This window comes from Citrobacter sp. Cf116, assembly GCF_030336505.1.
In the GTDB taxonomy this organism is placed as follows: Bacteria; Pseudomonadota; Gammaproteobacteria; order Enterobacterales; family Enterobacteriaceae; genus Citrobacter; species Citrobacter freundii.
Window position 1 is genome coordinate 405402 of record NZ_JAOWEQ010000037.1, and the last position, 57671, is coordinate 463072.

The 57671-nt window shown below is 49.7% G+C and carries 55 protein-coding genes (2 of these 55 cut by a window edge); 25 read left to right on the forward strand and 30 right to left on the reverse strand.

The window, feature by feature from the left end; translation table 11 throughout:
• The 5 genes from OGV74_RS11310 to OGV74_RS11330 all read right to left on the reverse strand — a co-directional run.
• Nucleotides 1-2826, reverse strand: partial view of a peroxidase family protein gene (locus OGV74_RS11310; RefSeq protein ID WP_286520810.1) — the 5' portion only. It extends 2505 nt beyond the left edge of the window; the window shows 2826 of its 5331 coding nt (coding positions 1-2826); its start codon is at nt 2824-2826; its stop codon lies beyond the left edge, outside the window.
• 449 nt (nt 2827-3275) lie between these two features.
• The gene (locus tag OGV74_RS11315) at nt 3276-4715 is read right to left on the reverse strand and encodes a DHA2 family efflux MFS transporter permease subunit (RefSeq protein ID WP_234400773.1); all 1440 of its coding nucleotides are present in this window, start codon (nt 4713-4715) and stop codon (nt 3276-3278) included.
• A gap of 86 nt (nt 4716-4801) precedes the next feature.
• Nucleotides 4802-6268: an amidohydrolase family protein gene (locus OGV74_RS11320; RefSeq protein WP_086504085.1), complete on the reverse strand. Its 1467-nt coding sequence runs from the start codon at nt 6266-6268 to the stop codon at nt 4802-4804.
• A gap of 157 nt (nt 6269-6425) precedes the next feature.
• Nucleotides 6426-7259 (reverse strand): AraC family transcriptional regulator, encoded by an 834-nt coding sequence (locus tag OGV74_RS11325; RefSeq protein WP_003019952.1) that lies wholly within the window; start codon nt 7257-7259, stop codon nt 6426-6428.
• Nucleotides 7260-7268: 9 nt separating this feature from the next.
• Nucleotides 7269-7574 carry a hypothetical protein gene (locus OGV74_RS11330; protein ID WP_286520816.1) on the reverse strand — a complete coding sequence of 102 codons (306 nt, stop codon included), beginning with the start codon at nt 7572-7574 and terminating at the stop codon, nt 7269-7271.
• Nucleotides 7575-8118: 544 nt separating this feature from the next.
• Here OGV74_RS11330 and OGV74_RS11335 point away from each other — a divergent pair.
• The 7 genes from OGV74_RS11335 to OGV74_RS11365 are packed head-to-tail and all read left to right on the forward strand — an operon-like array spanning nt 8119 to nt 15146.
• The gene (locus OGV74_RS11335; protein WP_003019947.1) at nt 8119-8673 is read left to right on the forward strand and encodes a fimbrial protein; all 555 of its coding nucleotides are present in this window, start codon (nt 8119-8121) and stop codon (nt 8671-8673) included.
• Between the two features lie 14 nt (nt 8674-8687).
• Entirely contained in the window at nt 8688-9401 is a 714-nt protein-coding gene (locus OGV74_RS11340; RefSeq protein WP_234400798.1) for a fimbrial biogenesis chaperone, read from the forward strand.
• Nucleotides 9388-11865, forward strand: coding sequence for a fimbria/pilus outer membrane usher protein (locus OGV74_RS11345; protein WP_086504083.1), 2478 nt, complete (start codon nt 9388-9390; stop codon nt 11863-11865). The genes OGV74_RS11340 and OGV74_RS11345 overlap by 14 nt, the downstream gene beginning before the upstream one ends.
• Entirely contained in the window at nt 11862-13205 is a 1344-nt protein-coding gene (locus OGV74_RS11350) for a fimbrial protein (protein WP_046670677.1), read from the forward strand. The genes OGV74_RS11345 and OGV74_RS11350 overlap by 4 nt, the downstream gene beginning before the upstream one ends.
• Before the next feature lie 7 nt (nt 13206-13212).
• Nucleotides 13213-13869, forward strand: coding sequence for a fimbrial biogenesis chaperone (locus tag OGV74_RS11355; protein ID WP_032949285.1), 657 nt, complete (start codon nt 13213-13215; stop codon nt 13867-13869).
• A gap of 55 nt (nt 13870-13924) precedes the next feature.
• Nucleotides 13925-14689 carry a winged helix-turn-helix domain-containing protein gene (locus OGV74_RS11360; RefSeq protein ID WP_071696098.1) on the forward strand — a complete coding sequence of 255 codons (765 nt, stop codon included), beginning with the start codon at nt 13925-13927 and terminating at the stop codon, nt 14687-14689.
• On the forward strand, nt 14676-15146 hold the full coding sequence (locus OGV74_RS11365; protein WP_016150237.1) for a YqeJ family protein: 471 nt from the start codon (nt 14676-14678) through the stop codon (nt 15144-15146). Before OGV74_RS11360 ends, OGV74_RS11365 begins: the two co-directional genes overlap by 14 nt.
• Nucleotides 15147-15448: 302 nt before the next feature.
• Here OGV74_RS11365 and OGV74_RS11370 read toward each other — a convergent pair whose 3' ends face one another.
• Nucleotides 15449-17062: a mechanosensitive ion channel family protein gene (locus OGV74_RS11370; protein WP_086504081.1), complete on the reverse strand. Its 1614-nt coding sequence runs from the start codon at nt 17060-17062 to the stop codon at nt 15449-15451.
• 280 nt (nt 17063-17342) lie between these two features.
• Here OGV74_RS11370 and OGV74_RS11375 point away from each other — a divergent pair, with 280 nt between their 5' ends.
• Nucleotides 17343-17642 carry a hypothetical protein gene (locus OGV74_RS11375; protein WP_003032444.1) on the forward strand — a complete coding sequence of 100 codons (300 nt, stop codon included), beginning with the start codon at nt 17343-17345 and terminating at the stop codon, nt 17640-17642.
• 35 nt (nt 17643-17677) lie between these two features.
• Here the strand turns inward: OGV74_RS11375 and OGV74_RS11380 are convergent, their stop codons facing one another.
• Nucleotides 17678-18199 (reverse strand): GNAT family N-acetyltransferase, encoded by a 522-nt coding sequence (locus tag OGV74_RS11380; protein WP_086504080.1) that lies wholly within the window; start codon nt 18197-18199, stop codon nt 17678-17680.
• 110 nt (nt 18200-18309) lie between these two features.
• Here OGV74_RS11380 and tam point away from each other — a divergent pair, with 110 nt between their 5' ends.
• Entirely contained in the window at nt 18310-19068 is a 759-nt protein-coding gene (gene tam, locus OGV74_RS11385; RefSeq protein WP_057063251.1) for a trans-aconitate 2-methyltransferase, read from the forward strand.
• Nucleotides 19069-19200: 132 nt separating this feature from the next.
• A complete protein-coding gene (locus OGV74_RS11390; RefSeq protein ID WP_003032441.1) occupies nt 19201-19578 on the forward strand; it encodes a GFA family protein in 378 nt (125 codons plus the stop codon).
• On the opposite strand, the gene OGV74_RS11395 is transcribed toward OGV74_RS11390, so the two are convergent.
• The 7 genes from OGV74_RS11395 to sad form a co-directional block, all read right to left on the reverse strand.
• Entirely contained in the window at nt 19575-20489 is a 915-nt protein-coding gene (locus tag OGV74_RS11395) for a bestrophin family protein (protein ID WP_048218940.1), read from the reverse strand. The two genes, OGV74_RS11390 and OGV74_RS11395, sit on opposite strands and share 4 nt — an antisense overlap.
• 215 nt (nt 20490-20704) lie before the next feature.
• The gene (locus tag OGV74_RS11400) at nt 20705-22156 is read right to left on the reverse strand and encodes a tagaturonate reductase (protein ID WP_048218941.1); all 1452 of its coding nucleotides are present in this window, start codon (nt 22154-22156) and stop codon (nt 20705-20707) included.
• 106 nt (nt 22157-22262) lie between these two features.
• Nucleotides 22263-22790: a GNAT family N-acetyltransferase gene (locus tag OGV74_RS11405; protein ID WP_071696094.1), complete on the reverse strand. Its 528-nt coding sequence runs from the start codon at nt 22788-22790 to the stop codon at nt 22263-22265.
• A gap of 80 nt (nt 22791-22870) precedes the next feature.
• Entirely contained in the window at nt 22871-23230 is a 360-nt protein-coding gene (locus OGV74_RS11410; RefSeq protein ID WP_003836300.1) for a DUF4186 domain-containing protein, read from the reverse strand.
• Complete coding sequence (glsB, locus tag OGV74_RS11415; RefSeq protein WP_003032436.1) at nt 23230-24156, reverse strand: glutaminase B; 927 nt, start codon at nt 24154-24156, stop codon at nt 23230-23232. The genes OGV74_RS11410 and glsB overlap by 1 nt, the downstream gene beginning before the upstream one ends.
• A 62-nt stretch (nt 24157-24218) precedes the next feature.
• Nucleotides 24219-25796, reverse strand: a complete 1578-nt coding sequence (locus tag OGV74_RS11420; protein WP_086504079.1) for a methyl-accepting chemotaxis protein — start codon at nt 25794-25796, stop codon at nt 24219-24221.
• A gap of 103 nt (nt 25797-25899) precedes the next feature.
• Nucleotides 25900-27288, reverse strand: a complete 1389-nt coding sequence (gene sad / locus OGV74_RS11425; RefSeq protein ID WP_086504078.1) for a succinate-semialdehyde dehydrogenase — start codon at nt 27286-27288, stop codon at nt 25900-25902.
• Nucleotides 27289-27391: 103 nt separating this feature from the next.
• Here sad and ptrR point away from each other — a divergent pair, with 103 nt between their 5' ends.
• Nucleotides 27392-28267 carry a putrescine utilization regulator PtrR gene (gene ptrR / locus OGV74_RS11430; RefSeq protein ID WP_003032431.1) on the forward strand — a complete coding sequence of 292 codons (876 nt, stop codon included), beginning with the start codon at nt 27392-27394 and terminating at the stop codon, nt 28265-28267.
• Nucleotides 28268-28489: 222 nt separating this feature from the next.
• On the forward strand, nt 28490-29686 hold the full coding sequence (locus OGV74_RS11435; protein ID WP_003032430.1) for a sugar transporter: 1197 nt from the start codon (nt 28490-28492) through the stop codon (nt 29684-29686).
• 36 nt (nt 29687-29722) lie between these two features.
• On the opposite strand, the gene OGV74_RS11440 is transcribed toward OGV74_RS11435, so the two are convergent.
• The gene (locus OGV74_RS11440) at nt 29723-30388 is read right to left on the reverse strand and encodes a MarC family NAAT transporter (RefSeq protein ID WP_003032428.1); all 666 of its coding nucleotides are present in this window, start codon (nt 30386-30388) and stop codon (nt 29723-29725) included.
• Nucleotides 30389-30645: 257 nt separating this feature from the next.
• Here OGV74_RS11440 and marR point away from each other — a divergent pair, with 257 nt between their 5' ends.
• From marR to marB, 3 genes are read left to right on the forward strand one after another with little or no spacing between them, the layout of a single operon-like run.
• Complete coding sequence (gene marR, locus OGV74_RS11445) at nt 30646-31080, forward strand: multiple antibiotic resistance transcriptional regulator MarR (protein WP_003832935.1); 435 nt, start codon at nt 30646-30648, stop codon at nt 31078-31080.
• 18 nt (nt 31081-31098) lie between these two features.
• Nucleotides 31099-31482 (forward strand): MDR efflux pump AcrAB transcriptional activator MarA, encoded by a 384-nt coding sequence (marA, locus tag OGV74_RS11450; protein WP_003032424.1) that lies wholly within the window; start codon nt 31099-31101, stop codon nt 31480-31482.
• A 30-nt stretch (nt 31483-31512) separates the two neighbouring features.
• The gene (gene marB, locus OGV74_RS11455; RefSeq protein ID WP_086504076.1) at nt 31513-31731 is read left to right on the forward strand and encodes a multiple antibiotic resistance protein MarB; all 219 of its coding nucleotides are present in this window, start codon (nt 31513-31515) and stop codon (nt 31729-31731) included.
• 30 nt (nt 31732-31761) lie between these two features.
• On the opposite strand, the gene eamA is transcribed toward marB, so the two are convergent.
• The gene (gene eamA, locus OGV74_RS11460; RefSeq protein ID WP_003032420.1) at nt 31762-32661 is read right to left on the reverse strand and encodes an O-acetylserine/cysteine exporter; all 900 of its coding nucleotides are present in this window, start codon (nt 32659-32661) and stop codon (nt 31762-31764) included.
• A gap of 198 nt (nt 32662-32859) precedes the next feature.
• Between eamA and ydeE the strand changes: the two genes are divergently transcribed.
• Nucleotides 32860-34047: an efflux MFS transporter YdeE gene (gene ydeE / locus OGV74_RS11465; RefSeq protein ID WP_086504075.1), complete on the forward strand. Its 1188-nt coding sequence runs from the start codon at nt 32860-32862 to the stop codon at nt 34045-34047.
• A 43-nt stretch (nt 34048-34090) separates the two neighbouring features.
• Here ydeE and urtE read toward each other — a convergent pair whose 3' ends face one another.
• Genes urtE through urtA form a run of 5 tightly spaced genes read right to left on the reverse strand, consistent with a single transcriptional unit; the run spans nt 34091 to nt 39558 of the window.
• Entirely contained in the window at nt 34091-34789 is a 699-nt protein-coding gene (gene urtE / locus OGV74_RS11470; protein ID WP_054528371.1) for an urea ABC transporter ATP-binding subunit UrtE, read from the reverse strand.
• A 9-nt stretch (nt 34790-34798) separates the two neighbouring features.
• Nucleotides 34799-35596, reverse strand: coding sequence for an urea ABC transporter ATP-binding protein UrtD (gene urtD / locus OGV74_RS11475; protein WP_086504074.1), 798 nt, complete (start codon nt 35594-35596; stop codon nt 34799-34801).
• Entirely contained in the window at nt 35596-36669 is a 1074-nt protein-coding gene (urtC, locus tag OGV74_RS11480) for an urea ABC transporter permease subunit UrtC (protein ID WP_044712398.1), read from the reverse strand. The genes urtD and urtC overlap by 1 nt, the downstream gene beginning before the upstream one ends.
• Nucleotides 36669-38243, reverse strand: a complete 1575-nt coding sequence (urtB, locus tag OGV74_RS11485; protein ID WP_286520825.1) for an urea ABC transporter permease subunit UrtB — start codon at nt 38241-38243, stop codon at nt 36669-36671. The genes urtC and urtB overlap by 1 nt, the downstream gene beginning before the upstream one ends.
• A gap of 43 nt (nt 38244-38286) precedes the next feature.
• Nucleotides 38287-39558, reverse strand: coding sequence for an urea ABC transporter substrate-binding protein (urtA, locus tag OGV74_RS11490; protein ID WP_003032408.1), 1272 nt, complete (start codon nt 39556-39558; stop codon nt 38287-38289).
• A 486-nt stretch (nt 39559-40044) separates the two neighbouring features.
• Here urtA and mgtS point away from each other — a divergent pair, with 486 nt between their 5' ends.
• Nucleotides 40045-40140, forward strand: coding sequence for a protein MgtS (gene mgtS, locus OGV74_RS11495; protein WP_003032406.1), 96 nt, complete (start codon nt 40045-40047; stop codon nt 40138-40140).
• A gap of 284 nt (nt 40141-40424) precedes the next feature.
• On the opposite strand, the gene OGV74_RS11500 is transcribed toward mgtS, so the two are convergent.
• The 3 genes from OGV74_RS11500 to dcp form a co-directional block, all read right to left on the reverse strand.
• Nucleotides 40425-41351, reverse strand: coding sequence for a diguanylate cyclase (locus OGV74_RS11500; protein WP_071697134.1), 927 nt, complete (start codon nt 41349-41351; stop codon nt 40425-40427).
• A gap of 183 nt (nt 41352-41534) precedes the next feature.
• The gene (locus tag OGV74_RS11505) at nt 41535-41981 is read right to left on the reverse strand and encodes a hypothetical protein (protein WP_071685552.1); all 447 of its coding nucleotides are present in this window, start codon (nt 41979-41981) and stop codon (nt 41535-41537) included.
• A 501-nt stretch (nt 41982-42482) separates the two neighbouring features.
• Nucleotides 42483-44525, reverse strand: a complete 2043-nt coding sequence (gene dcp / locus OGV74_RS11510) for a peptidyl-dipeptidase Dcp (protein ID WP_086504956.1) — start codon at nt 44523-44525, stop codon at nt 42483-42485.
• Between the two features lie 140 nt (nt 44526-44665).
• On the opposite strand from dcp, the gene ydfG reads away from it, so the two are divergent.
• The 3 genes from ydfG to ydfZ all read left to right on the forward strand — a co-directional run bounded on the left by ydfG (nt 44666) and on the right by ydfZ (nt 46580).
• Nucleotides 44666-45412, forward strand: coding sequence for a bifunctional NADP-dependent 3-hydroxy acid dehydrogenase/3-hydroxypropionate dehydrogenase YdfG (gene ydfG, locus OGV74_RS11515; protein WP_086504072.1), 747 nt, complete (start codon nt 44666-44668; stop codon nt 45410-45412).
• Between the two features lie 86 nt (nt 45413-45498).
• Nucleotides 45499-46185, forward strand: a complete 687-nt coding sequence (locus tag OGV74_RS11520; RefSeq protein ID WP_003032396.1) for a GntR family transcriptional regulator — start codon at nt 45499-45501, stop codon at nt 46183-46185.
• A gap of 191 nt (nt 46186-46376) precedes the next feature.
• The gene (gene ydfZ / locus OGV74_RS11525; protein WP_003032393.1) at nt 46377-46580 is read left to right on the forward strand and encodes a putative selenium delivery protein YdfZ; all 204 of its coding nucleotides are present in this window, start codon (nt 46377-46379) and stop codon (nt 46578-46580) included.
• Nucleotides 46581-46655: 75 nt separating this feature from the next.
• On the opposite strand, the gene OGV74_RS11530 is transcribed toward ydfZ, so the two are convergent.
• The 5 genes from OGV74_RS11530 to OGV74_RS11550 all read right to left on the reverse strand — a co-directional run bounded on the left by OGV74_RS11530 (nt 46656) and on the right by OGV74_RS11550 (nt 52401).
• Nucleotides 46656-48122: a mannitol dehydrogenase family protein gene (locus tag OGV74_RS11530; RefSeq protein ID WP_286520828.1), complete on the reverse strand. Its 1467-nt coding sequence runs from the start codon at nt 48120-48122 to the stop codon at nt 46656-46658.
• A gap of 164 nt (nt 48123-48286) precedes the next feature.
• Complete coding sequence (locus OGV74_RS11535) at nt 48287-49666, reverse strand: MFS transporter (RefSeq protein WP_086504071.1); 1380 nt, start codon at nt 49664-49666, stop codon at nt 48287-48289.
• A gap of 52 nt (nt 49667-49718) precedes the next feature.
• On the reverse strand, nt 49719-50738 hold the full coding sequence (locus OGV74_RS11540) for a Zn-dependent oxidoreductase (RefSeq protein ID WP_003032388.1): 1020 nt from the start codon (nt 50736-50738) through the stop codon (nt 49719-49721).
• A gap of 13 nt (nt 50739-50751) precedes the next feature.
• Nucleotides 50752-51966, reverse strand: coding sequence for a starvation-sensing protein RspA (rspA, locus tag OGV74_RS11545; RefSeq protein ID WP_086504070.1), 1215 nt, complete (start codon nt 51964-51966; stop codon nt 50752-50754).
• 108 nt (nt 51967-52074) lie between these two features.
• Nucleotides 52075-52401, reverse strand: a complete 327-nt coding sequence (locus OGV74_RS11550) for a YnfA family protein (protein WP_003032384.1) — start codon at nt 52399-52401, stop codon at nt 52075-52077.
• A gap of 153 nt (nt 52402-52554) precedes the next feature.
• On the opposite strand from OGV74_RS11550, the gene OGV74_RS11555 reads away from it, so the two are divergent.
• Both OGV74_RS11555 and speG read left to right on the forward strand, forming a co-directional pair.
• Complete coding sequence (locus OGV74_RS11555; protein WP_003032382.1) at nt 52555-52896, forward strand: DUF1283 family protein; 342 nt, start codon at nt 52555-52557, stop codon at nt 52894-52896.
• 35 nt (nt 52897-52931) lie between these two features.
• A complete protein-coding gene (gene speG / locus OGV74_RS11560; RefSeq protein ID WP_003032379.1) occupies nt 52932-53492 on the forward strand; it encodes a spermidine N1-acetyltransferase in 561 nt (186 codons plus the stop codon).
• Nucleotides 53493-53499: 7 nt separating this feature from the next.
• Here the strand turns inward: speG and OGV74_RS11565 are convergent, their stop codons facing one another.
• Nucleotides 53500-54210, reverse strand: a complete 711-nt coding sequence (locus OGV74_RS11565) for a YnfC family lipoprotein (protein WP_080971890.1) — start codon at nt 54208-54210, stop codon at nt 53500-53502.
• A 102-nt stretch (nt 54211-54312) separates the two neighbouring features.
• On the opposite strand from OGV74_RS11565, the gene OGV74_RS11570 reads away from it, so the two are divergent.
• From OGV74_RS11570 to OGV74_RS11580, 3 genes are all read left to right on the forward strand, one after another.
• Nucleotides 54313-54621 (forward strand): DUF1161 domain-containing protein, encoded by a 309-nt coding sequence (locus OGV74_RS11570; RefSeq protein WP_085951541.1) that lies wholly within the window; start codon nt 54313-54315, stop codon nt 54619-54621.
• A 148-nt stretch (nt 54622-54769) separates the two neighbouring features.
• Nucleotides 54770-57208: a selenate/tellurate reductase subunit YnfE gene (gene ynfE / locus OGV74_RS11575; protein ID WP_286520832.1), complete on the forward strand. Its 2439-nt coding sequence runs from the start codon at nt 54770-54772 to the stop codon at nt 57206-57208.
• Nucleotides 57209-57218: 10 nt separating this feature from the next.
• Nucleotides 57219-57671, forward strand: the 5' portion of a protein-coding gene (locus OGV74_RS11580; RefSeq protein WP_086504067.1) for a DMSO/selenate family reductase complex B subunit. Its footprint extends 165 nt past the window's final position; the window shows 453 of its 618 coding nt (coding positions 1-453); the start codon lies at nt 57219-57221; its stop codon lies beyond the right edge, outside the window.

Sequence of the window (57671 nt, forward strand, 5' to 3'; positions counted from 1 at the left end):
CTGGCCCGAGAAGACCTCCTGCGCATCTTCGCCGACCACCACGAAGTCGCTGCCGCTGCCACCAAAGACCAGATCGTTTCCGTTACCGGAGAAGATAACGTCATGTCCGGCATCGCCATGCAGGAAGTCCGCATCACCAACAGGCGTTCCGGTATCGGTAATAATGTCATCACCGTCACCGCCATGGACCACATCGGCTTCGTCACCGCCGTCCAGTCGGTCATCTCCGCCATCACCCCACAGGCTGTCAATCCCTTTACCGCCGATTAACGTATCGTTGCCTGCCGTCCCACCAAGCACCACATGCCCATCGCCGGTATATTTCAGATACCCACCATCGGCAAAACTATCGCCGTCAACATCCACCCCTGGGTCGCGACGCACCAACAACGGCGAGAGCAGATCCTTCAGTGGATTACCCCATTTTGGGTCGATTTCCGTTTGCAGCACGCGGTTCACTTCAAAAATATGGTCCGGTGTCTGGAACAGATTAGCGGGCAGGTGGGAGGAACCCTCATCACCAAGATCGCTGTTACGCATTACCAGCGCGGAAAACGAATTGGCCTCCAGTTCATTGAGTAAGTTCAGCCCCTGAACGCGGCTCAGATAGTAGAAACGATCACCGTCCTGAAGCATTTCCATTTGTGTTTCAAAGACGAAGTTGAAGGTTGAGCCGAGCATGCCGCCAAATTCATTTTTGCGCTCAGCCAGCCCGCCAATCCAGAAATCGACCATATTCAGACCGGTCTCTTTGGTTGCCCACGCTCCGGTACTGTTAAAGAAATCCATCGCATCCGCAGGCGGGGAATTGTTAGCATCACCAAACAACAGGAAGTTAACCGCTGCGCGCTTACCTTCAAGGCTGGTAGCGTTGAGGATCAGTTCGTGCTGGCCATAGGCGGCCATAAAGTTAATGATTGAAGCGGGATTTTTCAGGTAGGTAGTGAAGTCAGCCCAACTGGTATAAGGCTTCAGTTGGCTATCGCCGCTTAAAGCAAAAAACTGCTCGCGGGCCTGGTTCAGCGTCGGCATTGCGGTGTCACGACCGCGGGCTATATTAAGCGCGCCTAAATCCAGGGGCAGGCCGATGAGATTATTACGCAGAGCATCGGTAATAAATTCATCAATTTCATTACCCACCTGACGCGTCATACCACGCACGATTGCGCCAATAGCCTGATCGTCCGTAACGGTGGCCCCGTTGATTTGATTAAATGCTACCGGATTCAGGAATGCTGAAATCAGGTCAATATCACCGCTTTGCATATCAATGTCGGTACGCGCCACGGTTTCTGTCAGCATTGAATGCCCAAAACGGTAAACAACATGCGCAAACTCTGCAAAGATCAGCGGGTTGATATCCGCCGTGTTGGAGAAGACAAACGGATCGACGGCAGGTTGTACGGTACGGGCAAACTCCTCGAATACGAGGTGCTGATATTGCATTTCCGTGGAGAAGCGGCCTGCCTGGAATAAGTACTCACCGTTCCATACCAGAGTATTGGTATCGGCAGGTAATTCCGTGATTTGGTGGTTGGGCATCAACCACTGGTTAATGAGGTCGATATCGCCGGTTTCCAGCAGAGTGGTTTTATACTGCTCAACCAGGCGGTTATGCTCGCTGTGAAAAACGGCGTGCACCGCGGTTAAACCTATATTTTCGTTCCCGCGCCCGTCACCGGTGATAAAGTGGCGATCGAGCAGTTCGTTATCATAGGTTCCTGCCGGTTGCGGTCCTTCTCCGCCGATGGCGCTGTCATCATCTGCCAGCAGACCAGCTTTTGGCACGGCAGTATGAGCGATGTCATCCAGAAACGCATGACCGGTGCGGAACGTCTCCGCGGGTAACAGGCCTCCGTTGGCTTCAACCAGCCCCCCGGTGGTAACAATCTGTACCTTTCCGTTTTCACTTAAAATCAAATTACCGTAGCGATCCGTTGCCAGCAGGGGAACATTAAACACGTCCTGATCGGTGAGTTTAATGCCAAGCAGGGTTTCAGCCTGGTTTTTAACGTCAGCCCAGGTCGCCAGTCCACCGTTTGCACCACCCAATAAATTCCCGGTAGGCTCAGGTTTCCCATCAATAATGACGTATTCGCGGATGAAAATTTGATGTGAAGGATGGGAGGTGTAGGTTTGGTTTTGGTCGATGAAGGGGGTCGTCAGGTTTACTGTCTCTCGGTTTTCATCCACCGTTGCCCGGGTTAATAGCATAAAGTTTGTCGACGACCCTTCAACATATAAAGGGTCATCGGGCTGGAGCGGAATGAAAACGATACCGTTTCCTCCTTTCGGAATCAGATCCAGACCATGGTCGAAAAACTGGCCAAAGAAGGTCATCCAGCCGTTAAACGCAGGGGAGAGCCCAATATCGGGAGACTGATTGGGGATGGATAAGCTGCCATCCCCAGTAACAGTCCCGCCGCCGGGCGCATCTTTTAATGCGTTAAAAGCCTCAAGCGCAGCCGGGTTTGAGGCCGTCTGGTCTGAAATTAAATTGCTAATTATTCGTGGGTCGGCATCAATGACCGTACCGCCAATCTGGATATAGCTGGTCATTTGATCCGCATCCTGCCAGTTTAATGCGGTTAATCTCGGCATTGTCTGATCGGCAGAGCCGTATAATTCCTGACCTGGTAAAAGGTTATTCCATGAACCATCTACCGTGCGAAGTCCATAGGGCAAGAGTGGGCTGGAGACTAATTCCCGAAGCATTTCAGCATTAACGCTCCCGTCTGGGTTAGTTGCCGCTTCGGATATTTTGATCTGCTTAAGAATAAAAGCAAGATCGTGGAGGGTGACAGTAAAGTCATATTGTGAGGCCATAAGTCATTACCCCTATCTTTACTTGTATTGGCTATCACCACTCTTTTCTTCTGCTTACAAAAGCTGACAGAAGAATGAGTCGTATAAGATACCTGATGGTTATTACATGTTTTGACTCCATGTTTTAAAATATTGAAGATATCCACAACCGGGTTAGCGTTGTTCTCCAGAGTATTACTTAGTGAAAATAAGAGTCAGACCTTATTTATTCGATTTTGCGACCCGGAGTGGGACCGCGTACATATTAAGGGCACGCGGTTTTGAGAAGACTGAGTCTTCTCAAGGTCACAGGCGTCGTTTTTTTAACCTCGTATTACATTTTTGTTATGATCATAACTATGGTTTTTCCTTTGCCGACTTCACTCATACTTTTCTATGAATAAGATTGTATTTTCATTTCTTTACATTTCAAAAGATGTCATTTTGTTTTAATAAAAACAGTAACAATATCAGTTGATTAATGTATCGGGTGAGGTTTCTTGTTGTGGCTCTCGTAACCAGAATGATACAACTAATGAAGCGAGCCCCAGGAATAAAATAAAATAAAATACCGAATGAATTCCTGATGATAAGGCGAAAATCTCAGGTGTACTGGCTTTCCCATTCATCGCTCTTGCGGTAAAAGATGACATCAGGCTGATTGCGATCGAGGCTCCGGCGGCACCGGAGATTTGATACAACGTATTCCAGACAGATGTACCATCAGAATATAAAGATTTAGGCAAAGAACTCAAAGCCGCTGTTTGTACCGGCATGATAATGCACGTTACACCAAAGCTTAACAACATAAACGCGGCGGCAATCCTCCATTGCTCTGCGAATCCATGAGTAATTATAAGGAATATCGTTGCACTCAATGCGAGGCACAGAGAACCAAGGACAATAAAAGGTCTCATCGCATAGCGGTTATAGAGGGCACCAATCAGCGGGGAAAAGAGAACATTCACGATGTTACCCGGCAGTAAAATCAGACCGGCCATAGCAGGTTGCATTACCAGGACATCAATAAAATAGATGGGCAATATAATCGCGGTTGCAAGTACGCTCATTATGCTCATCATCATGATAAGCGAGCCGACTGTAAATATCGGGCATGAGAATATTTTTGTGTTGATCAATGGATAACGAATTCTGGTTTGTCGCCAGAACAATGCGATAAGGCACAGAATTCCCATCAGGAAAACGCCCCAGAAGTGGACTGATGACGCAGGATTTTCAGACAACGCAGCCAACCCGCAGATGATGCCGCCAAACCCGATGGATGATAATAATAGCGATATCACATCAATGCGCGGATGAGTAATATCCCCAACATTTTCTGCTGCAACAATGGCCAGTAGTAATGCTGCGATATACATTGAAGCACATATAAAAAATATCGCCCGCCAGTTCAGCACGGTAATAATTAATCCTGATATTGTTGGTCCTAGCGCTGGCGCCAGAGTAATAGAAACACCGACTACTCCCATTATTTTTCCACATTGATGCAACGGAAAAATAAGTAAGGCCGCGCTCATCAGCACGGGTAGCAGTATCGCGGTGCCAATAGCCTGAACAATACGCCCGGTCATTAACATCATCATGTTTTCTGAGACACCTGAAATCAGGCACCCCAGAAAAGAGAGTGAAATCGCAATGATGATTAATGACCGGGTACTGAACCACTTCATCAATATGATTGATGCCGGCATGAATACGGCCAGCGTCAATAAATACCCTGTAACCAACCATTGCGCAACGCCTGCAACCACGGAAAATTCATGCATCAATTGGGTTAATGCCATGTTTAGCGCTGTTTCACTGAATAATCCTGTAAATACGCCAAGCATCAGGGTACTCAACATCAGTACTGGTGAGTGCACTTCTTTTTCTGGTCTTCTTAATTTCATTGTTTTCACATTTATTCAGAAAGTCATCAATAGATATAAAATAACGCCATCCGAATACACGAATGGCGTGAAAGCAGGGTGAATTATTAATTCAATGTACGATCAAAATACTCTTTACTATAAGCCTGTGCGAAATGATACGATGCTTTACGCTCAGCTAGTCGGAAAAATTTCTCAATATCACTGGCCGCCAGCGTATTAAAAGATTTCGATTTTTTGGCAAGGCTATCAAATGCGCTTTGTGCAAGCGTTTCAACTTTTGCCAGGTCGTAACCACATAGTTTTCCGTGACGTTTACGAATAACGCCATCGGCAATGACAGTATCAACATCGTTGCTGTGGGTCATTTGTACGACACCGCCAGCATAATTCATCATCGGAACAAAACCTTCCCTATGGCGAATGATAATTAGATCTGCCTTCTTACCGACGCTCAGCGAGCCAATCTCATCAGCAAGCCCCATCACTTTTGCGCCCCCCATCGTTGCCCAGTAAAGCGCATCACGAACGGTCGGGGTGATCTCAAAAGGCATACTGTCACGCTGGTGAATTTGGTCATTCGCCAGAGCACGTTCAATTTGGAGTGCAATATTCATTTGTGTAAACAGATCATCAGTTGTAACGCCCGTGAGATCCGTGCCAAGACCGAAGGGGATATCATGTTCAACGCATGCCCGGTATGGTAAAAAACCCATGCCCATTTGCAGTTCGCTTGATGGCGTACTGACCACGTATCCGCCGGTTTGGGCAATCAGTTTCCAGTCCTCGCCTGTTAAACCATTACTGTGAGCGTGCAGATGGCCGGGGCGTAATAAACCATGATCATCCAACTCTCTCAAACCGCGTAACAGAATTGAGGTTTTGGCTGCGCCAGTATGAGAAACACATTTGATTCCCAACTCATCAGTGAGCCTGATTTGTTGGGCCGAATGAGCAAACGGGACTGTGCCGAGGTCGGAAATCAACATCCCCATGCCAAGACGATCCTGTCTGTTGAATTGTGTACAGGATAGGTGCCTGGCCATGTCGAGACGATCCTCCTGAGATTTAAAACCGGACGGTTCAAAGTTATAGACCTGCATACCATAGGCATAGATGCCACGAATTCCGCTGTCCTTCATCCCCTGAATAGCATTAAAAGCATGATCAGGCGTATTCACACAATCGTTAATTTCATAGACTGTTGTGGTACCTGCGTTAATAGCATTGATATTTCCTGATAATACTGCCGCATACATATTTGAGGCTGTAAATACCCCTCCAAACGCGTAGAATGTATTGATTAAAAAGGCAGGTAATGACTCTTCTGTAGAAACACCACGGAAAAGCGACATCCAGTTATGTCGATGTGCATCTACCATGCCCGGCATAACGATAGCGCCATGTGCGTCTATAAACTCAGCATCCTGATGATGATCAAAAGCATGTTCAGAGTGGCTAATTTCTTTGATGATATTCCCCTCAAGCAATACAGCTCCATTCTTAATATCACCAATATTCGCATCCATTGTAATATAAATACCACCACGAATAACTTTCTTGTGCAACTCCATTTTTCCTCCTGACTTATAAAAATAACCATAACAATAAAAACTCACATTACTTAAAACGAAGAGTTTTTATTGCAATAGATAATATGTGTGCTGGGTTTATATTCAGCAATGTAAAATGAAGGGAGTGGTTATCATGTATAAATACAGATAATCATCGTTAGTATTCGTAAAAACCACCTGCAGGAATATTTAAAGGTGAATGAATATCAGCCATCCTTTCAGCCATAAATCGACGAGGAGGTGTGCCGGTTGCTTTACGAAACATTGTGACAAAAGCTCCGGAGCTTTCATAACCCAGTTGATCCGCGATCACCTGTATCGATAGCCCTTGCGCCAGTAATGGCAATGCTTTCACAATGTGCATCTGACGGCGCCAGCGATTTATACTAAATCCCGTTTCTTTGGCAAAAAGCCGGGATAAGTTCCTTTCGCTCATATTCAACCGACAAGCCCATTGCGCAAGCGTTATCCGCTCAGAGGGTAATGACAGCATAGTATTTGCCAGCGCCAGCAAGCGTGTGTCAGTTGGCATAGGAAGATGAAGCCATTCCAACGGCGCTGCAATGATCTCATCTAACAGAACGGCTATCAGACGCGATGCCGCGCTCTCATGCGAATAATTTTGCGGCAGCGCGGCAGTTCGCTCAAGCAAGGCGCGCAGAAAGGGGGACACCGACATTGTGCAGCATGTTTCAGGTAAATTCTCCACCGTACCTGGCTCTATGAACACCACAAATCCACGAGGGTTTCCGCTACATTTTGCCCGATGCCTGAGTCCGCCAGGTATCCATACGGCCCCCTGAGGCGGGACGATCCACAAATCATGTTCAGTTTCTAAGGTGATAAGCCCGGTATCAGCAAATAAAAGTTCAGCTTTGTTATGACTGTGAAACGGCAATTCCCATTGTTCCGTCACCATACCGAGACCAATTACCACGACTGGCTGCACTAACTCTTCCACGTACGTTGGCTCAACCTTAAATATAAACATCAGTATTCCTTAGCAGAGAAGGGCGTTAGCTTTCTCTCTGGCCTCGTTTTCAGTGGCAACAATAAACATAGGATACCCCCAGAATCTTTCGAAGGTTACTGAAAAGCTTTCCAGTTCTGTGCGCTTAGTAGTCTCTGGAATGATATGAATATGGCCTTTAATCAGTTGGCCAATAGCAGCTTTATTGTCCTTCATCCAGGTAGTAATCTTGCGGCGTTCATTAACATCATCATTTTCTTTATTGCTTTCAGTCGGTAATCCGCTACAGATAAAAACAAAGGGCTGCTTTTTTTTGTAAAAGTTTTGAAATTGCAATCAGAATGTCATTTGAGGACGCATCTGACTCTATTGAATAATCCATTCTGACGCGCGGGAAATCATCGGTGTTAATTTTCATGTTAGGTCCTGAAATGTTTCGTTAGTGATGATGTAATCATAGATACCTGCCACGACAAAATCATTAGAGAGAAGGGACAAAAAATTCTTCAGTCAAGCCAGAAATGTTGCTTTAGGTGCGTAGGGGAAGAGGAAAATCTGTGAATTCATCTGCTTTCACGCATTTAAGAAAAATTTTCTCAATCACACCACAATCGCATTAACTCAATAAAAACAATAAGATATAAAGATTTTATGGTTTGTTTTTCTTACTTAAGATTGACTTGATATGATTTGAGAAAACAAAGGTTTTAATCTCTGGGATTATTCTTAAACTAGCAATCATCGTAGGGTTAATCCTACGGAGTCATAAGACATTACTGGCGTCGCTGTATCCCTCAATAAATACTCCGCTCTCAGCGGAGAGGGACTATTGAATTATTTATTACGATACCGATGTATTTATTAATTAAGGACAGACAATATGAAAATCAATAATCCTCATACCAGTTACATATTTGCAGCTGGTGGCCTTGCGTTATTGTTTGCGCAGATAGCGTATGCTGATTCAGCAAATACCATCACCTTTAAAGGCGAAGTGACCGAACAAACTTGCGAAGTCACAGTTAACGGTGTAAATGCACGACCGGTAGTATTACTGCCTTCTGTTGCGAAAAGCGATCTCGCGGCAGCAGCATCTTCAGCAGGCCTGACAACATTCACCCTCGGCGTTACTGGTTGTACTGTTGATTCTAATGCGTTGGATATTAAAACCGTCTTCGTTGCAAATAATATGACCGAGCGTGGAAACCTGGCTAATACGGGTACAGCGCAAAATGTTGAATTACAACTGCTGACCGATAGCGCGGGCACTACGCCGATTGATTTGCGTACTGGAACTCCAGTTGCAGGAATCACCGTTGCGGCCGGAAATACGTCCGGTGAGCACGACTTTGCCGTGCAGTATTTTAGCCCGAACGGTGGGGCAACCGCCGGGACAGTTGTCGGCACTGTGCAATACGCCATTTCCTATTTGTAAGCGAGATCTGCGTGATGAAAGGATTGGCTATTGGTTTAGCTGGAATGATGATGTGCTTCTGCGTGCAGGCAAGCATAGTGATGACTGGCAACCGGATAATCTATCCGGCAGACAGCCGGGAAGTCAGTGTGCAATTAACTAATCGCGGCGACGTCCCTGGTGTCGTTCAGGTTTGGCTTGATGATGGCGATGCACAATCAGTACCACAAACTGCGGCCGCTCCTTTTGTCACCACGCCACCGGTCTTTCGGATGGCGGCCCACGCGGGGCAAACTGTGCGGCTGCGTTACATCGGCAAACCCGTTGCACAGGACAGGGAATCGCTATGGTGGTTTAACTTCATTCAGATCCCGCCCATAAGTAAGGATGCGCAAAACGATAACCAGCTTCTGGTGCTGGTACGTAGTCGCGTAAAAGTATTGGTCAGACCCACAGGGCTGGTGGGTTCGCCGCTGGAGATGGCGAACACCAGCCGGGTCTGGCTGCAGAATGGCAAGCTGCATTTACGCAATAACAGTGGTTTCTATCTTGCGCTCTCGTCACTTGACGTCAGCGGTGCGGGAAAAAAACAGCGCATTCAGAGCGAAACGATCGCACCGTGGGCGACAATGTCGTGGCCTGCAAAAATTCCGCAATTGAACGACGCGCATATGCGCTGGATTAACGATCAGGGAGCCTCATTAAGCGGGCGCGTGGCATTGGAGAAACAGGACAATGTCCGAAACTAATCCACGCTGGTGGTGGCTTTTTTTGCCCGCTGCGATGCCTGTTTTTGCCAGCGATTACACCTTTGACGAAACATTGTTGCTTGGGAGTGGTTACGAAAAAAGCCTGGCAATGCTCAACGATCCGGATGCGGTGGTCGCGGGACGTTATAGCGTGGATATCTGGCTCAATGGACGGTATGTAGGGCGGGATGATGTGTTGTTTCGCCAGAATACAGCAGGGCGTACCGAACCCTGTCTTCCGGCGAAATTCTGGGATGAACAGGGCGTAACAGCAGCGTCGGAACAAGCGCAGGATTGCTTCGCCCCTGAAGCTCGGATCAGCGGTGGACGCTGGGATTTTGACCAGAGCTTATTGCGTCTGAATCTTAGCGTTCCTCAGGCAGCATTAAAACGTCCCCCCATGGATTATGTACCGCCGTCGCAGTGGCAAAGCGGCGAGAGCGTGTTGTTCAGTAACTACAATCTGCACGCCTATCACAATAAAAATAACGGTCAGCAAAGTGATTACGGTTGGCTGGGACTGAGCAGCGGCTTCAACATGGGGAGTTGGCAATTTCGCCAACAGTCGTCTGCCAACTGGCGGCGCGATGGCGATCGAGAAAGCCAACGCTGGGATGCGCTGCAAACCTGGCTTCAACACCCTGTCGCATCTCTGGAAAGTTTACTGACGGTAGGCGAAAGCTACACCTCGGGAAATCTGCTTGGCAGTATGGCGTTTACAGGTGTCAAACTGGAAACCGATCAACGAATGTGGCCACAGTCGCGACGCGGCTACGCCCCAGAAATTCGTGGTACGGCATCTACACCTTCACGCGTTGTGGTCAAGCAGAATGGTCGAACGCTTTACGAAACCAGCGTACCACAAGGCCCTTTTGTACTTGATGATTTGCCGAATACAGCCTGGGACGGTGATTTACAAGTTGAAATCACCGGCGCCGATAACAAAAAGAGTAGCTATACCGTGCCATATGCCAGCGTACCTTTATCACTGCGTCCCGGCGTCTGGCGCTACGGTCTGGTGGCAGGTAAGACCCGGGATTACAGCGCCGCCGATGGTCTGTTTACCGATTTCACGCTTGAGCGCGGGATGACGAATCTCCTGACCGCTAATGGCGCTTTGCGGATCGGCGACGACTATCAGGCACTCCTGATGGGAGGCGTTCTGGCAACGTCGATGGGCGCTTTTGGTGTCGATGTTACCGGTTCGCGGGCCCGGATTGCTTCTCAAACCATGAGTGGCTGGCGGCTGCAAACCAACTGGAGCAAAACGTTCACTCCGATAGGAACTCACGTCGCGCTGGCGGGTTATCGCTATTCCACAGAAGGGTATCGTGACTACGGTGACGTTCTGGGTGAGCGAAGCGTCAGCGGAAGCAATGCGCAATGGCGCTCGGATACGCTGCGTCAAAAAAACCAGTTTACCGTTACGGTGAACCAAACGTTGAGCAGCTACGGAAACCTATGGCTGTCGGGATCAATGATGGATTACTACAGTGACCGTGGCAGCAGCACTCAGTTGCAGGCTGGGTATAACACCACCTTTGGACGAATGACGTTAGGTATGTCATTCAGCCGACAGGACACCTGGTGGCGTAACGGCGACCGTTCACAAGTGCAAAAAGAAAACATGGCAACGCTTACCGTCTCAATGCCTTTGGGTATAGGCGAACGTGAGCATACGCTGGCGCTGTCGGCGAGTCAGGCTCAACAGGCTGGGCGCAATGCGCAGTTGGCATTGTCTGGTGCGCTTGATCAGGATGAAACCCTTAATTACGCGCTGTCCACTGGCTGGCAACAGGGGCAAGGTGAGTCAAACAGCGTGACCGACTGGGGTGGTTCACTGCAAAAAAATACGGCTTTCGGCACGCTAAACGGCAGCGTCTCACAGTCACAAAACTATCAGCAATGGTCTGCAGGGGTACGCGGGGCGCTTGTTGTACATCGCCATGGCATTGTTGCCGGCCCGTGGGTTGGCGACACATTTGCCCTGGTGGAAGCGCCTGGCGCTGCGGGAGCCAGAGTCGGGGGTGGCCAGGGTGCAACTGTGAACAGTGGGGGTTATGCGCTGGTCCCCTCATTGACACCTTATCGCTTTAACAATGTGACTCTCGACGGTAGCGGAATGAACACCAACGCAGAGCTTCAGGAGAGTCAACGGCGCATTGCGCCAATGGCGGGGGCCGCAGTAAAACTGCGTTTTGCAACGCTCTCTGGCTATCCGTTACTCATCACTGTGAAGAGTGACGTGACGTTACCGATGGGAGCGGCAGTGACCGACGGTCGAGGTCGTGTAGTCGGGATGGTTGCCCAGGCGAACCAGGTATATGCCCGCGTTGAAGAAGAAGAGGGACTATTGATGCTGGAAAGCAGTGATTGTTCGTTGCCGTGGAAACTTAACCAACAACAACGTACAGAACCGTTAATTGCATTAACGGTAGCTTGCGTAACAAAAGGGCGCTCATGAGACTATTTTTTCTGGTTCTGGCGCTGTTTTCTTGTCAGATACAGGCCGCCTGTGAATACATTATTTATCCATATAAATCAGGAAGTAGTGGCGCACAAGGTACGCACAGGCTTAGTGCAAGTACGGACGGCATTGCCAATGACTGGCGCTCCGGCGGCGGCAACGATGCCTGGAACGGGCTATTGCCGGGATTGAGTAAGTCTGTCGATATCACCAGTAATAGCAGTTTTCAGCCGGCAGGGACGATCCTGACCTCCAGCGGCGGGATCCCTTTTACCACTTATGCTCATAAAGGCGGCGGTTACGATCCTGAGCAGGTATTTTTCCGTTGTACACCGGACACCGCCGGGCAACTCTATGAAGCCTGGTCAACTAACGGCGATGACACCGTGGCTGGCTGGTATGAAGCAACGGATGTACCTGGCGCGTATCTGACCATCATGAAAAACGTCGCATTACGCTTGACGCACGATGCGACAGGCAGCGTCTTTACCGACAGCTGGCAGCAACGCCCACTGGAAAACCTGGATCTTGACACCAATGGCAACTTCCTGATTAAGGCCAAGAACTTCTCGACGATAAGTGCCGAGTTGATTAAAACACTGGATACACGCTACTACGCCAACCAGGCGCAGTCTGCTACTTACAATAGTTATGTGAATCCCAATGCTTACGTGGTTTTTCGTGGGCCCGGTACAACTTCGTGGGGTATCAAGATAGGTCAGCCGCACCGTGGAGGAAACTGGGCTGGCTGGGCGAATGACTGGCCGTCAGTGATTAGCCTGTACAATAACGGGATCTTCGTCAAACGTGCAGCAATGTGTCAGGTTACCGATTTTACGCCCGTTGTGCATCTGCCGCCAATTTCCGTGGCCCAGCTCAAGCAGGGGGAGTATTCATCAGCGCCCTTCCAGATAGGATTTGCCTGCGAATCAACGGTGGTTTCCGGTGTTGCGACCGGGAAGAGCAATGTCGCAATGGGGCTGCTTGCACCGGAAAGCAGCGTCAACAGCGCCTGGGGTTTTAATTTGATTACTGGTAAAACCGTAACCTGGCTATTAGATACGCAATATGGCGCTCCCGGGCGGGCTCGCGGCGTTGGCGTGCGTGTTTACCGTGCGGGTAATCCGGTGAATTTTATGGCGGTATCAACTGTCGGCAGCGGTAGCGAAGGCGGCTGGATGCCAGTCATTGGCAGCAATACGCAGCAAAATGGCAGCCAGGATGGCATCAATTACTACAGCGAAAGCTTCGAAGCTCGTCTGGCAAGTTTTGGTGCAGATACGTTAACGGCGGGGGGCTACCAGTCACATGTACAAGTTTTATTGCGTATTCAGTAGCCTCTGGATGCTGGCATTTGGCCTACATGCGGCGGTTAACATCAGTACTACTCGGGTCATTTTCAACCACGGAGAGACTCAACGCTCGGTGATGTTAGTCAACGATGGTAATTATCCCGTGGTGGTTCAAAGTTGGGTAGATGACGGCACGCCAGAGAAAGGGCCATCACAGGCCAGTTCGCCTTTTATCGTGCTTCCCCCGGTGCTAAAAATTCTCCCCGGTGAACAACGCGAGATAAAGGTGATGACGACTGGGGCGGGGCTTGCCAACGATTATGAGTCGTTATTCTGGCTCAACGTGTACCAGGTTCCAGCGGAGTTGAAAAATAGCTCAACTGGTGAAAAAGTGCGCTTAACGTTAAGAAATCAGCTAAAAGTCCTATGGAGACCGAAAAACACAGGTGTGTTGACTGAAAAAAGCATCAATCTTCTGAGTTTTCACCATGAAAACGGGGGGATTTACGCTGTTAATCAGAGTTCCTGGAACATATCTCTGGCTAATGTAGCTTCAGGAGACTATTCCATAACTGGAATAGTGGTTTCACCGCGTTCCCGGCAGGTAATTTTTAAGTCAGCACCTCCTGAAATGCTGAATAATAAGATAAACTTTACTGTGATTAACGATGAAGGAAATCGTTGGGGATTTTCAACTGTCGTAAATTAACGCTGGCAGTGCTCGCTCTAGCTAAATTGACAAAAATCCATATTCAGGGAACATAATGGCACACGTGTTTTTGCTTAACAGTACCGTTGTATTCTGGCCAGAGCGGAACGTACTCTACGCGAAATCGGATGAGACCAAACGTATAACATTAAGCAATCCGGCAACCCGTTGTTTACTTTTATTAATTCAACAACAGGGGCAGGTTATTGAACGTGATTATTTCTTTGAGCATGTCTGGTATATTAACGGTGCGCAGGTCACCAATAATACGTTCTATCAGAATATTTCCTTGCTTCGTCGCGCGTTTAAAGAACTTAGCCTGAATGAAGAACTTATCGTAACCGTACCGAAAGTCGGGATCCGCCTGGAGCCACAACTGGAAGTGCTGGAACAGAAGATTGAAGAACCGCTTAGCGAGCTCTCTGTCACGCCATCGGTAACGTCGGTAAATACAGTGACAAAATCACTGCGTATGCGCTCACTGTGCTGGATTCTGGCGGGTGTTGTGTGCTGCGTTATAGCCGCAATAGTGACCTGGGAGGCACAGTTTGATCCCAGACTCAGTCGTTATGTGTCTTTAGGCGTAGGGGAGGGATGCCACTGGTACGCCAATCAGGATGTGCTTAAATTTGATCAGCACCAGCAGTTTATCAAAACAAGTACGCTGGATTGTCAAAGCTATCCCTGGGTTTATCTCACGCTGTATCCTAATTTCCCGCGGATCTCCGCATTAACTTGTCGAAAGCAATATAGCCGCTGGCAGGATAATGATTGTGTGACCCATTATTATTTCGCGGAGTCCAGACATGTGGGGACGTAATATAAAATGGTGTGTTGGCATCATCTTAGCAGTAGCGTTAACAATTGCTGTCACGATGACGTTACAAAACTGGCAGCGGTCACATTTTGATTGCTCCGGAGAATTAGTAATGGAGTATCCAGATATTCGTGGTGATATTTCAGTCAGGTACGTTTTTAATGGCAGCAATGGGGTGGCTATTTTACGCGGAAAAATCACTGATAATAACGGTGAAAAGCTGGCGGTAAATCAAAATGTCTGGTTTACCTTTACCCGCAAGGATGATGATTACTTTATGGAGTCCGGAAATGTCGCTTCAAGTTCCGGTGGCACTAACATTCATCCATTGTTAGCGAGAACGTTGCCAGATTTTTTCCTTAAACCCAAAGAACCATTTTATTTCAGCATATTGCGACTCAATAGCAGTACATGGCAGTTCTATACCAGCCGTTCGCCGTCGGTGTTTTGTCAGCGTTAAACCGTTGAGATTGCACTCTGTATAGCGTTTGCATACAGAGTGCTTGTGCTCAAAGCATTTCAACTGCAGAAGCGAACTTTGTTGCTCAGACCTTCATGATTGGTTATTCGACAGAGAAAGCAGAAGGGGTGAAGACTGAACTGGTCCATGGGATTAGAAGCCTGATACAGTTCAAATTCAATTTAACATAATATACATTATGCGCACTAACGTGGAATGAGGCAGAATCTAAGATTCTTTGGTCATCCTTATTCTTGTGCTGGTTACATATGGTGTTGAAGTAATAGGATCATTAATTTTAATTACTTCCCGCTTTCAGGCGGCGCTGCAGGTGCTGTGTACCAGTCCTCTTTGGCCACCATCACGCTGCTCTCAGGTTGCAGCACAAAGTTTGGAGACATGATCTGTACATTGAACTCATTGAAGACGTCCTGAATATTACTGTGCAGTTCGTTACGCGCATCAGCCAGCGGCACCTCCGGCAGTAAACATACCTGCAGTTCATATGCAATGTACCAGTCCATCAGACTCAACTGACGCACCAACGGCGGCTGAGAAAGATCGATTCCTTTCGCCCGTTTGGCCGCTAACTCCAACATTGCGTGCACTTGCCGCCACGGTGTGTCATAGCCAATGGTGACGCCAATTGTCAGGTTGACGCCGCCGTTTGCGCTTTGCGCACTTAGATTAGTAATTTTCCCGCTGACGACAACTGCATTTGGCACCGTGACTACATAGTTTTCACGGGTGATGATTTTAGTCGCAAGCATGCCAATTTCACTGACCAAACCTTCGTTATCGGCCACCCGAATCATATCTCCTTTACGTAGCGCTCGTGAGTAGATCAAAACCAACCCGCTCATCGCATGATTCATCACCCCGGCCGAACCAAGCGTGAGCATCAGACCAAAGAAAACACTAATGCCTTTAAACGCAAGTGAATTGGCCCCAGGTAAAAACGGATAGGCAGCTGATAACGCAAAGAGCCAAACTACCACCGAAATCAGCTTACGGGTCGCGCCGACTGTATCTGGATGGATCCCCGGCAATTGTAAACGCCCCGCTTCTACCTGGTTGAGCACAGCTTTAAGTAGTTTCAATATTACTACGGTGATAACGAAAATGATTAGCACGATCATTAACCCAGGAAGAGCCGAGACAATCGACAATGCTATATCGCGCACCACGCGAACAAACCAATCACCCAATGACTCTCCCCAAACGCGCGTCCAGGGAAACAGACTAAAGGTCCAGCTGAGCCAGACATACAGTGAGACGATACCCAAGAGGATCATCAATGCTGCAAACAGGCGTGTTTCGATAGCACCGACAAGCCTACGCCACCGCGGAGGGATCCAGCTTCGATTCTCAAAAATACGCCGGCGATAAACACGTTTTACCCAGCGCCAGGAACGGTATGAACCGTACCAAAACAGTATCAGTCCCGTCAGTCCTGCTACTGTTTTCACCACCGAAAGCGCCAGCCAGGCACTGTTATACTGCTCATTCAATGCCGAACGCTGCTGTTCCATGCGTGCCAACACGCGCTGCGCTGCCTGATCGAGTGTCAGATCATCACCCTCATCAAGATCGCCTGCAGTCAGCAACAGCACCGGCTTGTGATTCATTACGATAAGCCTTCCCGACTGGTTATAGCGGGTGACTGACTCGATTTGTAGAGGCTCACGCACATCGGCTTCGGTGAAATTGCGTAATGTATTGCGGATGCGTAGCACCCGCTCTTCCGGTGTAGTAAGGCCAAATTTTGCCTGTAACATGACAATCGGTTGGTGGAATATATAGACCGTGCGGGCACGTTCTTTCTCGTTCGGCTCCTGACGAGGTTCCGCTGCATTTGCGTTAAAAACCAAAGATAAGAGAAAACACGTTAAAAAAGCGAGCGTAATCCTGTTCATATTCACCACCGGAAATATGAGAATTCTCGTTATTATTCAAAAAGCCAAAGCAAGACGGAGCATCGTTTTAGCATAGACCAGCCTTTCACTTACGCAATAAAGGCACGAATATCGATGACATAGTGGCCGCAGTGGCCTGATTAACACTAACTTGTGCTGAATGATGCTATGCTTCAGAACGCACAATTTAAATCATCAGACAATGCCTAACAAAAACGACAAGATCATCCTGCGCTTTGTGTGCTTACTACTCTTTACCTGTACGCTAACGGGTTGCATATTGACACGCGTTTCCGACAGCGCACATGCCAAAGAGGTCGACAGTTTGAATGTTGTTGGTCTGAGTCTGGATGCCGCAAGAAAAAGAGCAACCGAAAAAGGTTTTGAATGCAGCGAATATAGCAACCTGAATACGGTTGTAACTGACGATGGTGAACATCGATGGCTGCAAACTGAGTGCAGCAAGAAGAGCGCAGAGATGTTTTGCCCGCAAATGCGTTTTGTGGTGCTTAATATCGATCCTAAAACGAATACCGTCATTGAGGTGGGTAAATACATCGATCAACACACATGCTTTTAAAGACTAACAGGTATCTGCACTAATAATCTGGTTAATTATCGACAAAGACGATACAGGACATGTTGTGCTAACCGATGATCTGACGGCAGCGCGGGATGAACAAACTCTTCTGCTTTATTCATACCAAGTCGTATCATCAGTTTCTCTGACGGTGTGTTCAGCACTGAAGTGAATGAAACCACCTCACTTAACGCCAGCTCTTCGAAAGCAAACGTCAGGCATGCTTCGGCGGCTTCCAATGCTACTCCCTGGTGCCAGTATGCTTTAGCAAGACGCCAGCCTATTTCAGTACAGGGTGAAAAATGAAATTTATCAGGTTGTGGATGCAACCCCACACAGCCCACAAACTGGTGTGTTTCTTTTAACTCTACGGCCCAAAATCCCCAGCCGCGCGCTGCAATACCTTCACTAAACCTATCGACCAGGTTATCGCTTTCAGCCTTCTGTAGCGGTGTCGGGAAAAAGCGCATCACGTCAGAATCGGCATTGAGTGCAGCAAAAGGGGCTCGGTCTTTAGCTTCCCACTGTCGTAATATCAACCTTGGTGTTTCCAGCATATTCCTGCCCTTATCATTCATTTTCGTATAATCTTCTAAAATAAGTGGATCATCGGCAAGGGTTTATATCGTCCTTTTCCGACTTTTCCTCTCATACTGGAGATTTATACATGGCCGACTGGAACCCTTCGCTTTATCTGCAATATGAAACTGAACGTTCAAGACCCGCAGCGGAATTACTCAGCCGTGTGGCGTTAGAAAATGTCCGCTCAGTTGTTGATCTTGGTTGTGGCCCTGGAAACAGTACGGCATTGCTGCATCAGCGCTGGCCCACGGCAAAGACAACAGGAGTCGATTCCTCTCCTGCTATGCTGAATGAAGCGCGCAACACGTTACCTGACTGTCATTTTATCGAAGCGGATATTAGCCTGTTTCACCCCGAGCATCCCGTGGATCTGCTTTATGCAAATGCGTCGTTACAGTGGGTACCCGATCACTATGAATTATTCCCGTACCTGGTCTCACAACTGAGTCACGATGGCGTTCTGGCCGTGCAAATGCCGGATAACTGGCTGGAGCCCACGCATGTGCTGATGCGCGAAGTGGCTTATGAACAAGATTACCCAGACCGTGGCCGTGCTCCGCTTCCTGGCGTTCACGCCTACTATGATATTTTGACCGAAGCAGGTTGTGATGTAGATATCTGGCGTACAACGTATTATCACATTATGGATTCGCATCAGGCAATTATCGACTGGGTAAGCTCAACGGGCCTGCGCCCCTGGTTGCAGGATTTGAGCGAAAGCGAGCAACGTCATTACCTGGCGCGCTACCATGAACTGCTCCAGGAACAATATCCGTTGCAGGAGAACGGCAAAATTTTATTGGCATTTCCACGATTATTTATTGTTGCCAGACGCAATAGTTAAGCGTTTATCATCTGGCAGATCACAGGAATAAACTATCAGCCATGCGTACCCTCGCCTTTTTATCATTAGGATCTAGTGGCTATGTCTGGCTTCTGCTAGTGTCTTGCAACATGTTTCTGACGGGGGGTTGTTATGTCTAAAGTCTACATTGGTGGGTGTCTGTGTGGCTCGATCCGTTTCACAGCCAGCAGTCCTAATAATTCCCATACCTGCTCCTGCGATATATGCCGGAAACATACGGGCGCCCCTACCGTCGTCTGGATTGAGTTTGATGCAGAAAATGTAGAATGGACGGGAAAAGCCGGAAAACCGACAACCTGGCGCTCATCAGAAACGACCAGTCGGGCCTTTTGTCCTCAGTGCGGCAGCTCCGTGGGCGCTATCGATGACGCCCCGGTCATTGCGCTTTTAGCCGGTGCTTTTGACGATCCTAACGATGAAGACCTTGCACCGGAGTTTCATTCGTTTTCCGATATGCAGCCCGCGTGGTGGCAAAACGAACGTCGCTAAGTGAGTTGATAGTGCTTATCCGGCATATGTTTTGCTGGCACATTTGTTTCATCATTCATTTGCAGTAAATCGATTTCGATTGCATTGCAAATCGCATCCAGCGGCAGGTCATTGTTCTCAGTACCAAACGGATCTTCAAGTTCTTCCGCAAGCGTATCGAGCGAGATAAAAGTATAGGAAATAAGCACTGAAATAAACGGTGTCATGTAGTGCAGATCCACCACCAGGGCGAATGGCAGCATGATACAGAACAGGTACACCGTGCGATGAAGGATCAAAGTATAAGCAAACGGGACCGGAGTATTCGCAATCCGCTCGCAACCTGCCAATACTGCCGACATATCATTTAATCTGTTGTTTAAACTATGAAATAATATATCGGACAGCTGCCCATCACGTCTGCGCACGGCCAACCACTCCCCCATCAGCAACAAAATACGGTTTGCCGGGGATTGTGCGGCAAATACCGTTTGCAAATCTTTCTCGCTAAGATATTTCGCTAACGGCTTCGCCTGTGGGTTTCGACGTAACGTCATGCGTAAACAGTGAGCAAATGCAATTTGCAGACGCACAAACTGTCCCAGTTCTGCATCGTCAGGTAACGTGGTTTTTACCTCACGCAGAAGCGATCGGGAAGAAATCATCAACTGCCCCCACAGGTGTCGGGCTTCAACGTAACGTGAGTAGCAGGCGTTATTGCGAAAACCTAAAAAGATCGCTATCGCCACGCCGAGAATGCTGAACGGCGCAAGGGTAAACTTAATGCCCAGCATCGTATACCAGGGCAACATGATAATAACGGCGATGGAAAGCAGGAAGTTCAGCAGCAGACGTGAAAAAATCTTGGATAATACGGAACCGTGCCAGACGAATATCAGGCGCATCCAGTGTTGTTGGGGACGAACGATCATGGTTATCTTCGAGAAAATGTGAAATCCGTCACATTAGACGCGATAGCGATCAATGTTGCAAGTTAATCGCAACATTATCCAAACAACTTTTGCCCTGCTTAAAACGAAGCCGCACGGAAGTCACAGACTGGGTTTATGACATAAATAACACAGTATGTTGTAACTAACTTATATCCAGAAAAAACCCGGCCTGAGCCGGGTTGTCGGTAGTCGTCTTAGCACAGTGGCTTAACGGCTTCCCGCATACCTTTTGCCAGAATGGTATCCAGATCGGTAGAAACCTGTTCCACCAGTCCAGAAACTTGTGTCAGGTCTTGCTCCCAGTGTTCTTTAACACCCAGTACAGATTTGACCAACGCTTCGGTGCTTATCTGGCGATCGCGATGCTGGGACCACAGCTGTTGAAAACGTTCTATCCAGTGCGCATCATCCTGAACCGGATAAGACTCACCGTGACGCTCTCCACGATAGAAAGCAATCAATGCGGCAAGCGCAAACGTCAAACGCGCTGGCAGTTTACCGCTGGCCTGTTGCCCTGCCAGCAGTTGCGGCAATATACGGGTGCGGAATTTGGTCATGCCATTCAGGGCAATAGACAACAGCTGATGTTTTATATAGGGGTTGCAGAATCGACCGGTTACCGCGCTGGCAAAAGACGCCAGCTCATCACGAGGTAAATCCAATACCGGAATGATCTCTTCATAAATAGCTTTTTCAACGAAGGCGCAAATTTCTGCGTCATTCATCGCCTCGCCCACGGTGTCCAACCCTGCCTGCCAGGCAACAGGAACCAGCGCAGTGTGAGCACCGTTGAGAATCGCCACTTTGCGCTCTTTGTACGGTTTGATGTCATCCACAATCAGGACATTCAGCGGATACTTATCCAGACGTAGTTCTGCGGCTAATGACTTCGGCCCCTGAATGACAAACAGATAGAAATGTTCTGCCGTGTCGAGGAACGCATCATGATAGCCCAGTTCAGCTTCGAGCTTAGCTACCTCATCACGCGGATAGCCGGTAACAATACGGTCCACCAGCGTAGAGCAAAATGCATTGGCCTGATCCAGCCACTGAATAAACGCTTCCGGCAGCGTCCATTCCTGAGCGTAGCGCAGAACCAGTTCACGCAGCGCATCACCGTTATAATCAATCAGTTCGCAAGGGATGATAATCCAGCCTTTATCCAATGCGCCGTTAAAATAGCTGAAGCGTTCGAACAGCAGACGCGTCAGTTTAGCCGGATAACTTACCGCTGGCGCGTCGTCAAACTTATCGCCCGCGTGGTAACTGATACCTGCTTCCGTGGTGTTAGAGAACACAAAACGCATATCAGGATTATGTGCCAGCTTCAGGAACTCATCGTATTCGCTATAGACGCTGATTTCACGGTTAACTGAACGAATTAGACGAGCATCGCTGACAGCCTCGCCCTTCTCATTCAAACCACGAATGATAGTAGTATAGAGGCCATCCTGCGTACTCAGCGATGGCGGGAAGGTACTTTCGATAGGACGAACAATGACCACACCAGCGTTCAGATCGGTATGTTCGTTCAGCAGATCAACCTGCCAGTCTACAAAGGCGCGCAGGAAGTTTCCTTCACCAAACTGAATAATGCGTTCAGGATACTGAGCACCGGGGAAATCGCGACGATTTAGTGTTTGCACAATGGGTTCCCTTTATGATTAGTCATACAACCTGATTGAATTGGTCCAATAGGTTAGCAAACTTTAATACATTGAAACCCTGTTTTGATCAATCCCCGGCGACAAATTAGAGCGTTTTATAGAAAAGTGTGGTCCCGGTCAGTGTCCCATCGGGCATTTGGGCATAGTCAGGTATCACCCCGACCTTTTTCCACCCGCAATTGTGGTAGAACAACTCCGCGCCACTGCCCGTCGCCGTATCAAGCACCAGCAGCGTTTTACCTTGTTGACGCGCGCAACTTTCCAGTTCGTTCATCAATTCACGAGCCAGGCCACCGCGTCGCGCTGAGGGGTGAACCAGCAGTTTGGCAACATCAGCACGATGAGGTTGATTTTCAGGTTGTTCGATAATGAGTTGGACGGTACCGACAAGCGTCCCCTGCGCGTTCTGCGTACCAAGAACGATCCGTTCTCCGCGAGAAACACTTTGCGCGACGTTCATCCAGAAAGGCTCTGATTTTTCGCGATTAAAGGGCAGCATAAAACTGATGGAGGCGCCGTCATTGACGCACCGTTCAAGAACATCGCTGAGCTCGTCGATTCGCGACAGAATCTGTGCAGCGCTCAGCACAAAGCAGTGTTTGCCGGAAGCCATGGTTTCTCCTTAGATTGACCCCTTCATACTGCTTTTAACAATTACACAACACAAGGGGTCATATCATAGGATAATGTTATCTATGGCTTGTTCATCTGAAGTACTAACCAGTGATAAATAACCGTGACAACGTAACGTTTTTGTTCATCGTTTAGCGCTACGCCCTGAGGTATATCATGCCATTTCGCCAGACACCCTCGACAGCACGTTGCCGTAGCATGTTGAGCGATAAATACCGGGTGACCACGCATGGGAGTCTGTTTACCATCATTGGCGGGAAACGCAGGTGCCAGTCGTTTAGCAATAAAATCCGCAGCATGTTGTTCGATAACCGGCGCCCCTTTATCCAGACAATACTGCCTTTCTTTCTGACCAAGACGAAACCGCGAGCGAAACGTTGATTTCGCCAGCCGGGCAAAAAGAGGATCGAGCGTATTCATCAGTAAACCGAACGCCCCAGCTGTTGTGTTAATTGCTCCAGCACGGCGATACCGGCCAGTGAATTTCCCGCCGGGTCCAGTTCCGGACTCCAGACAGCAATCGCCATCTCGTGAGGCACGATCGCCACGATGCCGCCACCCACACCAGATTTCGCCGGAAGCCCGACCCGCCAGGCAAACTCCCCTGCGTTCTGATACATGCCGCTGGTCGCCATTAGCGCATTGATCTGCCTGGCCTGCATCGGCGTCACCACGGGTTCCGCAAGATGAAAGGCATGTCCTTGATTTGCCAAAAAGACAAAGGTTCGCGCCAACTCCACACAGCTCATTTTCAGCGCGCAGTAGTGAAAGTAATTTTGCAAAACGGTGGTCACGTCATGGTGAAAATTGCCGAAGGATTTCATCAGCCAGGCAATAGCGGCATTACGCGCCGAGTGCTCAAACTCTGATCGCGCGACCGTCGCATCATAAGCGATATCCGAAACACCGCTTAACGCCCGTACCACTTCCAGCATCCGTTGACGCGGTGCGCTTAGACGCCCTTGCAACATATCGCAAACCACCAGCGCCCCGGCGTTAATAAAGGGATTGCGAGGGATACCCTGCTCCATTTCCAACTGCACCAGGGAGTTAAAAGGATGGCCAGAAGGATCTTTGCCGACACGCTGCCAAATCTCCTCTTCCTGATAGTGACGCATTGCTACGACCAGGCTGAGCACCTTTGAAATCGACTGAATAGAAAAACGTTCTTGCGCATCTCCCGCCTGATAGTGCTGTCCATCAACGGTACAGATAGCAATACCCAGTTTTGAACCGTCGACAGAGGCTAATGCCGGAATATAATCAGCGACTTTACCCTGACCAATCAGCGGACGAACCTGCTGCACAATGGTCTCTAAAATTGAATTGTCCATGGCCCTGGCCACAACATGCTCCTTGCTCGCAGGTATGAAAGGCCTGCGAGTATAACAGAGCTGAATACGCAGCGTCAGGCCGGAAGGCGGAATCTGGCCACGGCCTGCATAAGCTGGCGGGATTCATGGTGTAGCTGCAAGGAAGAGTCAGATGCAGCATTCACCAGTTCGCTGGTTTGCCGGGCTTCGCCGTTCAGGACATGCAGCTTTCGAGTCAACTGGTGAATATTGTTCCCTTGATTTAACGTTGCAGTCGAAATGTCGTTCAGCAACGCACCAAGATTCTCAACCAGTGCGATAACCTGCTGCAAATTCTTATCCAGCCCGTTAACCGCGTGAAAGCCCTCTTCAATGCCCTGTAACGAGTGTTTAATCAGTGTCTGAATGTTTTGCGTAGACTGACCGCTTTTTCGCGCCAGCAGCCCAACTTCTTTCGCAACCACGGCAAACCCGCGCCCTTGCTCCCCGGCATGTGCTGCCTCGATTGCCGCGTTAAGAGCCAGGATATTTGTCTGAAATGCAATATTATCGATAAGCGTGGTAATACCTCGCATTTCAGACGAACGTGTCACAATCGCCTGCATTGACGTATTTACCGTCGCCATCATTCGGTCCCCGCCTGCCGCAACATCTCGCGCCTGCACAGCGCGTTGATTCGCCAGTTCAGCAAAGCCACTGTTATCCTCAACATGCATTTCCAGCAACGAAATATGCGATGTCACGCTGCTTAACTCTTCACTTTGTTTCGCCGACTGCTGATATAGCTGTTTATTGTTCTGCGCAAGTTCGTTGATATTTCCTACCATTGCAGTGGTGGCGTCGTTTACCTGCTGCACCAGCGCGCAGAGACCTTGCTGCATTGCAGCAATACGCGAACTTAATTGCGTCACTTCCCGATTAAACTGACTCACCTGCGGGGCCGGGCGAGACAGGTCACCCGCTGCTAAAATATCGATATGATCGATCAGCCGTCGCAGTGGCATAATCACCCAACGGGACATACTACGCCAGACCAGAAAGGCGATAACCACCAGCACGAGAGGAATAAACAAAAATAGATTCTGTAAACGCTCAAGACTGGTCAACAGCTGCTGACGCCCAGCTTCCGCATGTCGCCCACTGTTCTGCTGAAAGCGCGCGTAATTAGCGTTAAAGTCCGTCTGAAAGGCCTGCACGGGTACGGCAAAAAAAGCATCAATGGAACCTGACTGCATCAGCCCATCCGCCTGCTCCTGAATACCGCTATAAAAACGCTGATAGCTCTCCGTTAGATCCGGATCCGGCTGCGGTTTCATATCCCGCCAGGCATCCCATGCACTTTTTGACTGCGCCAGCGCCCGGTACGCCTCTTCCATTAACGGACGCCAACTCCCGTCCGAACCGGTGGCGGCATCCTGCATAAAATAAACTCCCGCACGGTTAAGTAAATCGCTGGCAGATAATAACGCCACCCGCGCTTCATCAACCTTCGCCTGCTGTATAAGCGCGAGTTGATTACGTCCTTCATTATGCTGTGCGCCGCTGACTGAGGCCGAAAGCATTAAGGAGGACGCGACCTGCAAAACAGAGAACAGCGCAATAATGCAAAAAATGCCGGTTAACAGACCAAACTGACGGGGAATAAGACGACGGAAAATTTGCGTTATGTTCATATTACTCTTCTGTATCAAAGCGTTAGACGCGAGTGTACGGAGAGTAAATGACAGAAAAATTGCAGAAATAAGACAGGTGCCTCCAGCGGAGACACCTACACCATCAAAGGCGGTTTTTCCAGACGGTCTGCACGTTACAAAACTCATGCAGACCAAAGTGCGAAAGCTCTCGGCCAAAACCACTTTTCTTCACACCGCCAAAGGCAACGCGGGCATCGCTGGCACTGTAACCATTGATGAATACGCCACCACACTCCAGGCGCGACGCCATCTTCTGCGCCAGCACTTCATCCGCAGTAAACACCGTGGCAGATAAGCCGAAATCACTGTCATTCGCCAGCGCTAAGGCATGTTCCGCATTCTTCGCCACAGTAATTGCCGCAACCGGACCAAACAGCTCCTGGCGGAACGCCGTCATCTCTGGAGTAACATCGCCCAGTACCGTCACGGCATAGTAATTACCATGTCCCGCAATTTTTTCCCCGCCGAGAAGTAACCGCGCCCCTTCGGCAAGGGTGGCTTCAACCTGCTGGTGCAGCTCTTCACGCAGATCAAATCGCGCCATCGGCCCCAGATCGTTTTCTTCGTTCAGCGGATCGCCCATTTTGAGCGCGCTCGCAGCGGCCACAAAGCGTGAAGTAAATTCTGCCGCTATCCCTTCTTCGATAATAAAGCGTTTGGCTGCCGCACAAACCTGCCCGGTGTTCTGATAACGCCCGGTGACCGCCGCCTTAACGGCCAGATCGAGGTCTGCATCATTAAGGACAATAAACGGATCGGAGCCCCCCAGTTCAAGAACGCATTTTTTCAACGCGGCCCCCGCCTGGGCGCCAATCGCCGCACCAGCACGAACACTACCCGTCACCGTTATCGCCGTGATACGCGGGTCATTGATCATCTGACTGACCCCTGCGTTATCGGCATTCACCCAACCATAAACCCCCGCGGGTACACTCGCATCAGCGAAAACCTGCGCAATAATTGCAGCACAGCCGGTTACGTTAGGCGCATGCTTTAACAGGTAACCATTTCCGGCCAACAGAATCGGGACGGCACCTCGCATTACCTGCCAGAGTGGGAAGTTCCACGGCATGATCGCCAGAATAGTTCCTACCGGACGATACTCAATCACCGCCTGGTTGTTCTCCACCAGCGTGGGTTCCGGACTGAGCATCGCCGGTCCATGCTCGGCGTACCAGTCACACAACGCAGCTGACTTAGCGACTTCAGCACGCGCCTGCTTAATGGGTTTACCCATTTCACGTGAGATACACTGCGCCATCTCTTCCGCACGATGGCGCAGAGCTTGCCCAATATGGCGCAGCATTTGCGCACGGTGCTCAACGGAAGTGTGTTTCCATTCGCTATAGCCATTCGCTGCAAGGTTCAGCGCATGATCAATCTCTTCCACGCTGGCCCACGGCGTCGCCGTCAGTCTTTCACCGCTGGTAGGGTCAATGGAAATCGCATGTGTTGCTGCTGTGATAGTCATTAAGTGCCTCTCTTTATCGCAGGGTATGGTTATATCATGAGCATATTTACTCTTTCTGAAAAATGAATAATATTAACCATACCATTCACGAATAGAGAAAATTATGGATCTGACGCAGCTGGAAATGTTTAATGCCGTCGCGGAGACTGGCAGTATTACGCAGGCCGCTGCGAAGGTTCATCGCGTGCCATCTAATCTCACCACCCGTATACGTCAGCTTGAAGCCGACCTGGGCGTTGATCTGTTTATTCGTGAAAACCAGCGTCTGCGGCTTTCCCCATCCGGGCACAACTTTTTGCGCTACAGCCAGCGGATCCTAGCGCTGGTTGAGGAAGCCAGGATGGTCGTCGCCGGGGATGAGCCGCAAGGACTCTTCTCTCTCGGCTCGCTTGAAAGTACAGCAGCAGTACGCATCCCCGCCACGCTGGCTGAATATAACCAGCGTTACCCCAAAATTCAGTTCGCGTTAGCGACGGGTCCTTCAGGCACAATGCTGGACGGCGTGCTCGACGGTACATTGAACGCTGCCTTTGTCGATGGCCCTATTACCCATCCAGGCCTTGAAGGAATGCCGGTCTACCGTGAAGAGATGATGATTGTCACTCCTAACGGTCATCCCCCCATTCAGCGGGCCAGCGACGTCAACGGTTGCAGTATTTACGCCTTTCGCGCCAACTGTTCCTATCGCCGCCATTTTGAAAGCTGGTTTCATGCCGATCGCGCCATGCCCGGCACCATTCACGAAATGGAGTCATATCACGGTATGTTGGCCTGCGTCATTGCCGGAGCGGGTATCGCACTGATCCCGCGTTCGATGCTGGAGAGCATGCCAGGGCATCATCAGGTAAACGCCTGGCCGCTAAGCGAGAACTGGCGCTGGCTGAATACATGGCTGGTCTGGCGCAGAGGTGCAATGACGCGGCAACTGGAAGCGTTTATTGAGGTGTTGAACCCTCAGTTATCACAAAGCCCGGAGTAACTGGCGATCCTCAAAGAACATGAATAACTGTATATCCGGGTGAAGTCATCCCCCCAGAATTTCATTATTATTGAAATACTTAAAAATATGAGGAATGTTCGGCAGTAAATTGTAGCGCCCTGCCAATGAAATGAGATCCGCATCACAAAATGATTGTATTTTCGCCAGCAAACGTTTTAAGATCGTGGCCTTACCTTTTCGCAGCTAATCCTCTTATTTGATATGACAACAGACACTGTTTCCCGCAAGGTCGCGTGGCTACGGGTAGTTACGCTTGCCATTGCCGGTTTTATTTTCAATACCACAGAGTTTGTCCCTGTCGGTTTGCTTTCCGACATCGCACAAAGCTTCAATATGCAGACCGCTCAGGTCGGGATCATGCTGACGATCTACGCCTGGGTTGTTGCCCTGATGTCGCTCCCCTTCATGTTACTTACCAGTCAGGTGGAGCGCCGAAAACTTCTGATCTGTCTGTTTGTTGTGTTTATCGCCAGCCATGTGCTCTCTTTCCTGGCATGGAATTTTACCGTGTTGGTAATTAGCCGTATTGGTATTGCCTTTGCGCACGCTATTTTCTGGTCGATCACCGCATCGCTGGCAATTCGCCTGGCTCCTGCCGGGAAACGTGCACAGGCTCTCAGCCTGATTGCCACTGGCACTGCGCTGGCGATGGTATTGGGGCTGCCCATCGGGCGTATCGTCGGTCAGTATTTTGGCTGGCGCACGACCTTCTTCGCCATCGGTATGGGGGCGTTAGTTACCCTGCTTTGCCTGATTAAGCTCCTGCCCAAACTACCCAGTGAGCACTCCGGCTCTTTAAAAAGCCTGCCCGTGTTATTCCATCGCCCGGCATTGATGAGTCTGTATCTACTGACGGTGATTGTGGTCACCGCGCATTATACGGCCTACAGCTATATCGAGCCGTTCGTGCAGACCGTCGCGGGCCTGAGCGCAAATTTTGCTACTGTCTTATTGCTGGTTCTGGGTGGTGCGGGAATTGTCGGTAGCGTCATTTTCGGTAAGCTGGGTAATCTGCATGCGTCCGTACTGATTAGCAGTGCCATTGCCCTGTTGACGATATGCCTGGTACTGTTACTTCCCGCCGCTGACAGCGAAATGCACCTTGCCATCCTGAGTATTTTCTGGGGCGTCGCCATCATGCTGATAGGCCTGGGTATGCAGGTGAAAGTGCTGGCACTTGCTCCGGATGCGACTGACGTCGCAATGGCGCTGTTCTCCGGAATCTTTAATATCGGTATTGGCGCTGGCGCACTGGTAGGTAATCAGGTGAGTTTGCACTGGTCGATGTCTACGATTGGTTACGTCGGCGCAGTGCCTGCCGTTGCCGCGTTGATATGGTCGGTGATTATCTTTCGTAAATGGCCGGTATCACTGGAAGAACAGCCTCAGCATTCATAAAAAATATGCCCGGTAAATATTACCGGGCATAGTGTTTTAAGCGTAGGTTTTGATAATCTCCAGCACGCCGTTAATAATAAACTGCACGCCCATACACACCAGCAGGAAGCCCATCAAACGAGAAATCGCTTCGATACCACCTTTACCGACCAGCCGCATGATCCCCCCGGAACTGCGCAAACAGCCCCACAGGATAATCCCGACAACCGCAAAAATAATCGGCGGCGCGATCATGATCACCCAGTCCGGAAATTCGGAGCCATGACGCACGGTTGACGCGGAGCTGATGATCATCGCAATTGTCCCCGGACCGGCAGTGCTTGGCATAGCCAGCGGTACAAAAGCGATATTGGCCGTCGGTTCGTCTTCCAGCTCTTCAGACTTGCTTCTCGCTTCCGGAGAATCATGCGCCTTCTGCTGCGGAAACAGCATCCGGAAGCCGATAAACGCAACGATTAACCCACCCGCAATACGTAACCCGGGAATCGAAATCCCGAACGTATTCATTACCACCTGCCCGGCGTAGTACGCCACCATCATAATGGCAAATACATAGACAGATGCCATGAGTGACTGACGGTTACGCTCTGCGCTGTTCATATTGCCGGCTAGGCCAAGGAACAACGCCACGGTAGTTAACGGGTTTGCCAACGGTAACAGGACTACCAGCCCCAGTCCTATTGCTTTAAACAAGTCCATCATAATGTCATCTTTCCTGTGCGTTAATCGTCAGCGGCAAGTATACGGTGAAATCCGCGAGATAAGCCATTTTCGTGATGTAAGGATTCATTTTTCATCCGCACGTATAAACCATAATTATCAAACCGTTAAAATTCCACTTGCCAGGTATTGAGTCTGATCATTTAGCAAAACGTGGCATTTGCGGATCCATTCGTTTGACTTATATTTGCCTAAGCAATAATATCAGCCGTGACTAACTACTTGCCAGGGCAACCATTGTGAAAAACACCAGTGATCTGTTTAACGAAATCATCCCACTGGGTCGTTTGATCTATATGGTTAATCAGAAAAAAGATCGTTTGCTAAACGACTATCTGTCACCGCTGGATATCACGGCATCGCAGTTCAAGGTGCTCTGCTCCATCCGTTGCGCGGTGTGCATCACCCCTGTCGAATTGAAAAAAGTGCTGTCTGTCGACCTTGGCGCCCTGACGCGGATGCTGGACAGACTGGCCTGTAAAGGCTGGATAGAAAGGCTTCCGAATCCACATGATAAGCGTGGCGTGCTGGTGAAACTCACCGAGCATGGCGCAGCAATTTGCGAGCAGTGTCATCAATTAGTAGGGCAAGACCTGCACCAGGAACTAACAAAAAACTTAACGGCGGATGAAGTAGCCACACTTGAGCACTTGCTTAAGAGAATCCTGCCGTAAACAGAAAGAGGTATGACGATGTCCAGACGCAATACTGACACAATCACTATTCATAGCATTTTGGACTGGATCGAAAATAACCTTGAATCGCCGCTCTCGCTGGAAAAAGTGTCTGAGCGTTCAGGTTACTCCAAATGGCACCTGCAACGGATGTTTAAAAAAGAAACCGGTCATTCACTGGGTCAATACATTCGCAGCCGTAAAATGACTGAAATAGCGCAAAAATTAAAAGAGAGTAACGAGCCCATTCTTTATCTGGCAGAGCGTTACGGTTTTGAGTCTCAGCAGACGCTGACCCGGACATTCAAAAACTATTTTGATGTTCCGCCGCACAAATACCGTATGACGAATATGCATGGCGAATCGCGCTATTTGCTTCCACTCAATCAATGTAATTGCTAATCGCCAGTTAACGACGTAACCGAGGAAATCATGAAACTTCTGTCTTATGCGATACTGGCCCTGCTGTTTGTTGTTTCGGGTCAGAGCATGGCGGAACAGACCGCGCAACCTGCCACACAGAACAGTCGCGACGCGATGATTATGCCCCCTGCGCACGATCAGTCCCCGTTCGATTTTAATCATATGGGTGCAGGCAGCGACAAGTCCGACGAATTAGGTGTGCCTTATTACAATCTGCGCAACCTGTAATTATATTGCCCCGCAACCGCGGGGCTTTTTTTAGCCCCTCACCGACGCAATTTTACGCAACCGAAAACCAAACACATTGATATACAGCCCAGCCATGATCAGTAGCGCGCCAAGTAGCTGTAATCCGCTAAGCGTTTCGTCCAGCAGTACGGCCGCACTCGCCAGACCGACAACCGGCACCAACAGCGATAGCGGCGCTACCCGCCAGGTCTCATAGCGTCCGAGTAACGAACCCCAGATGCCATAACCCACAATGGTCGCCACAAACGCCAGATACACCAGTGACAGAATGGTCGTCAAATCTATCGCCACCAGACTTTGGGTAATTTGCGCTGGACCATCGAGAAGTAATGAGGCCAGGAAGAACGGAACAATGGGGATTAACGCGCTCCATACCACCAACGACATAACGGCCGGACGCGATGTATGCTGCATGATTTTTTTGTTAAAAATATTGCCGCAGGCCCAGCTTAGCGCCGCCGCCAGCGTCAGCATAAAACCGAGCATGCCAACATGCTGACCGTTCAGACTGGCTTCAATCAGTACCAGCACACCAAATACCGCCAGCGCAATTCCTACCAGCTGTTTACCCTGCAGACGTTCGCCAAAGGCGAATGCCCCCAGAATGATGGTGAAAAACGCCTGAGCCTGTAATACCAGAGAAGCTAACCCGGCAGGCATACCGAATTTGATGGCGCTGAAGAGAAACGCGAACTGTCCAAAACTAATTGTCAGGCCGTAGCCGAGTAAAAGCGAAAGCGGAATTTTCGGGCGGGCAACAAAAAAAATCGCCGGGAACGCCACCAACAAAAAGCGTAACCCTGCCAACATCAACGGCGGCATATTGTGCAAACCCACTTTAATGACAACAAAGTTCAGTCCCCAAACCACAACGACCAGTAACGCCAATAACCCGTCTTTACGCGACATACCACCGCCCCTGCAAATATTAAATTTTTGTAAACAAGTTAAAGTAACGGAAATCGTTGTACCGTAACAGATCATTAATTCAGGTAGGCCACACAGGGCATTTTCGGACAACTTATTGGGTGTACATCACACTTTTAGCATGCTATTTGTTTCTGATATCTAAAAAAAACATAACAACATGCATTGTCGGGCAGGAAAATGAATATCTCTCTGAGAAGGTCCACTCTCGCGTTACTTGCGTCATCTTTGTTATTAACCATTGGTCGTGGCGCCACGCTGCCATTTATGACGATTTACCTCAGTCGACAGTATCAACTGAGCGTCGACCTGATCGGTTATGCGATGACGGTTGCACTGACCATAGGCGTCGTCTTCAGCCTTGGCTTTGGTATTCTGGCCGACAAGTTCGATAAAAAACGCTATATGTTGCTGGCTATCTGCGGCTTTGCCTCCGGCTTTATTGCTATTCCGCTGGTGCATAACGTCGTGATAGTGGTTTTGCTCTTTGCCCTGATCAACTGCGCCTACTCCGTCTTCGCCACGGTGCTGAAAGCCTGGTTTGCCGATAACTTGTCTGCGACCAACAAAACGAAAATTTTCTCACTTAACTATACCGTGCTGAACATCGGCTGGACCGTTGGTCCGCCGCTGGGCACGCTGCTGGTTATGCAAAGCATTAACCTGCCGTTCTGGCTGGCTGCCGCCTGTTCTGCGCTACCTCTGGTGTTTATCCAGACGTGGGTAAAACGTTCACCGGCAACCGCAGAAGGTGTAAATGCCGCTGTTTGGTCCCCTTCAGTACTGCTGCGCGACAGAGCATTATTCTGGTTTACGCTGTCAGCATTTTTGGCATCATTCGTTGGCGGCGCCTTTGCATCCTGTATTTCGCAATACGTTATGGTGGTTGCAAACGGCGATTTTGCCGAGAAAGTGGTGGCAGTCGTCCTGCCCGTCAACGCCGCCATCGTAGTATCACTGCAATACGCACTTGGTCGCAGGCTCACCGCCACGAATATCCGCCCGTTAATGACATTGGGTACAGTCTTCTTTGTCGTTGGCCTGGTTGGTTTCGCTTTCTCCGGCAACAGTCTGTTGTTATGGGGAATTTCTGCTGCCTTTTTCACTATCGGCGAAGTCATCTACGCGCCGGGTGAATACATGCTTATCGACAACATCGCGCCAGCAGGTATGAAAGCCAGCTATTTTTCCGCCCAGTCGTTAGGCTGGCTTGGCGCAGCGGTTAACCCATTAGTCAGCGGCGTCATTTTAACCACATTGCCACCATGGTCGCTGTTTGTGGCGCTGATAGTGGCGATCGTTCTTGCCTGGGCGCTAATGATAAAAGGCATGCGCGCCAAACCCTGGGGCCAGACGGCGGTCTGCTAGTTATTATGTTCGCGACAGAGCCACAGTCGCTCTGTCGCATACCTCAGATAGCAACCAGTCCCCGAACGCCCTCGGACTCCATATTTTTACCGTCGCCGCTTTGAATAATGCTGCCCCGCGACATCAACAGGTATTTGTCGGCGAGCTGTTCGGCAAAATCATAGAACTGCTCCACCAGTAAAATGGCCATGTCACCGCGATGCGCCAGTTGAGAAATCACCTGACCAATCTCTTTAATCACCGACGGCTGGATCCCCTCGGTAGGCTCATCAAGGATCAATAATTGTGGGCGACTTGCCAGTGCTCGTCCAATCGCCAGTTGCTGCTGCTGCCCGCCGGACAAATCTCCGCCCCGCCGATGCTTCATTTCCTGTAAAACCGGAAAGAGCGCGTAAATATCATCCGGCACATGTCGGGCCTCCGGTGCTGAAAAACGGGAAAGGCCGAGCAGCAGATTCTCTTCTACCGTCAAACGCGGAAAAATATCACGCCCCTGCGGGACATACGCCACACCGGCCCTGACCCGCTGATGCGGCTTCCATTGAGTGACATTTTTCTCCTGCCAGAGCACGCTTCCGCTGCGGGCCGGAATAAGCCCCATCAGACACTTAAGTAGCGTTGTTTTCCCCACGCCGTTACGCCCCAGCAGACATGTCACCTCACCGATACGCGCTTCAAAGTTCACCCCGCGCAGAATATGACTGCCGCCATAATATTGATTCAGTTCTTTCACCTGCAGCATCTGCACTCCTTAACGCCCGAGATAAACTTCAATAACCTGCTCGTTGGCCTGCACTTCACGCAGACTCCCCTGAGCCAATACTTGCCCCTGGTGTAATACCGTGACGCGATCGGCGATGGTTTCAACAAATCCCATATCGTGCTCAACAACCATCAAAGAGTGCTTACCGGCAAGCTGGCGAAACAGCTCCGCCGTGTATTCCGTTTCCGCATCCGTCATCCCCGCCGCGGGTTCATCCAGTAGCAGTAAATGCGGCTCCTGTACCAGCAGCATGCCAATTTCGAGAAACTGTTTTTGCCCATGCGAAAGCAGACCGGCGCGGCGGGCCCGCTTATTACCCAGCCGCAACAGCGCCAGTGCTTCATCAATACGATCCCGTTGTTCGCCTGAGAGTCGTGCCCGTAGAGAACCCCAGACAGATTTATCATTTTTCAGCGCCAGCTCCAGGTTCTCTTCCAGCGTTAATGCTTCAAATACCGTGGGCTTTTGAAATTTCCGTCCAATCCCCTGACGTGCAATGGCAATGGGATCCAGCGTCGTTAAGTCGGTCGACTGATCGTATATCGCACGACCACTTTGCGGCCTGGTTTTGCCGGTAATGACATCCATTAACGTCGTTTTTCCGGCGCCGTTGGGCCCGATGATGCAACGCAGTTCCCCAACCCCAATATTGAGCGTGAGATCGGTTAGCGCCTGAAAGCCATCGAAGTTAACGTTAATTTTTTCCAGCTGTAGCACCGGATCAGTCTGGTTGCGAAACCGATCCCCCGGCATCTGGCGAGTAAATAGCCCTTCATCTGGCTGCATTATTTGTCTCCCTTGCGAAACAGACCAATTACACCTCGGGGTAAAAACAGCGTAACGCCAATAAAGATCAGGCCAAGAAACAGTTGCCAGTATTCCGGCATGATGACGGTAAACAGGCTTTTCGCGCCATTCACCAACACGGCGCCGAATACCGGGCCGATCAGGGTTCCACGTCCGCCGAGGGCAACCCAAATCGCCGCTTCAATCGAGTTGGTCGGCGACATTTCGCTGGGGTTAATGATCCCCACCTGCGGAACATACAGCGCTCCTGCCAGGCCGCACAGTACAGCGGAAAGCGTCCACACCAGTAACTTGAAACCTTTCGGATCGTAACCACAGAACATCAGACGGTTCTCTGCATCGCGCACGGCAGTCAGAATACGGCCGAACTTACTGCGGGCCAGCGCCAGTCCCAGCCATAATGCCAGCACCAGCAGCATGACCGTCGCCAGAAACAGCGCGATACGGGTTGAGGTGGCGGTTACCGGGAATCCCAGAATGGTGGTAAAGCCGGTAAAACCGTTATTTCCCCCAAAACCCGTTTCGTTGCGAAAAAACAGCAGCATTCCTGCGAAAGTCAGGGCCTGGGTCATGATGGAGAAATAGACCCCTTTGATTTTTGACCGAAAGGCAAACCAACCAAATACCAGTGCCAGCAGGCCAGGAACCAGAACGACCAGCAGTAGCGCCCAGATAAAATGTTGCGTCCCCCACCAAAACCACGGCAGCTCGCTCCACGACAGGAATGACATGAAGGCCGGTAATCCTTCGCCAGAGGCCTGGCGCATCAGGTACATTCCCATCGCATACCCTCCCAGCGCAAAGAAAATACCGTGTCCCAGCGAGAGCATGCCGGCATAGCCCCACACCAGATCCAGCGCGACCGCCACAATGGCATAACAGAGAATTTTTCCGGCCAGCGTTAGCGTCCACACTGATATAGCCAGCGGATGGTCCGCAGGTAACAGCGCAAGAAACGGCAGAATAATCAACGCCAGCAGCAACCCCAGCCCCAGGATGCGCGTCGCGCGTGGCGCTTTACGCGCCAGCGTTAATGTCATTGGCATCGTCATCAGTCAATAACCCTCCCTTTTAGTGCGAACAGCCCCTGCGGACGTTTCTGAATAAACAGAATAATCAGCACCAGAATCATGATTTTGCCTAGAACTGCCCCCACCTGAGGCTCCAGAATTTTATTGAAGATCCCCAGTCCAAACGCCGCGGCCACGCTCCCGGCGAGTTGTCCCACGCCGCCCAGCACCACAACCAGAAACGAATCGATAATGTAGCTTTGCCCCAATTCGGGTCCTACGTTGCCCAACTGCGAGAGCGCTACGCCCCCCAGCCCGGCAATGCCTGAACCAAGGCCAAAGGCCAGCATATCGACGCGTCCGGTAGGTACGCCGCAGCAGGCCGCCATATTGCGATTTTGCGTCACGGCACGTACGCGCAGCCCCAGACGCGTTTTATTCAACAACAGCCAGGTGAAAAACAGCACCAGAATGGCAAAGCCAAGCACCACAATTCGGTTCCACGGTAAAATCAGATTGGCATAAACCTGAATCCCCCCTGAAAGCCATGCCGGATTGGCGACTTCCAGGTTTTGCGCGCCGAAGGACATACGCACCAACTGGATGAGCATCAGGCTGATCCCCCAGGTCGCCAGCAGCGTTTCGAGAGGACGCCCGTATAAATGGCGGATCACCCCGCGCTCAAGCAGCATTCCCACCGCCGCGGTAAGTAAAAAGGCAACCGGCAGCGCAATAACCGGATACCAGGCTAGCCATTGCGGGAAAAACTGGCTCATCAGTTGTTGTACCATCCAGGTACAGTAAGCCCCGAGCATTAACATCTCGCCATGCGCCATATTAATGACACCAAGTAATCCATAGGTTATAGCCAGACCCAATGCCGCCAGCAGCAAAATAGAACCCAGCGATAGCCCCATAAAGGCCTGTCCAAGAAGGTCCCCAACCTTCATACGATGTGCGATGGAATTCAGGCTTTCGCCAGCGGCAGCACGCACGCGGGTATCGGGTTCATGTTCATCCCGGGTGAATGGTTGCAGGCGCGCCTGAGTTTCAGGATCATTTGACGCCCCTAATAGTTCGATTGCCTGACGTCTGACCTCCGGCGAGGAACTGTTCAGCTGCAGATTTGCCAGTGCAATAGCCAGCGCGGATTTCACATCACCATTTGACTCCTGAGCCAGTCGTTGCTGTAAAAACGGCAGCATACCCGGCTGTGCCTCACGCTGTAATGTACGAGCTGCCTCTAACCTTAATGTGACACTGTCATTTAAAAGCTGATGAACGGCCTGCGTTCCGGCAACCAGATTGCGCAGGCGGTTAGTCAGGCGAATTTTTTTTAGCTCGCCGTTTGGGGTTGTCGCTGTTCCTAACGGCTGTGCGTGCGAGCCGTTCATGATGAAGGTATTTTTCGCGTTATCAGTCAGCAGATTCTCCTCGCGCAACGCGCTGAGCAGCGGGATGCGCTGAACATCGGGATTCACCGCCCATTGTTCAAGCAAGGCGGCCTGCTGAGTTCGATTTGCGGCTGTAAAAGTATCGGCATCTGATGCCTGCGCTATCCACGGCAAAAACCACGTCAGCAACAACACACCACGAATAAAGCGCATAACTTTCATGAGCATTCTCCAAAGCGTTACCCTCCCGCAGGAGGGCACACGATCAGTTGCTGGCGGTTTTAACAGGCTGTTCAGATTTTTTATCATTACCAGCGATGTACGGACTCCATGGCTGGGCGCGGACCGGCTCATCGGTTTGCCATACCACGTTAAACTGGCCATTGCCCTCAATCTCGCCAATCATGACGGGTTTATGCAGGTGATGGTTGGTCGCATCCATGGTCAGGGTAAAGCCTGATGGCGCAGCGAAGGATTGCCCCGCCATTGCAGCGCGAACTTTATCCACATCGGTCGTTCCGGCTTTTTCTACCGCCTGCGCCCACATATGGAGGCCAACATACGTAGCTTCCATGGGGTCGTTTGTCACCACCGATTCAGCATTTGGTAATTTGTGCGCTTTGGCATACGCCCGGTAATCCGCGACAAACTTCTTGTTGGCAGCGTTATCGACGGACTCAAAGTAGTTCCAGGCTGCAAGGTTGCCCACCAGCGGTTTGGTATCAATACCGCGTAACTCCTCCTCACCCACGGAGAATGCCACCACAGGAACATCGGTGGCTTTCAGGCCCTGGTTGGCCAACTCTTTATAGAATGGAACGTTAGAATCGCCGTTGATGGTTGATACCACCGCCGTTTTCCCCCCTGCGGCGAATTTTTTAATACTGGCGACAATGGTCTGGTAATCGCTGTGTCCGAATGGGGTGTACACCTCTTCGATGTCTTTATCGGCAACTCCTTTTGAGTGCAAAAAGGCGCGTAAAATTTTGTTGGTCGTGCGTGGATAAACATAATCCGTGCCCAGCAGGAAGAAGCGTTTCGCGCTGCCGCCGTCCTCACTCATCAGATACTCAACTGCCGGGATCGCCTGCTGGTTGGGGGCTGCGCCGGTATAGAAGACGTTAGGCGACATCTCCTCACCTTCATATTGCACTGGGTAAAACAGCAGACCGTTCAATTCTTCAAATACTGGTAGAACCGATTTACGCGAAACCGATGTCCAGCAGCCAAAAACTGCCGCTACCTTATCCTGACTCAGCAACTGCCTTGCTTTTTCAGCAAATAACGGCCAGTTCGAGGCCGGGTCAACCACCACCGGTTCCAGCTTTTTACCCAACACACCGCCCTGAGCATTAATTTCATCGATGGTCATCAACGCCACATCTTTTAGCGGCGTTTCGGATATGGCCATCGTGCCGGATAAAGAATGCATGATGCCAACCTTGATGGTGTCGGCTGCCTGAACGCTAAAACTCACGCCCATTGCTACAACAGAGGCAGAAAGTGCAAAAGCTTTTAAAAATGTACGACGCTGCATAGTTTCACTCCTGAAATTAAACTTGCTGAAAGCTCCGGTGCAGCCGGGCAGACAAAACGGTGCAAATTAAAGGTGTTCAGAAGTGATAAGGCAAAAACGATGCCAGATATTAAAACATCATATAAAATCAACAGATTAGCATCTCGCGCACAAAAATCAGTATTACATTTTCCCGCCAAACGGGTTAAGCAAACGAAAAATTGAACCACCATGAGACAACCCTGCATTATAAACGTGCAACAATTTGTGTCAGCAGCACACTGTCATAACAGCGTCTCAGGTTTTAAAAACGGGGTTATTTGTGCGCAGATAAATGTGTCTCGTCACTATTATTTATTTTATTCGACGTGATCATGTCAAAAATTTACTTTTCAGCCGAAATAATCACACAGTTCAGTCTTTGTTTAAGATTGAATTGCTACTATAGTCATAAGCGAGGTGAACTTAAGGTAAGAGAGGAAACTCACAGATAAAGGAGCATTTACTATGCTGGGTAATATGAATATTTTTATGGCTGTTCTGGGAATTATTTTATTTTCAGGCTTCCTGGCCGCGTATTTTAGCCACAGATGGGATGATTAATGAACGGAGATAGTCCTGAACCGACCCGGCCCCTTGTTGCGTAACTGCACAAGGGGCCATTTTTTTACCTGCATTGCCCTTCTGACACCTTTTCCCTGATTAGCAGATAAAAAAAACCGCCGGTTAAACCAGCGGTAAATGCTTGCATGGATAGATTTGTGTTTTGCTTTTATACGCTATCAGGCAATTCCCTGCGAAGATAACGGATAGTCAGCTAACCTATCATCGACAACCCCAATGAAAGTTAAACGAAACGCAACTACCTCAAACCGTTTTTCGAAAACTCACTCACTGATGGGATGCGAGGTCCCGTCATTGGTGTCCACCAACGTGATCCGCTCATTTTCATCCATAAACATGCAGCGATTCCTGCCGGTCTGTTTCCCCTGATACATCGCCCTGTCAGCCCGACCAAGCGCGGTGTCCAGCGTTTCACCCGGCTGGACTCGGGTTATGCCTGCCGTCACCGTGATACCGATCTCTCCATCAGTGTAGGGAATTTTTTTCTGCCCAATCAGACGACAAAGTCGAAAACCCGCCTGGCATGCCTGCTCGTCCGTTTTTGTTCTGATGATGATAATGAACTCTTCTCCACCGTAGCGGTACGCCACCTCATCATATCGCGTCCATGACAATAAATTTGATGCCAGAACCCGTAATACCAAGTCACCAACCAAATGGCCATAGGTATCGTTAACGTATTTAAAACGATCGATATCTAACAACAATATATAGAGATTAAGCGGTTCGGCATCGAGCAACTGCCGATCAAAAGACTCATCGAGCATTCTTCTGCCGGGCAAACCTGTTAATACATCGATATTACTGCGGATATTCAATAAATATATTTTGTAGTCCATTACAGATGAGGTAAATGCCAGCAGCGCGTCCTGGAAACTGTCGAAATGCCATGGATGGCTACGTTTCTCCACTATAGCCAATAGCAACTCCTTGCCTAATAAATGCATCTTTTCGTGGGTGGCATTTATCTTGCTTACGTAACTACAATCATCCTCATTGTACCGCGATTGATTATTAAGCCACTGTCCAAATCGACAAACACAATGCGAATGTTCACCCATAATATCCGGCTGAGTAACATCTGAAGACACCACGCAGCGGAACATTGTCACTAACCATTTGTAGTGGGCATCAATGGACTTGTTCAACTCAATCAAAATTGCATCTATTTCCTTCGTATTTCTCATCATTGCAGTCTCCCTCCCTGTGCGAGCACTTCTGATGCAGATATTTTAACGACCAAAAAGAAAATTTATGTAATCTTTTTTATAGTTATCAATGCGTCAGAGACAGAACGCTCTATGCAAAGCCCTCCGTAGAGGGCTTATTTTTCTTATCACGGTAGCAACTGATGCTGATGCCCAGATTAATGCTTATTTGCCAACTGAACCACTTTCATTCGTATTTGAGTTTCTCCAGCTACCTTTTTTATCCGTCTTCAGGATGATATGTAATCCGTCCTCAAATACGTTCAGGTCTTCCGCAGTTACAAAATGCTCTTTAGCCTTATGGCCATTTAACAAGACCGCCCCATCTTTTTTAACAACCAACTGATTAACGCGTTGACCGTTTGGCATAAATACCCCGTAACTACCAACAAAAGGCGCATAGCGTCTGGTTGCTTCCTGGGTCGCGGTTTCCAGTTTAAAACCACGGGCGGAGTTCTGCGCTTTAGTTTTAGTTACATCACAGCCACGCAGCTCAGATTCCTGTGTGCACCCGCTACGCTCCAACTGCGCGCGGTAGCTTGCGCTAATCGCATACGCTGGCGATGTAGTCACGGTAGCCAAAACTGCCAGAGAGATTAAAACCTTATTCATAGTATTCCCATTATCATCATTGCGCCCCACCCGGAAGGTAAAGCAAATAGCGAAAAGATTGTCCCAGCAAGATTATTTATTCATCAAGCCGCAACAGAAAAGCAAAACATGATTAATAAAGCATCATTAACATATATTAATATTGCGCATAGCTTTAGCTACCACTCTATTTCAAATAGTAAATAAGTGGTTATTTGTGGAGTTACCAGAAATATCCTGATGACTTTTTTATCTTTCATAAATTGAGATGTCAGCGCAGCGCAATTAATAAAGAAAATTGTTTATTTCAGTAAGTTAATAAGTATTTACCAAGCCTGCTCCAGTATCAAAGGGCTAATATTTAACACAGACAGCAACAAAATAGCACTTATTTTTATATGCTTTTTTGGACATTTAAACATAACGCCCTTGCCGTTCGCGCTTATTTTTGGCGATATTCTGGAGAGTGATTCTGGAAAAACCGGGCATCACGCCCGGTTCAACATTCTGGCTAATTATGTCTTACGCGCTCAAACCACGATGTTCCAGCATCGACTCCATTCGTGGTTCGCGTCCGCTCCACTGGCGATAGAGTTCAGCTAAATCAGTGCTATTTCCGCGTGACAAAATCGCTTCGCGGAATTTCTGCCCGTTTTCACGGGTTAATCCGCCCTGCTCTACAAACCACTGATAGCCGTCATCGGCCAGCATTTGCGTCCACAGATAGGCGTAATAACCCGCGGCATAACCGCCGCCGAAGATATGGGCAAAATAGCTGCTGCGATAACGTGGTGGCACGGCCTTGAGATCCAAACCTTCTGCTGCCAGCGCCTGCTGTTCAAATTGATCGACCGAAAGAGATAACGCGCTATTTTCCAGACCGTGCCAGCGCATATCCAGCAATGCAGCACTGAGCAGTTCGGTCATGTCGTAACCTTTGTTAAACAGGCTGGCCTGCTGCATTTTATCTCGCAACGCCTGCGGCATTTGCTCCCCGGTAACAACATGACGAGCAAAACGGGCAAAGACCTGCGGATGACTCGCCCAGTGTTCGTTAATCTGCGAAGGAAATTCAACAAAATCACGCGGAGTGTTGGTCCCTGAAAGCGTGGCGTAACGCTGAGTGGCGAACAGACCGTGCAACGTGTGGCCAAATTCATGAAATAACGTAATAACATCATCCCACAATAACAATGCAGGCTGACCTTTTGCCGGTTTTTGATAATTACACACGTTGTAAATAACCGGCCGGGTTTCATTGAGTTGCGATTGCTCAACAAAATTGCCCATCCAGGCACCACCGCTTTTCGATTCCCGGGCAAAGAAATCGCCGTAAAATAACGCCAGACCTACACCATCGTGATCAAATATTTCCCATACCCTAACATCCGGGTGATAAACAGGAATGTCGAACCGTTCTATAAATTTTATGCCAAAGAGTTGATTGGCCGTCCAGAAAACGCCTTCGTTCAGCACCGTATCAAGGGCAAAGTAAGGTTTGAGCTGCGCCTCATCCAGAGCATATTTCTCACGACGAACCTGCTCAGCATAAAATGCCCAGTCCCAAGCCTCGACGTTAAATTGCCCCTTTTCGTGATTGATAACATTCTGGATTTCGGCCTGTTCATCTAATGCCCGAGCTCGCGCAGCAGGAACAATCGCCCGCATGAAAGTCAGTGCAGCTTCCGGTGTTTTTGCCATCTGGTCGGCAATTTTCCATGCAGCGTAATTGGCAAAACCGAGTAGTTTCGCCTGCTGCATCCGGATCTCGACCAGTCGCTGAATAATAGCCCGAGTATCGTTAGCGTCATTGTTTTCTGCTCTCGTCCATGCGCGGGTGAACAGACTTTCACGGGTATGGCGATCGCGTAACGCCGCAAGCGCTGGTTGCTGAGTCGTGTTCAATAACGGGATAACCCAACGCGCGTCGAGCCCTTTCTCCCTTGCAGCTTCAGCGGCAACGGCAATTTCCTCAGCGCTGAGTCCCTCCAGATAACGTGCATCATCCACGACCAGAGCACCGGACTTGTTCGCTGCCAGCAGCCGTTGGTTAAACTGGCTGGTCAGCGTGGCGGACTCTGTATTGAGCGCTTTAAGGTTCGCTTTATCAGTCTCATTCAGACATGCGCCGGCCAGTACAAAACGCTGGTGGATGACCTCCAGCAAGCGTAATGATTCACTTTCCAGCCTCAGAGAACCTCTCCGTTGCCAGACAGCGTCAACGCGCGAGAAGAGTGCTTCATTGAGATAGATATCATTGGCAAGGCTCGCCAGTTCTGCGGAAAACTCTTCGTCAAGGTGCTGTAGTTCATCGTTGGTGTGCGCCGCCGTCATCGCGAAGAAAACGCTGGTTACGCGTGTCAGCAAAGCGCCGCTTTGCTCAAGCGCCAGCAACGTATTGGCAAAATCAGGGGCTTGCGGGTTTTGCACAATCGCCTCGATCTCTGCACGTTTTTGCCGCACGCCTTCATCGAACGCTGGGCGATAGTGCTGCACCTCTATCTGATCAAACTGCGGGGCCTGATACGGCAACGTGCTGTGACTTAAAAAAGGATTCGTTAACAACATCTTTCACTCCTGAAAACGATTTGTTTACCAGAGTAGACTTCCCAGGATTCAACCGCAATCGCGTTACGCAGGAATAGCTCTGAACGGAAATGACGTGCTATGGTAGTACTACATAAAAAGCGTTGAGGAACAGTGAGATGATCGTTTTAGTAACCGGAGCAACCGCAGGTTTTGGTGAGTGCATTACGCGTCGTTTTATTGAGAATGGGCATAAAGTTATTGCCACCGGACGCCGCCAGGAGCGCCTGCAGGAACTGAAAGAGGAATTGGGTGACCGCCTCTATACCGCGCAACTGGACGTACGTAATCGTGCATCAATTGAAGAGATGCTGGACGCCCTCCCTGCTGAATGGCGCAATATTGATGTTCTGGTCAACAACGCAGGTCTGGCGCTGGGCCTTGAGCCTGCCCATAAGGCCAGCGTTGAAGACTGGGAAAATATGATCGACACCAACAACAAGGGGCTGGTTTATATGACCCGTGCCGTTCTGCCAGGCATGGTTGAACGCAACCGCGGTCATATTATCAATATCGGTTCTACAGCGGGCAGTTGGCCATACGCTGGCGGTAACGTCTACGGTGCGACCAAAGCATTTGTTCGCCAGTTTAGCCTGAATTTACGTACTGATTTACACGGCACTGCCATTCGCGTTACCGACATCGAACCGGGTCTGGTTGGCGGTACGGAATTCTCTAATGTCCGTTTCAAAGGTGATGATGCCAAAGCTGAAAAAGCCTACGAAAATACCACGGCGCTGACCCCGCAAGATGTCACAGAGGCGGTATGGTGGGTGGCTTCTTTACCGACTCATGTCAATATCAACACCCTTGAAATGATGCCTGTCACACAGTCTTTTGCCGGGCTGAGTATTCATCGGGGCTAATTTCTCTACCCGGCCTTGCGCCGGGTATAGATAGCCTAAAAGAAGTGATAAAATAACCGGGTTAACTCTCTAAAAAGTAAGAATGAATGACCGTAGAAACGCAGCTCAACCCTACACAGCCAGTAAATCAACAGATTTACCGTATTCTTCGCCGTGATATCGTGCATTGTCTGATAGCACCCGGTACACCGCTGTCTGAGAAAGAGGTTTCCGTACGCTTTAATGTGTCACGCCAGCCGGTACGAGAAGCATTCATCAAACTGGCAGAAAACGGTCTGATTCAGATCCGCCCACAGCGTGGCAGCTATGTGAACAAGATTTCGCTGTCGCAGGTGCAAAATGGTTGTTTTGTCCGCCAGGCGATTGAATGTGCCGTGGTACGCCGCGCCGCATCGCTGATCAACGACCAACAGTGCTATCAGCTTGAACAAAATTTGCATCAGCAGCGCATCGCAATTGACCGAAAACAGATCAATGATTTCTTCCAGCTTGATGATGAGTTTCATCAGAAACTGGCTTTAATCGCCGAGTGCCAACTCGCCTGGGATACCGTTGAGAATATAAAGGCTACAATTGACCGAGTTCGTTATATGAGCCTGGATCATATTTCCCCGCCTGAAATGCTGTTACGCCAGCATCACGATATCTTTGCCGCCCTTGAGAAACATGATGGCGATGCGGTCGAGCGCGCAATGATGCTCCATCTCCAGGAAATTGGTGAGTCCGTTCAGCTTATTCGTCAGGAAAATAGCGACTGGTTCAGCGAAGATTAATACTACGCTCGCCTCACACCGGGGTGAGTTTCTCCTGCGTTTTCCCCTCTCCTGCATAACTGCATAAAAAAAGCTGTGATTTTGATCGAAAACAAAAAAAATCCTTAACGAGAAGCGTATTTATATTGCGCCCGTTACGTGGGACTAAAAGCCCACGGGCTTTGACGGTAAGTTGGAAAGGAGAAAACACCATGAAAACATACGATCGTAACCGTAACGCAATCACCACTGGCAGCCGCGTCATGATCAGCGACACCGGGCTCACAGGCCGTATTACAGCGATAGATACCGATGGCCTGACCGCTGAGCAGATTCGCCGCGGAAAAACAGTGGAAATCGAAGGGTGTGAAGGCAAATATGCCCCCCTCGAGCTGATTCGTTTAGGCATGAACTAATTGGTGTGAATGCCAGAAAACACAGCGCCATCTGGCCCGTTGAAAGCCAGATGGCGACATAAAACATAATCTTCGTTACTTCAGTTTTGCTGCATACTTCGCAACCGTCGCCTTCGCCCCTTCAGCCAGTAAAGCAAGATATGCTTGTGTAACCTGGTTTTTGAACAATTCAACCTGCGGCAGTTCACGACCAAAGATAGCATCGATCGCCAGCAGCGCCCGAACGCGCTCTTCGCCCTCGTTACTGCTACGCACCGCATTCTGGATCACGGGCAACAGCGGATCGCTAATTTCAATCGCCTGGCCCTGCTCATCCACACCGCCGACGTAGCGCATCCAGCCCGCCACGCCCAGCGCCAGTAAATCAAAGTGACTGCCGTTTACAATGTGCCAACGAACGGAATCAAGCATACGCTGCGGCAATTTCTGGCTTCCGTCCATAGCAATCTGCCAGGTACGATGACGCAGTGCCGGGTTGCTGTAACGCTCAATTAACAGATCGGCATAACGTTGTAGATCAACACCTTTTACTTTCAGCGTGGGTGCTTGTTCCTGCAACATCAGCGCACGAGCAGCAAGACGATAGTTTTCATCGTCCATACAATCATTAATGTGTTGATAACCGGCCAGATAACCAAGATAAGCCAGGAAAGAGTGGCTGCCGTTGAGCATACGCAGTTTCATCTCTTCAAACGGAATGACATCTGCCACCAGCTCCGCTCCTACCTTCTCCCATTCAGGGCGACCGGAAACAAAGTTATCTTCGATAACCCACTGACGGAAAGGCTCACATGCCACACCTGCCGGGTCGCGTACGCCAGTGATGTGTTCAATTTTGTCCAGAGTCTCTGGGGTAACTGCCGGGACAATTCGGTCAACCATAGTCGACGGGAACGTCACATGTTGTTCGATCCACGCAGCCAGTTCTTCATCCACCGCTCTGGCATACGCGGTGACAACATTACGCATTACATGACCGTTTTCAGGCATGTTGTCGCAGGACATCACAGTAAAGGCGGCTAAACCTGCCGCTTTGCGGCGTGCCAAAGCCTCAACCACTACGCCTGGCGCAGTTTTTGGCTGTTTTGGGTTTTGCAGATCGGCGGCAATCATTGGATTGTCTAACATCAGTTCACCGGTCGCCGGAGAATGGCAGTATCCTTTCTCCGTTATGGTCAGAGAAACGATCGCGACCTGTGGTTCACACATCGCTGCCAGTACGCTTTCCAGACCATCAACCTGTGCATGCAATGCATTTTTCACCACGCCCACGACTCTCGCAGTCCAGGCATCAGCAGACATCTCTGCAACGGTATACAGATTATCTTGATGTTTCAGATCGAAAATCTGCTGCTCGCCGCCAATCAGATTCACTTCGCAGTAGCCCCAGTCACTGCCGTGGTCTGCAGCCAAAATGTCAGCGTAAACCCCCTGATGTGCGCGGTGAAACGCGCCAAACCCCAGATGAACAATACGCGGAACCAGTTTTGTACGATCGTAGTCAGGAAGTGCAGCCTTTGCCGCTAAGAGCTTGTTTTGCATGGTATGGCCTACTTATAAATGAAATCAGGACTGTTCCAGAGTAACGCCTGTATGGTTGTATGTTTTGATTTGCATTAAGCTTTTTATGATTGGTATGACATCATATAAAGCTGTGTAATAGCATGGGCAGCGTATGAGACATCCGTCCATGCTAGTGTCTGGTATCAGTTTGTCTGAGTCACCGAGCAACGAACCTTCTCGGCTTTATTCACCTCGGCAGCATCCTCAAGTACGCTCAGGTCGCGATCTTTCACTTCTGGCATCAGCAACGCGGAAATCAGACCGATCAGTGAGTAGGCGATGACCATCACCAGAATTGGCCACCAGGAATTGGTCATGTTGCAGAAAATACCCGCCAGAACCGGACCAAAACCAACGGCAACTAACCCGCCCGCCTCTTTTGAAATCGCCATTCGCGTAAACCGGTTACGGGCACCGAACATTTCCGCCATAGTAATATTTTCGAGAGCAAATAATCCCAATACGGCAAAGTTATGAATAACAATCAGTGCCGTCATAATGATACCCGGGCTATACGTTTTATCCACTACAATTGACAACATCGGGTAAGCCAAAATAATTGCCGAGATATTCAGGATAATATAAGGCAAACGACGACCAAATTTATCAGACAACCAGCCAAGCAACGGTATTGTAATAAAGCCCAGTACCGAACTGATCATTAAGGCATCAGTGGGGATAGATTTATCAAATAACAGCGTTTGCACTAAATAACCGGCAAGGAAGGTTTGGATTAACCCTGAGTTACCCGCCTGTCCAAAACGTAGGCCGGTTGCCAACCAGAAAGATTTACTGGTAAACATCGCCCCCAGCGTGTTTTCTGACGAATTATTTAATGCCGGAGCGTTTTCTTCATCATTCACTTTCTCAAATACCGGGCTTTCTTTGAGATTCATACGTAACCAGATGGCAAAGATCATCACCACGACACTCGCCAGGAACGGAATACGCCAACCCCAGGCTAATAACTCCTCACGGTCGAGAGCAAAGAACATCACTGCCCAGATGGCCGTTGCGCTAAGGGTTCCACAGTTGGTTCCCATGGCAACAAGTGAGGAAATAATGCCACGTTTACCTTTTGGCGCGTACTCAGCAAGCATCGTGCCTGCGCCGGAGATTTCAGCCCCTGCACCAAGCCCTTGCACGATACGCAGCGTCACCAGCAGAACAGGCGCAAAGATACCAATTTGTGCATATGTTGGCAGCACGCCAATTAAGGTCGTACAAATTCCCATCATGGTGATGGTAATAAACAGCACTTTTTTACGCCCAATGCTGTCACCCATTTTGCCAAATATAAATGCGCCAACGATACGAGCAATATATCCTGCACCGTATGTACCCATCGCTAAAATAAGCGCCATGGCGGCAGACTGTTCCGGGAAAAATATTTCATGGAATACCAGTGCGGCACCCAGAGAATATAACTGAAAATCCATAAATTCGAGCGCAGTACCCAACCATCCGGATACGGCAGCTCTGACCAGATCTTTCGTGGACCTTTCGTGTTTTTCTTGATTCATATTGGCTATCTCTAAGAGGTAAGATGCGTACCACTTACTCGCAGTTTTTATATTATTCAGTGAATGTGAGTAAGACTTTGCAGCAGTGCTGCTGATCTTTCTCAAACAATTCAATTGCGTCTGTAACGTGGTGATAGTCAAAAGTGTGAGTAATAAGTTGATTAGGATCGATGAGTCCATTGACCAACCAGTCAATCACAACCGGGAATTTGTTCGCATTTAATCTTGAGGAATAAATGGACAGTTCTTTACCGGTAATACCTTGTTGAATAATCTGACAAGGATCGCTGGAGAAGCCCATCAGAACAATTCGCGCGGCTGGCGATGCCAGCGTGATAGCCTCCTGTAAAATGGATGGATGGCAAGCTGCATCCACGATGATGGTCGGTTTTAGCCCGTTTTCTACCAGAAACTCTTGCAACGAGTGCTGACTATTATTGATGGCCCAGTCTGCACCACACTGCTTCGCCATGGCCAGGCGTTCATCGATTCTGTCAGCAATCACTACGGTTTTAACCTTATAGACACGCTTAAGCGCCTGTACAGTGGTCAGTCCCATAGGCCCTGCGCCATAAATCAGCGCAATATCGTTTTCTGTAGGATTAATTTGCCCGGTTACATTTGCGGCGATGGTAAATGGTTCGACCATAACGGCATGCTCATCCGGCACAGTATCGGGGATCGTCCAGGCGTTTTTCGCCGGCACGACAGCGTACTCGCTGAAACCGCCATCGCGATGTACGCCCAGCACCACCAGCGATGTACAAACGTTAGGTTTACCAATGGAACAAGGATAACAATGTCCACAGCTGATGACCGGATCAACGGACACCCGCTCGCCTATTCGCGAATGGTCAACGCCGTCACCTACCGCCTCGATCACACCATAAAACTCGTGGCCAATCACGCGCGGGTATTGTGCAAATGGATTATGACCGCGGTAAATATGGCTGTCTGAACCACAAATTCCCGCCAGTTTCACTTTTACCCTGACCTCACCTGCTGAGGGTTCTGGCACCGGTCGTTCGGCGATAATCAGCGTATTCGGTTTTTCAATCACGATACTTTTCATAGCAAATCACTCCTTACCAGTTCCACAGCGTGCCATCTTCCAGGCGAGCAACAGGCAGATATGCAGGGTCATACGGATATTTCGCCGCCAGTTTTTCGTCAAACTCGATCCCAAGGCCGGGTTTGTCTCCTGGGTGCATATAGCCGTTATCAAAGGTCCAGTTATGTGGGAATACTTCCAGCATCTGCTCGGAATAGCCCATATATTCCTGTACGCCGAAGTTCGGCACCCACAGATCAAAATGCAGCGCGGCGGCCATGCACACAGGCGATAGATCGGAAGGTCCATGTGAACCGGTACGTACCTGATACAGCGACGCGAAATCAGCAATCCGGCGCATACCGGTGATACCACCTGCATGGGTGATGGTGGTGCGGATATAGTCGATCAATTGTTCTTCGATCAGCTGTTTGCAGTCCCAGATGCTATTGAACACTTCCCCTACCGCAATCGGCGTGACGGTATGCTGGCGGATCAGGCGGAAGCACTCCTGGTTTTCAGCTGGGGTTGGGTCTTCCATCCAGAACAGACGATATTGCTCAATGCTTTTGCCAAAACGGGCCGCTTCAATTGGCGTCAGACGGTGATGCATGTCGTGCAGGAGATGTTCGTTGAAACCGAATTTATCGCGCACGACTTCAAACAGTTTTGGCGTGAAATCGAGATATTTCTCCGTTGACCATAACTGTTCTTCCGGCCATTGCCCTTTAGTGGCAGGTTCATAGGCCAGTCCTTTGCCTTTAGACATACCGTAAGTGGTTTTCATGCCCGGTACGCCACACTGCACGCGAATCGCTTTAAAACCCATTTCTTTATGACGCGCATAATCTTCCAGTACGTCATCAACGGTATGGCCTGTGGTGTGGCAGTAGACCATAACCCCTTCACGAGAAGCACCGCCGAGTAACTGGTACAACGGCATATTGGCTGCTTTCGCTTTGATGTCCCACAATGCCATATCCACTGCGGAAATCGCCGACATGGTGACCGGCCCACGACGCCAGTACGCGCCTTTGTAGAAAAACTGCCAGATATCCTCAATACGATGCGCATCGCGACCAATAAGCTGCGGACACACATGATCTTTCAGATACGACGCCACGGACAGCTCGCGTCCATTTAACGTGGCATCTCCCAGCCCGGTGATCCCATCTTCTGTCGTAATTTTCAACGTCACAAAATTACGCCCAGGACAGGTAACAAAAACATCAGCCCCAACAATCTTCATTTCTTATTCCCTACATCTGTTCTTGTGATGCAGGAAATTTACTCAACTGAGCTACTACCATACAAGTATAAAGATCAAAAAAGCACTGCTTGATCACAAAAAAAGGCGCTATGCGCGCCCCCATCCAGCCACAATGATCAACATGCCGCACAACGCCACCAGCGCGCCAGACCAGTCATACAAACTGAGTTTTACACCATCGACAATGCGTAGCCATAGCAGCGCGGTCACCACGTAAACACCGCCATAGGCTGCGTATACACGCCCGCTGGCTGCCGGATGCAGTGTCAGCAACCAGACGAATAAAGCCAGTGACATCCCGGCGGGTATCAGCAACCAGGCTGTAGCCCCTCGCTTAAGCCAAAGCCAGGGTAAAAAGCAGCCAATGATTTCGCATAACGCGGTGACGAAAAAAAGAAATGTGGTCTTAAGCATTGATGTTATTCAGTTACCTTCGGTTTAACTATGATACGACAGAATCTCGTTAGCGTATCCATATCCACCGGGTGGGTATGCCCGCAAACCGGAATAGTGTAGAATTTAACCCTGTTTTATCGTTTTTACCCTTTCCCATAAAAGGAATTCGCCATGAAAATTACACTGACCAAACGCCTGTGCCTGACGGCTATGCTGACGCTGGCTGCGGCTGTGTACACCTCTTCCGCATTTGCTGAAACCAGTAAACTGGTCATTGAATCCGGGGACAGTGCGCAAAGTCGTCAACAAGCAGCAATGGAAAAGGAACAATGGAACGATACGCGTCAGCTTCGCCAGAAAGTCAACAAACGTGCAGAGAAAGAGTGGGACAAAGCCGATACAGCCTTTGATAGCCGTGATAAATGCGAACAGAGCGCTAATATTAATGCGTACTGGGAACCTAACACATTGCGCTGCCTTGACCGCCGTACTGGCCGCACCGTTGCCCCATAATCATTGCACTTTGAAGGATATTGAAAGGATACGATATGACTAGCGCCCTCAGTGTTAAGTTGCGCCCGCTGGAGCGTGAAGATTTACGATTCGTCCATCAGCTTGATAATAACGCCAGCGTAATGCGTTACTGGTTTGAAGAACCTTACGAAGCGTTTGTTGAGCTGTCAGACCTGTATGACAAACACATTCACGACCAAAGCGAACGTCGCTTTGTGGTGGAATGCGACGGTGAAAAAGCCGGACTCGTGGAACTGGTTGAAATTAACCATGTGCACCGACGGGCGGAATTCCAGATCATTATTTCCCCTGATTATCAGGGCAAAGGTCTGGCTTCCCGGGCTGCTAAGCTGGCGATGGATTACGGCTTTACCGTACTCAATTTATATAAGCTGTATCTGATCGTTGATAAAGAGAACGAAAAAGCTATCCACATCTACCGTAAACTTGGCTTTATGGTCGAAGGCGAGCTGATTCATGAATTCTTTATCAACGGCCAATACCGCAACACTATCCGTATGTGTATCTTCCAGCAGCAGTATCTGGCAGAACATAAAACGTCAGGTCCAAACCTGCTGCAACCTACAGCTCAATAAAGCCTGACTAATAGTACGCGATGGTGTTTTCAATTGAGTAATGGTGTTCAACTGCCGGCTTCACGCTCTCGTCAACGATAACGAGCTGGCAGTTGACCGGATTTGCGTATTCATCGTATTTGCACGTTTGTTTGACGTGGCCTACCGGATGATTGTTGAGCAGGCTCACCGCGGTGTAATCCAGCTTCTTCAACGGGTCGACCGACGGTTTGGCATCAACCTGTAAGGTATTGTCCTTATTGACGGTTGTTTTACCCAGCGGGTAGCCTTCCGCATCATAGCGATATTCCACCTTCATCTCTTTCCCCGTGGCAGAAACGACAAAACCGTTATCGTCGGTATCCCACACCACTCCTGCCGCAGGCAGTTCCGCCAGTTGGCATTTGCCCTGTAAACGGATCCGTTTTTCCAGCGTTTCGGCATCCCGGTAGTAGTTTGCATCCAGGACCAGCGCCATACCGGTATTGTTTTCAATATCGTGCAGTTCAAGCGTATCGAAACAACCTTCCTGTGACAGCGTACCAACGACACGCTTAGTAACCTCACCTTTATCATTGAGCAGCGTCTGGCTGAAATCTTTCACCGGCCCACGCAGCGGGTCGAAATCAAATTCATTGGAAAAACTGGCCATTTCCGGCGTAAAGGAAACCAGCCCTTTGGCGTTATCACACCCAACCAGCACGACGCACAGGAAACCTAACAGGGTCTGTTTCTTCACATTTTTCACCGGGATAAGAAGATAATTCTCAATCATATTAGCAAATACAGTTATTTACACCAGAAATGCTAATCTTAGTTTAAGTCGATCATAAAGGAGCTGATGATGAAATACATACCAGGAATTGCCGCGATCATATTGGTAGTCGCTTCCCCGCAGGTTCTGGCGGCACCCGCGTCATGCGAACGCGTAAAAAGCGATATCGAACAGCGCATCATCAATAATGGTGTTGCTGAATCCAGCTTCACGCTGAATATTGTCCCCAACGATCAGGCCGATCAACCTGACTCACTGGTAGTCGGACATTGTGCAAATGATACGCACAAAATTCTCTATACCCGGACCAACAGCGGCAACGCCCCCGCCAATAGCACATCTGCACAAGACGGACACGTCGCCGAACCGCAATAAATCTCACCCTCCGTGCGCGGAGGGTTACTCCAGTTTGATATGCATTAAGATGACTTACTCATAAATGGGTAAACTCACTCCATTATTAGCATGCTATTAATTTCGCTGTAGAGATTAATATATAGCGATAACTATAATGGAGTGAGTTATGTCTGATATTGAGCAATATGGAGGCATCAGCCGCAGGACGTTAGTGAAATCCTCGGCTATCGGTTCGCTGGCGCTTGCCGCAGGCGGGCTGTCATTACCTTTTGGAATGCGCACCGCCGCCGCTGCGGTACAACAGGCGATACAACCGGCTGAAGAGAAAGTGGTTTGGGGCGCGTGTTCCGTGAATTGCGGTAGTCGATGCGCCCTGCAACTCCACGTCAAAGATGACGAAGTCGTATGGGTGGAGTCCGATACGACCGGAGACGATATTTATGGTCAGCACCAGGTTCGTGCCTGTCTGCGTGGGCGTTCAATCCGCCGACGGATCAATCATCCGGATCGCCTGAATTATCCGATGAAGCGCGTAGGCAAACGTGGTGAGGGAAAATTCGAACGTATAACCTGGCAGGAAGCGCTGGATACCATCAGTGGCAGTTTAAAAAATACCGTAGAGAAATACGGTAATGAAGCTGTTTATATTAATTACACCTCAGGCATTGTAGGCGGCAACATTACGCGCTCCTCTCCTTATGCCTCGCTGGTCGCTCGCCTGATGAACTGCTATGGCGGATTTCTGAGTCATTACGGCACTTATAGCACCGCACAAATCGCGGCAGCAATGCCCTATACCTACGGCTCAAATGACGGCAACAGCACATCCGACATCGAAAACACGAAACTGGTAGTAATGTTTGGCAATAATCCTGCCGAAACGCGCATGAGCGGCGGCGGAATAACGTACTTCCTTGAGCAGGCCCGGGAGCGATCTAATGCCCGGATGATCGTCATTGATCCGCGCTATACCGATACCGCTGCGGGTCGTGAAGATGAGTGGATCCCTATCCGCCCAGGAACCGATGCCGCACTCGTGGCGGGACTTGCCTGGGTTATGATTAACGAAAATCTTGTCGATCAGGTGTTCCTCGACACATATTGCATTGGTTATGACGAGAAAACCCTACCCGCCGACGCCCCCGCTAACGGACATTACAAGGCCTATATACTTGGCAACGGCGATGACGGTATCGCTAAAACGCCCCAATGGGCCTCGCATGTCACCGGGATCCCCGCCGATCGCATTATCAAACTGGCTCGGGAAATCGGCAGCACAAAACCGGCATATATTTGTCAGGGTTGGGGTCCGCAACGTCAGGCTAACGGCGAACTGACCTCACGCGCGATCGCGATGTTGCCTATCCTGACCGGCAACGTTGGCATCAACGGCGGCAATAGCGGTGCACGAGAATCAACCTACACCATCACGATTGAACGCATGCCGCTGCCGGAGAATCCCATCAAGACCCAGATATCCTGCTTTAGCTGGACCGACGCCATCGCTCGTGGCCCGGAAATGACCGCAACCCGCGATGGCGTGCGCGGGAAAGATAAGCTCGATGTACCGATTAAATTTATCTGGAACTACGCGGGCAACACCATTACTAATCAGCACTCAGATATCAATAAAACGCATGAGATCCTTCAGGATGATACGAAATGCGAAATGATAGTGGTCATCGAAAACTTCATGACATCCTCGGCCAAATATGCCGATATTCTGCTGCCGGACCTAATGACCGTCGAACAGGAAGACATTATTCCTAACGACTATGCGGGCAACATGGGATACCTCATTTTTATTCAACCCGCGACGTCACCGAAGTTCGAGCGTAAACCGATCTACTGGATAATGAGCGAAGTCGCCAAACGCCTTGGCAATGATATCTATCAACGCTTTACGGAGGGCCGTACTCAGGAACAGTGGCTCCAGTATTTGTATGCAAAAATGCTGGCCAAAGACCCCGCGCTGCCTTCCTATGACGAGCTGAAAAAAATGGGGATCTATAAACGTAAAGACCCTAACGGGCATTTTGTCGCTTATAAAAAATTCCGCGACGATCCGCAGGCCAATCCGCTCAAAACACCGTCCGGAAAGATTGAAATTTATTCCAGTCGACTGGCGAAAATAGCCAACACCTGGGAGTTGCAAAAGGACGAAGTAATTAGCCCGCTTCCCGTCTACGCCTCTACGTTTGAAGGGTGGGATGATCCGAAACGCAGCGCATTTCCGCTGCAGTTGTTTGGCTTCCATTACAAATCCCGTACGCACTCCAGCTACGGCAATATCGATGTTCTGCAGACGTCCTGCCGCCAGGAAGTGTGGATCAACCCTGTCGATGCCCAAAAGCGTGGTATTGCAAATGGCGATATGGTGCGGGTCTTTAACGACCGCGGTGAAGTACGTATTGCGGCCAAAGTGACGCCGCGGATCCTGCCTGGCGTCAGCGCAATGGGCCAGGGTGCATGGCACGATGCCGATATGACCGGCGACAAAATTGATCATGGCGCCTGCGTCAATACGCTGACAACACAGCGCCCTTCACCGCTGGCAAAAGGCAACCCGCAGCACACTAATCTGGTCGAGATCGAGAAGGTTTAAGGACTAACCCATGACAACTCAGTATGGATTTTTTATTGATTCCAGTCGTTGCACCGGATGCAAAACCTGCGAACTGGCCTGCAAAGACTACAAGGATCTCACCCCCGACGTCAGTTTCCGCCGGATTTACGAATACGCCGGAGGTGACTGGCAGGAAGACAACGGCGTCTGGCGACAGAACGTTTTCGCCTACTACCTCTCCATTGCCTGCAACCACTGTGAAGATCCGGCCTGTACCAAGGTTTGCCCCAGCGGGGCTATGCATAAAGGTGATGATGGTTTTGTGGTCGTTGATGAAGATGTGTGTATTGGCTGTCGTTACTGCCACATGGCCTGTCCGTACGGCGCACCGCAGTACAATGCCGCCAAAGGGCATATGACCAAGTGCGATGGCTGTCATGACCGCGTGGCAGACGGCAAAAAGCCTGTCTGCGTCGAGTCCTGTCCGCTGCGTGCGCTGGAC

Excerpts from the sequence above, each read along its gene's own strand:
- OGV74_RS11540 (WP_003032388.1), bottom strand. The coding sequence starts at position 50,738 with ATGAAAAGTATCGTGATTGAAAAACCGAATACGCTGATTATCGCCGAA.
- OGV74_RS11520 (WP_003032396.1), top strand. The coding sequence starts at position 45,499 with ATGACCGTAGAAACGCAGCTCAACCCTACACAGCCAGTAAATCAACAG.
- urtB (WP_286520825.1), bottom strand. The coding sequence starts at position 38,243 with ATGAAAGTTATGCGCTTTATTCGTGGTGTGTTGTTGCTGACGTGGTTT.
- OGV74_RS11440 (WP_003032428.1), bottom strand. The coding sequence starts at position 30,388 with ATGATGGACTTGTTTAAAGCAATAGGACTGGGGCTGGTAGTCCTGTTA.
- OGV74_RS11555 (WP_003032382.1), top strand. The coding sequence starts at position 52,555 with ATGAAAATTACACTGACCAAACGCCTGTGCCTGACGGCTATGCTGACG.
- OGV74_RS11315 (WP_234400773.1), bottom strand. The coding sequence starts at position 4,715 with ATGAAATTAAGAAGACCAGAAAAAGAAGTGCACTCACCAGTACTGATG.
- urtC (WP_044712398.1), bottom strand. The coding sequence starts at position 36,669 with ATGACGATGCCAATGACATTAACGCTGGCGCGTAAAGCGCCACGCGCG.
- sad (WP_086504078.1), bottom strand. The coding sequence starts at position 27,288 with ATGACTATCACAGCAGCAACACATGCGATTTCCATTGACCCTACCAGC.
- OGV74_RS11535 (WP_086504071.1), bottom strand. The coding sequence starts at position 49,666 with ATGAATCAAGAAAAACACGAAAGGTCCACGAAAGATCTGGTCAGAGCT.
- OGV74_RS11345 (WP_086504083.1), top strand. The coding sequence starts at position 9,388 with ATGTCCGAAACTAATCCACGCTGGTGGTGGCTTTTTTTGCCCGCTGCG.
- OGV74_RS11530 (WP_286520828.1), bottom strand. The coding sequence starts at position 48,122 with ATGCAAAACAAGCTCTTAGCGGCAAAGGCTGCACTTCCTGACTACGAT.
- ydfZ (WP_003032393.1), top strand. The coding sequence starts at position 46,377 with ATGAAAACATACGATCGTAACCGTAACGCAATCACCACTGGCAGCCGC.
- urtE (WP_054528371.1), bottom strand. The coding sequence starts at position 34,789 with ATGCTGCAGGTGAAAGAACTGAATCAATATTATGGCGGCAGTCATATT.
- eamA (WP_003032420.1), bottom strand. The coding sequence starts at position 32,661 with ATGTCGCGTAAAGACGGGTTATTGGCGTTACTGGTCGTTGTGGTTTGG.
- urtA (WP_003032408.1), bottom strand. The coding sequence starts at position 39,558 with ATGCAGCGTCGTACATTTTTAAAAGCTTTTGCACTTTCTGCCTCTGTT.
- ydfG (WP_086504072.1), top strand. The coding sequence starts at position 44,666 with ATGATCGTTTTAGTAACCGGAGCAACCGCAGGTTTTGGTGAGTGCATT.
- rspA (WP_086504070.1), bottom strand. The coding sequence starts at position 51,966 with ATGAAGATTGTTGGGGCTGATGTTTTTGTTACCTGTCCTGGGCGTAAT.
- OGV74_RS11320 (WP_086504085.1), bottom strand. The coding sequence starts at position 6,268 with ATGGAGTTGCACAAGAAAGTTATTCGTGGTGGTATTTATATTACAATG.
- ptrR (WP_003032431.1), top strand. The coding sequence starts at position 27,392 with ATGGATCTGACGCAGCTGGAAATGTTTAATGCCGTCGCGGAGACTGGC.
- OGV74_RS11325 (WP_003019952.1), bottom strand. The coding sequence starts at position 7,259 with ATGTTTATATTTAAGGTTGAGCCAACGTACGTGGAAGAGTTAGTGCAG.
- tam (WP_057063251.1), top strand. The coding sequence starts at position 18,310 with ATGGCCGACTGGAACCCTTCGCTTTATCTGCAATATGAAACTGAACGT.
- marB (WP_086504076.1), top strand. The coding sequence starts at position 31,513 with ATGAAACTTCTGTCTTATGCGATACTGGCCCTGCTGTTTGTTGTTTCG.
- OGV74_RS11340 (WP_234400798.1), top strand. The coding sequence starts at position 8,688 with ATGAAAGGATTGGCTATTGGTTTAGCTGGAATGATGATGTGCTTCTGC.
- speG (WP_003032379.1), top strand. The coding sequence starts at position 52,932 with ATGACTAGCGCCCTCAGTGTTAAGTTGCGCCCGCTGGAGCGTGAAGAT.
- OGV74_RS11370 (WP_086504081.1), bottom strand. The coding sequence starts at position 17,062 with ATGAACAGGATTACGCTCGCTTTTTTAACGTGTTTTCTCTTATCTTTG.
- OGV74_RS11395 (WP_048218940.1), bottom strand. The coding sequence starts at position 20,489 with ATGATCGTTCGTCCCCAACAACACTGGATGCGCCTGATATTCGTCTGG.
- OGV74_RS11360 (WP_071696098.1), top strand. The coding sequence starts at position 13,925 with ATGGCACACGTGTTTTTGCTTAACAGTACCGTTGTATTCTGGCCAGAG.
- OGV74_RS11505 (WP_071685552.1), bottom strand. The coding sequence starts at position 41,981 with ATGAATAAGGTTTTAATCTCTCTGGCAGTTTTGGCTACCGTGACTACA.
- OGV74_RS11435 (WP_003032430.1), top strand. The coding sequence starts at position 28,490 with ATGACAACAGACACTGTTTCCCGCAAGGTCGCGTGGCTACGGGTAGTT.
- urtD (WP_086504074.1), bottom strand. The coding sequence starts at position 35,596 with ATGCAGCCAGATGAAGGGCTATTTACTCGCCAGATGCCGGGGGATCGG.
- OGV74_RS11410 (WP_003836300.1), bottom strand. The coding sequence starts at position 23,230 with ATGAATACGCTCGATCCTCTTTTTGCCCGGCTGGCGAAATCAACGTTT.
- mgtS (WP_003032406.1), top strand. The coding sequence starts at position 40,045 with ATGCTGGGTAATATGAATATTTTTATGGCTGTTCTGGGAATTATTTTA.
- ydeE (WP_086504075.1), top strand. The coding sequence starts at position 32,860 with ATGAATATCTCTCTGAGAAGGTCCACTCTCGCGTTACTTGCGTCATCT.
- OGV74_RS11550 (WP_003032384.1), bottom strand. The coding sequence starts at position 52,401 with ATGCTTAAGACCACATTTCTTTTTTTCGTCACCGCGTTATGCGAAATC.
- OGV74_RS11420 (WP_086504079.1), bottom strand. The coding sequence starts at position 25,796 with ATGAACATAACGCAAATTTTCCGTCGTCTTATTCCCCGTCAGTTTGGT.
- ynfE (WP_286520832.1), top strand. The coding sequence starts at position 54,770 with ATGTCTGATATTGAGCAATATGGAGGCATCAGCCGCAGGACGTTAGTG.
- OGV74_RS11390 (WP_003032441.1), top strand. The coding sequence starts at position 19,201 with ATGTCTAAAGTCTACATTGGTGGGTGTCTGTGTGGCTCGATCCGTTTC.
- OGV74_RS11355 (WP_032949285.1), top strand. The coding sequence starts at position 13,213 with ATGCTGGCATTTGGCCTACATGCGGCGGTTAACATCAGTACTACTCGG.
- OGV74_RS11380 (WP_086504080.1), bottom strand. The coding sequence starts at position 18,199 with ATGCTGGAAACACCAAGGTTGATATTACGACAGTGGGAAGCTAAAGAC.
- OGV74_RS11500 (WP_071697134.1), bottom strand. The coding sequence starts at position 41,351 with ATGATGAGAAATACGAAGGAAATAGATGCAATTTTGATTGAGTTGAAC.
- OGV74_RS11405 (WP_071696094.1), bottom strand. The coding sequence starts at position 22,790 with ATGGCTTCCGGCAAACACTGCTTTGTGCTGAGCGCTGCACAGATTCTG.
- OGV74_RS11570 (WP_085951541.1), top strand. The coding sequence starts at position 54,313 with ATGATGAAATACATACCAGGAATTGCCGCGATCATATTGGTAGTCGCT.
- OGV74_RS11365 (WP_016150237.1), top strand. The coding sequence starts at position 14,676 with ATGTGGGGACGTAATATAAAATGGTGTGTTGGCATCATCTTAGCAGTA.
- OGV74_RS11335 (WP_003019947.1), top strand. The coding sequence starts at position 8,119 with ATGAAAATCAATAATCCTCATACCAGTTACATATTTGCAGCTGGTGGC.
- marA (WP_003032424.1), top strand. The coding sequence starts at position 31,099 with ATGTCCAGACGCAATACTGACACAATCACTATTCATAGCATTTTGGAC.
- OGV74_RS11350 (WP_046670677.1), top strand. The coding sequence starts at position 11,862 with ATGAGACTATTTTTTCTGGTTCTGGCGCTGTTTTCTTGTCAGATACAG.